Annotated in this window: 50 protein-coding genes and 1 pseudogene (2 of these 51 only partly in view); 24 read left to right on the top strand and 27 right to left on the bottom strand. The window is 70.0% G+C overall.

Annotation, left to right across the window (positions count from 1 at the left end):
• The 4 genes in view from ACFY36_RS05165 to ACFY36_RS05150 are tightly spaced (at most 12 nt apart) and all read left to right on the top strand, a layout consistent with a single transcriptional unit that may run on beyond the window.
• Nucleotides 1-938, top strand: the 3' portion of a protein-coding gene (locus ACFY36_RS05165; RefSeq protein WP_499744609.1) for an ABC transporter substrate-binding protein. 373 nt of this gene lie to the left of the window's left edge; the window shows 938 of its 1311 coding nt (coding positions 374-1311); the start codon falls outside the window, past its left edge; the stop codon is at nucleotides 936-938.
• Nucleotides 939-950: 12 nt separating this feature from the next.
• Complete coding sequence (locus ACFY36_RS05160; RefSeq protein ID WP_499744608.1) at nucleotides 951-1829, top strand: carbohydrate ABC transporter permease; 879 nt, start codon at nucleotides 951-953, stop codon at nucleotides 1827-1829.
• Nucleotides 1826-2710, top strand: a complete 885-nt coding sequence (locus ACFY36_RS05155; protein WP_499744607.1) for a carbohydrate ABC transporter permease — start codon at nucleotides 1826-1828, stop codon at nucleotides 2708-2710. The genes ACFY36_RS05160 and ACFY36_RS05155 overlap by 4 nt, the downstream gene beginning before the upstream one ends.
• Entirely contained in the window at nucleotides 2707-4404 is a 1698-nt protein-coding gene (locus ACFY36_RS05150; protein WP_499744606.1) for a glycoside hydrolase family 127 protein, read from the top strand. Before ACFY36_RS05155 ends, ACFY36_RS05150 begins: the two co-directional genes overlap by 4 nt.
• A gap of 64 nt (nucleotides 4405-4468) precedes the next feature.
• Here ACFY36_RS05150 and ACFY36_RS05145 read toward each other — a convergent pair whose 3' ends face one another.
• Nucleotides 4469-5587, bottom strand: coding sequence for a LacI family DNA-binding transcriptional regulator (locus tag ACFY36_RS05145; protein WP_499744605.1), 1119 nt, complete (start codon nucleotides 5585-5587; stop codon nucleotides 4469-4471).
• A 36-nt stretch (nucleotides 5588-5623) separates the two neighbouring features.
• On the opposite strand from ACFY36_RS05145, the gene ACFY36_RS05140 reads away from it, so the two are divergent.
• Complete coding sequence (locus ACFY36_RS05140; RefSeq protein WP_499744604.1) at nucleotides 5624-6526, top strand: acyltransferase domain-containing protein; 903 nt, start codon at nucleotides 5624-5626, stop codon at nucleotides 6524-6526.
• On the opposite strand, the gene ACFY36_RS05135 is transcribed toward ACFY36_RS05140, so the two are convergent.
• Complete coding sequence (locus tag ACFY36_RS05135) at nucleotides 6514-7293, bottom strand: SAM-dependent methyltransferase (RefSeq protein ID WP_499744603.1); 780 nt, start codon at nucleotides 7291-7293, stop codon at nucleotides 6514-6516. The two genes, ACFY36_RS05140 and ACFY36_RS05135, sit on opposite strands and share 13 nt — an antisense overlap.
• Nucleotides 7294-7355: 62 nt before the next feature.
• Between ACFY36_RS05135 and ACFY36_RS05130 the strand changes: the two genes are divergently transcribed.
• Nucleotides 7356-8042 (top strand): hypothetical protein, encoded by a 687-nt coding sequence (locus ACFY36_RS05130; protein WP_499744602.1) that lies wholly within the window; start codon nucleotides 7356-7358, stop codon nucleotides 8040-8042.
• A 2-nt stretch (nucleotides 8043-8044) separates the two neighbouring features.
• Here ACFY36_RS05130 and ACFY36_RS05125 read toward each other — a convergent pair whose 3' ends face one another.
• On the bottom strand, nucleotides 8045-8383 hold the full coding sequence (locus ACFY36_RS05125; protein ID WP_499744601.1) for a winged helix-turn-helix transcriptional regulator: 339 nt from the start codon (nucleotides 8381-8383) through the stop codon (nucleotides 8045-8047).
• 37 nt (nucleotides 8384-8420) lie between these two features.
• Here ACFY36_RS05125 and ACFY36_RS05120 point away from each other — a divergent pair, with 37 nt between their 5' ends.
• On the top strand, nucleotides 8421-8975 hold the full coding sequence (locus ACFY36_RS05120; protein ID WP_499744600.1) for a carboxymuconolactone decarboxylase family protein: 555 nt from the start codon (nucleotides 8421-8423) through the stop codon (nucleotides 8973-8975).
• An 8-nt stretch (nucleotides 8976-8983) separates the two neighbouring features.
• On the opposite strand, the gene ACFY36_RS05115 is transcribed toward ACFY36_RS05120, so the two are convergent.
• A complete protein-coding gene (locus ACFY36_RS05115; RefSeq protein WP_499744599.1) occupies nucleotides 8984-11245 on the bottom strand; it encodes a putative bifunctional diguanylate cyclase/phosphodiesterase in 2262 nt (753 codons plus the stop codon).
• A 97-nt stretch (nucleotides 11246-11342) separates the two neighbouring features.
• Complete coding sequence (locus tag ACFY36_RS05110; protein ID WP_499744598.1) at nucleotides 11343-14993, bottom strand: S8 family serine peptidase; 3651 nt, start codon at nucleotides 14991-14993, stop codon at nucleotides 11343-11345.
• 124 nt (nucleotides 14994-15117) lie between these two features.
• On the opposite strand from ACFY36_RS05110, the gene ACFY36_RS05105 reads away from it, so the two are divergent.
• Nucleotides 15118-15264 (top strand): hypothetical protein, encoded by a 147-nt coding sequence (locus ACFY36_RS05105; RefSeq protein WP_499744597.1) that lies wholly within the window; start codon nucleotides 15118-15120, stop codon nucleotides 15262-15264.
• Nucleotides 15246-16089 (top strand): annotated as a pseudogene (locus ACFY36_RS05100) (IS5 family transposase). Before ACFY36_RS05105 ends, ACFY36_RS05100 begins: the two are co-directional and overlap by 19 nt.
• A gap of 44 nt (nucleotides 16090-16133) precedes the next feature.
• Here the strand turns inward: ACFY36_RS05100 and ACFY36_RS05095 are convergent.
• Nucleotides 16134-17135 (bottom strand): NAD(P)H-dependent glycerol-3-phosphate dehydrogenase, encoded by a 1002-nt coding sequence (locus tag ACFY36_RS05095; RefSeq protein WP_499744596.1) that lies wholly within the window; start codon nucleotides 17133-17135, stop codon nucleotides 16134-16136.
• Nucleotides 17136-17260: 125 nt separating this feature from the next.
• Between ACFY36_RS05095 and ACFY36_RS05090 the strand changes: the two genes are divergently transcribed.
• Both ACFY36_RS05090 and ACFY36_RS05085 read left to right on the top strand, forming a co-directional pair.
• Complete coding sequence (locus tag ACFY36_RS05090) at nucleotides 17261-20347, top strand: NACHT domain-containing protein (protein WP_499744595.1); 3087 nt, start codon at nucleotides 17261-17263, stop codon at nucleotides 20345-20347.
• Nucleotides 20348-20413: 66 nt separating this feature from the next.
• Nucleotides 20414-21364: a cupin domain-containing protein gene (locus ACFY36_RS05085; protein ID WP_499744594.1), complete on the top strand. Its 951-nt coding sequence runs from the start codon at nucleotides 20414-20416 to the stop codon at nucleotides 21362-21364.
• Here the strand turns inward: ACFY36_RS05085 and ACFY36_RS05080 are convergent.
• From ACFY36_RS05080 to ACFY36_RS05070, 3 genes are read right to left on the bottom strand one after another with little or no spacing between them, the layout of a single operon-like run.
• A complete protein-coding gene (locus tag ACFY36_RS05080) occupies nucleotides 21342-22127 on the bottom strand; it encodes a tyrosine-protein phosphatase (RefSeq protein WP_499744593.1) in 786 nt (261 codons plus the stop codon). The genes ACFY36_RS05085 and ACFY36_RS05080 overlap by 23 nt on opposite strands.
• 33 nt (nucleotides 22128-22160) lie before the next feature.
• Nucleotides 22161-22595 (bottom strand): hydroxyphenylacetyl-CoA thioesterase PaaI, encoded by a 435-nt coding sequence (gene paaI, locus ACFY36_RS05075; protein ID WP_499744592.1) that lies wholly within the window; start codon nucleotides 22593-22595, stop codon nucleotides 22161-22163.
• Nucleotides 22595-23053: a hypothetical protein gene (locus ACFY36_RS05070; RefSeq protein WP_499744591.1), complete on the bottom strand. Its 459-nt coding sequence runs from the start codon at nucleotides 23051-23053 to the stop codon at nucleotides 22595-22597. The genes paaI and ACFY36_RS05070 overlap by 1 nt, the downstream gene beginning before the upstream one ends.
• Nucleotides 23054-23167: 114 nt before the next feature.
• Here ACFY36_RS05070 and ACFY36_RS05065 point away from each other — a divergent pair, with 114 nt between their 5' ends.
• Complete coding sequence (locus ACFY36_RS05065) at nucleotides 23168-23911, top strand: hypothetical protein (protein ID WP_499744590.1); 744 nt, start codon at nucleotides 23168-23170, stop codon at nucleotides 23909-23911.
• A gap of 1 nt (nucleotide 23912) precedes the next feature.
• On the opposite strand, the gene ACFY36_RS05060 is transcribed toward ACFY36_RS05065, so the two are convergent.
• The gene (locus ACFY36_RS05060; protein ID WP_499744589.1) at nucleotides 23913-24527 is read right to left on the bottom strand and encodes an SCO2207 family protein; all 615 of its coding nucleotides are present in this window, start codon (nucleotides 24525-24527) and stop codon (nucleotides 23913-23915) included.
• Between the two features lie 119 nt (nucleotides 24528-24646).
• Here ACFY36_RS05060 and ACFY36_RS05055 point away from each other — a divergent pair, with 119 nt between their 5' ends.
• The gene (locus tag ACFY36_RS05055) at nucleotides 24647-24994 is read left to right on the top strand and encodes a hypothetical protein (protein ID WP_499744588.1); all 348 of its coding nucleotides are present in this window, start codon (nucleotides 24647-24649) and stop codon (nucleotides 24992-24994) included.
• Here ACFY36_RS05055 and ACFY36_RS05050 read toward each other — a convergent pair.
• Both ACFY36_RS05050 and ACFY36_RS05045 read right to left on the bottom strand, forming a co-directional pair.
• Nucleotides 24975-25346 carry a hypothetical protein gene (locus ACFY36_RS05050; protein WP_499744587.1) on the bottom strand — a complete coding sequence of 124 codons (372 nt, stop codon included), beginning with the start codon at nucleotides 25344-25346 and terminating at the stop codon, nucleotides 24975-24977. The genes ACFY36_RS05055 and ACFY36_RS05050 overlap by 20 nt on opposite strands.
• Complete coding sequence (locus ACFY36_RS05045) at nucleotides 25285-25638, bottom strand: pentapeptide repeat-containing protein (RefSeq protein WP_499744586.1); 354 nt, start codon at nucleotides 25636-25638, stop codon at nucleotides 25285-25287. The genes ACFY36_RS05050 and ACFY36_RS05045 overlap by 62 nt, the downstream gene beginning before the upstream one ends.
• A gap of 102 nt (nucleotides 25639-25740) precedes the next feature.
• Between ACFY36_RS05045 and ACFY36_RS05040 the strand changes: the two genes are divergently transcribed.
• Nucleotides 25741-26124 (top strand): hypothetical protein, encoded by a 384-nt coding sequence (locus tag ACFY36_RS05040; protein ID WP_499744585.1) that lies wholly within the window; start codon nucleotides 25741-25743, stop codon nucleotides 26122-26124.
• Nucleotides 26125-26165: 41 nt separating this feature from the next.
• Nucleotides 26166-28310: a putative bifunctional diguanylate cyclase/phosphodiesterase gene (locus ACFY36_RS05035; RefSeq protein WP_499744584.1), complete on the top strand. Its 2145-nt coding sequence runs from the start codon at nucleotides 26166-26168 to the stop codon at nucleotides 28308-28310.
• Here ACFY36_RS05035 and ACFY36_RS05030 read toward each other — a convergent pair.
• Entirely contained in the window at nucleotides 28270-29151 is an 882-nt protein-coding gene (locus ACFY36_RS05030) for an EamA family transporter (RefSeq protein ID WP_499744583.1), read from the bottom strand. The genes ACFY36_RS05035 and ACFY36_RS05030 overlap by 41 nt on opposite strands.
• Before the next feature lie 70 nt (nucleotides 29152-29221).
• On the opposite strand from ACFY36_RS05030, the gene ACFY36_RS05025 reads away from it, so the two are divergent.
• A complete protein-coding gene (locus tag ACFY36_RS05025; protein ID WP_499744582.1) occupies nucleotides 29222-30172 on the top strand; it encodes a GlxA family transcriptional regulator in 951 nt (316 codons plus the stop codon).
• A 16-nt stretch (nucleotides 30173-30188) separates the two neighbouring features.
• Here ACFY36_RS05025 and ACFY36_RS05020 read toward each other — a convergent pair whose 3' ends face one another.
• Both ACFY36_RS05020 and ACFY36_RS05015 read right to left on the bottom strand, forming a co-directional pair.
• Nucleotides 30189-30365, bottom strand: a complete 177-nt coding sequence (locus ACFY36_RS05020; protein WP_498659454.1) for a hypothetical protein — start codon at nucleotides 30363-30365, stop codon at nucleotides 30189-30191.
• Between the two features lie 163 nt (nucleotides 30366-30528).
• Nucleotides 30529-31416 (bottom strand): fructose bisphosphate aldolase, encoded by an 888-nt coding sequence (locus ACFY36_RS05015; protein WP_499744581.1) that lies wholly within the window; start codon nucleotides 31414-31416, stop codon nucleotides 30529-30531.
• Between the two features lie 69 nt (nucleotides 31417-31485).
• On the opposite strand from ACFY36_RS05015, the gene ACFY36_RS05010 reads away from it, so the two are divergent.
• Both ACFY36_RS05010 and ACFY36_RS05005 read left to right on the top strand, forming a co-directional pair.
• Complete coding sequence (locus ACFY36_RS05010; protein WP_499744580.1) at nucleotides 31486-32337, top strand: phosphatidylinositol-specific phospholipase C/glycerophosphodiester phosphodiesterase family protein; 852 nt, start codon at nucleotides 31486-31488, stop codon at nucleotides 32335-32337.
• Nucleotides 32338-32356: 19 nt separating this feature from the next.
• A complete protein-coding gene (locus ACFY36_RS05005; RefSeq protein WP_499744579.1) occupies nucleotides 32357-33079 on the top strand; it encodes a class I SAM-dependent methyltransferase in 723 nt (240 codons plus the stop codon).
• A 38-nt stretch (nucleotides 33080-33117) separates the two neighbouring features.
• Here ACFY36_RS05005 and ACFY36_RS05000 read toward each other — a convergent pair whose 3' ends face one another.
• Together ACFY36_RS05000 and ACFY36_RS04995 are read right to left on the bottom strand one after the other, a co-directional pair.
• Entirely contained in the window at nucleotides 33118-33942 is an 825-nt protein-coding gene (locus tag ACFY36_RS05000; RefSeq protein WP_499744578.1) for an alpha/beta fold hydrolase, read from the bottom strand.
• Nucleotides 33943-34704: 762 nt separating this feature from the next.
• Complete coding sequence (locus ACFY36_RS04995; protein ID WP_499744577.1) at nucleotides 34705-35553, bottom strand: hypothetical protein; 849 nt, start codon at nucleotides 35551-35553, stop codon at nucleotides 34705-34707.
• Nucleotides 35554-35821: 268 nt separating this feature from the next.
• On the opposite strand from ACFY36_RS04995, the gene ACFY36_RS04990 reads away from it, so the two are divergent.
• Nucleotides 35822-36700: an NAD(P)-dependent alcohol dehydrogenase gene (locus tag ACFY36_RS04990; RefSeq protein WP_499744576.1), complete on the top strand. Its 879-nt coding sequence runs from the start codon at nucleotides 35822-35824 to the stop codon at nucleotides 36698-36700.
• Here ACFY36_RS04990 and ACFY36_RS04985 read toward each other — a convergent pair.
• Nucleotides 36681-37682 (bottom strand): M17 family metallopeptidase, encoded by a 1002-nt coding sequence (locus ACFY36_RS04985; RefSeq protein ID WP_499744575.1) that lies wholly within the window; start codon nucleotides 37680-37682, stop codon nucleotides 36681-36683. The genes ACFY36_RS04990 and ACFY36_RS04985 overlap by 20 nt on opposite strands.
• A 134-nt stretch (nucleotides 37683-37816) precedes the next feature.
• On the opposite strand from ACFY36_RS04985, the gene ACFY36_RS04980 reads away from it, so the two are divergent.
• Together ACFY36_RS04980 and ACFY36_RS04975 are read left to right on the top strand one after the other, a co-directional pair.
• Complete coding sequence (locus tag ACFY36_RS04980) at nucleotides 37817-39850, top strand: hydantoinase/oxoprolinase family protein (RefSeq protein ID WP_499744574.1); 2034 nt, start codon at nucleotides 37817-37819, stop codon at nucleotides 39848-39850.
• A complete protein-coding gene (locus ACFY36_RS04975; RefSeq protein ID WP_499744573.1) occupies nucleotides 39847-41517 on the top strand; it encodes a hydantoinase B/oxoprolinase family protein in 1671 nt (556 codons plus the stop codon). The genes ACFY36_RS04980 and ACFY36_RS04975 overlap by 4 nt, the downstream gene beginning before the upstream one ends.
• Here ACFY36_RS04975 and ACFY36_RS04970 read toward each other — a convergent pair.
• From ACFY36_RS04970 to ACFY36_RS04940, 7 genes are read right to left on the bottom strand one after another with little or no spacing between them, the layout of a single operon-like run.
• Nucleotides 41465-42970 (bottom strand): PucR family transcriptional regulator, encoded by a 1506-nt coding sequence (locus ACFY36_RS04970; protein ID WP_499744572.1) that lies wholly within the window; start codon nucleotides 42968-42970, stop codon nucleotides 41465-41467. The genes ACFY36_RS04975 and ACFY36_RS04970 overlap by 53 nt on opposite strands.
• Nucleotides 42967-44076, bottom strand: a complete 1110-nt coding sequence (locus ACFY36_RS04965; protein ID WP_499744571.1) for an S-methyl thiohydantoin desulfurase family protein — start codon at nucleotides 44074-44076, stop codon at nucleotides 42967-42969. Before ACFY36_RS04965 ends, ACFY36_RS04970 begins: the two co-directional genes overlap by 4 nt.
• Nucleotides 44073-45338 carry a hydantoinase/oxoprolinase N-terminal domain-containing protein gene (locus ACFY36_RS04960; protein WP_499744570.1) on the bottom strand — a complete coding sequence of 422 codons (1266 nt, stop codon included), beginning with the start codon at nucleotides 45336-45338 and terminating at the stop codon, nucleotides 44073-44075. The genes ACFY36_RS04965 and ACFY36_RS04960 overlap by 4 nt, the downstream gene beginning before the upstream one ends.
• A gap of 17 nt (nucleotides 45339-45355) precedes the next feature.
• On the bottom strand, nucleotides 45356-46354 hold the full coding sequence (locus ACFY36_RS04955; RefSeq protein ID WP_499744569.1) for an ABC transporter permease: 999 nt from the start codon (nucleotides 46352-46354) through the stop codon (nucleotides 45356-45358).
• Nucleotides 46351-47865: a sugar ABC transporter ATP-binding protein gene (locus ACFY36_RS04950; RefSeq protein WP_499744568.1), complete on the bottom strand. Its 1515-nt coding sequence runs from the start codon at nucleotides 47863-47865 to the stop codon at nucleotides 46351-46353. The genes ACFY36_RS04955 and ACFY36_RS04950 overlap by 4 nt, the downstream gene beginning before the upstream one ends.
• Before the next feature lies 1 nt (nucleotide 47866).
• A complete protein-coding gene (locus ACFY36_RS04945) occupies nucleotides 47867-48883 on the bottom strand; it encodes a sugar ABC transporter substrate-binding protein (protein ID WP_499744567.1) in 1017 nt (338 codons plus the stop codon).
• Nucleotides 48880-49215 (bottom strand): antibiotic biosynthesis monooxygenase family protein, encoded by a 336-nt coding sequence (locus tag ACFY36_RS04940; protein ID WP_499744566.1) that lies wholly within the window; start codon nucleotides 49213-49215, stop codon nucleotides 48880-48882. The genes ACFY36_RS04945 and ACFY36_RS04940 overlap by 4 nt, the downstream gene beginning before the upstream one ends.
• Before the next feature lie 300 nt (nucleotides 49216-49515).
• Here ACFY36_RS04940 and ACFY36_RS04935 point away from each other — a divergent pair, with 300 nt between their 5' ends.
• The 3 genes from ACFY36_RS04935 to ACFY36_RS04925 are packed head-to-tail and all read left to right on the top strand — an operon-like array spanning nucleotide 49516 to nucleotide 54466.
• A complete protein-coding gene (locus tag ACFY36_RS04935) occupies nucleotides 49516-51558 on the top strand; it encodes a hydantoinase/oxoprolinase family protein (RefSeq protein ID WP_499744565.1) in 2043 nt (680 codons plus the stop codon).
• On the top strand, nucleotides 51555-53273 hold the full coding sequence (locus ACFY36_RS04930) for a hydantoinase B/oxoprolinase family protein (protein WP_499744564.1): 1719 nt from the start codon (nucleotides 51555-51557) through the stop codon (nucleotides 53271-53273). The genes ACFY36_RS04935 and ACFY36_RS04930 overlap by 4 nt, the downstream gene beginning before the upstream one ends.
• Nucleotides 53270-54466 (top strand): metal-dependent hydrolase family protein, encoded by a 1197-nt coding sequence (locus ACFY36_RS04925; RefSeq protein WP_499744563.1) that lies wholly within the window; start codon nucleotides 53270-53272, stop codon nucleotides 54464-54466. Before ACFY36_RS04930 ends, ACFY36_RS04925 begins: the two co-directional genes overlap by 4 nt.
• A gap of 53 nt (nucleotides 54467-54519) precedes the next feature.
• On the opposite strand, the gene ACFY36_RS04920 is transcribed toward ACFY36_RS04925, so the two are convergent.
• Complete coding sequence (locus ACFY36_RS04920) at nucleotides 54520-55155, bottom strand: DedA family protein (protein ID WP_499744562.1); 636 nt, start codon at nucleotides 55153-55155, stop codon at nucleotides 54520-54522.
• Between the two features lie 224 nt (nucleotides 55156-55379).
• A protein-coding gene (locus tag ACFY36_RS04915; RefSeq protein WP_499744561.1) for an LLM class flavin-dependent oxidoreductase crosses the window boundary here: on the bottom strand, nucleotides 55380-55891 show its 3' portion. The gene runs 349 nt beyond the window's last position; the window shows 512 of its 861 coding nt (coding positions 350-861); its start codon lies off the right edge, out of view — the gene reads right to left on this strand; it ends in the stop codon at nucleotides 55380-55382.

Here is a 55891-nt window from a genome sequence, read left to right as displayed (position 1 = left end):
TCAGCGGCTGGCCCGAGCTGAAGACCGCCAGCAAGGGGCACATGACAGTCTCCACTTACGAGAACAAGCTTTACGGCGTTCCTCTGTACGCCGATGTGTCAGCCCTGTTCTACAACAAGGATCTCTTCAAGCGGGCCGGCCTCGACCCGGCCAAGCCGCCGACGAGCCTGCCCCAGCTGCGGGAGTACGCCGACAAGATCACCGCTTTGGGCGGGGACGTCAAGGGCTACTACCTGCCGGGCAACTGCGCCGGCTGCAACATCTTCACGGTCGGGCCGCTGATGTGGGCGTCCGGCGCGAAGATCGAGGCGGCCGGGCCCGGCGACGAGCCGCTGGTCGGTGACGGCGTGAAGCAGGTGCTCCAGTTCGAGCGGGACATGGTCAAGGCCGGCAACGTGCACGAGGGTGACCGCACCGAGAACGGCGAGACGTTCCACCTCCAGTTCGGCTCGGGCAAGGTCGGCATGATGGGCACCGGCAACTTCAACATCACGCTGGCCCGGCAGCAGAACCCCAAGATGGACTTCGGCGTGGCCCTGCTGCCCGGCATGACCGACGGCTCGAGCGCCTCGTTCATCGGCGGCGACCTGGTCGTCGTCCCCAAGGGCAGCAAGCGCGTCAACGACGCTGTCAACTTCATGAAATTCCTGCTCTCCGACGACGTTCAGGTCGAGGTGTACGCCAAGGCGCTGAACCTGACCACGCGCAGCGACATGGTCGACAACAAGTACTTCCAGGCCGAACCGCTGGTGCAGGACGTGGCCGAGGCGCTGACGGTGGGACGTACGCCGTACACCCTGACCTTCTTCGAGCAGATCAACTCGCCGCAGGGCCCGTGGCTCAAGATGCTGCAACGCGCGTACTACACCGGCGACGACCTCGACGCGGTCATCGCCGACGCCAAGAAGTCGATGAAGGACATCGCCGCGAAGTCCTAGGAGACAAAGGCCATGCAGCGTACGCGTCGTAACCGGCTCACCGGCTTGGCGTTCACCGCTCCGGCCCTCGTGTTCGTGCTCGTGTTCACCGTCTATCCGCTGGGCCGGATGGTGTGGATGTCGCTGCACGAGTGGTCGCTGATCTCCGAGCCGCACTTCGTCGGCGTGGACAATTTCCGGCAGGCGTTCGGCGATCGCCAGTTCTGGACGTCGTTCCTGTTCACGTTGAAGTACACGGCCCTGATCACGCCCGTGCTGATCGTCGGCGGCTACCTGCTGGCCCTGCTGACGGCGCCGTCGTCGAAACCGCGCGCCATCACCCGTACGGTAATTTTCGTCCCGGTCGTCATCGGCCTCGGCGTCTCCAGCCTGCTCTGGTACTGGCTGTTCAGCACCGACTTCGGCGTCGTCAACCGGATCCTGCTCGACCTCGGCCTCGTCGACCACCCCGTGCTCTGGCTCGGGGTGGACGCCGGCACGTCGAACTTCGCGATCAGCACGTCCGTCGTCTGGAAGGTCATCGGCTTCGGGATGATCCTGTTCGTCGGGGCCATCCAGGCCATCCCGACCGAGATCACCGAGGCCAGCCAGGTCGACGGGGCAGGCTATTGGCAGCGGATCGGCCGCGTCGTCCTGCCGCTCACCATGCGCACGGTCCTGCTGGTCACCCTGGTCAGCGTGATCGGCTCGCTGCTGGCGTTCGACCAGTTCTACATCATGACGGCCGGGCAGCCGCAGAACGAGACCGCGACCTCGGTCTTCTTCGTCTACCTGAACTCGTTCCCCTATCTGAAGCTGGGCTACGGGGCCGCCCTGTCACTGATCCTGGCCGTGACCATCCTGGCCTTCACCGTCGTCCAGCTGGTGCTCACCCGCCGGAGCGAGTCGTGACGGCCACGCTGGCCCGGACGCGGCAGCGGGCCGTCGCCAAACCGATCAGGGCCGGACATCGCGGCCACCTCGTGGCCGCCGGTTGCATCGCCATCGGCACGGTCATGATGCTGCCGCTGCTGTACTCGGTGCTGGCCTCGATCAAGCCGACGGCCGAGGCGGCCGCCGCCCCGCCGACCTATCTGCCGCACGGGCTGAGCCTGGACAGCTACCAGCGGCTGTGGGATTACCAGGAGGGGCTGCTCACCTATCTGGGCAACAGCTTCGGCACGGCCGTGCTGACGATCGTCTTCACCCTGCTACTCACGGTGCCGGCCGCGTACGGCCTGTCGCGCTTCCCGGTGCCCGGCAAAGAGCTGATCTTCATCGTGCTCCTGTTCGCGCTCATCGTGCCGTACCAGGCGCTCCTGACCCCGATGTTCCTGATGTTCGCCAAGATCGGCCTGACGAATTCGCTGATCGGGCTGGCGATCCTGCACACCACGATCCAGTTGCCGTTCAGCCTCTACATCCTGCGCAACAGCTTCGCGGCGGTGCCCCGCGAACTGGAGGAGGCCGCCATCATGGACGGCGCGGCGCCGCACCAGATCCTGCGGCGTGTCTTCCTGCCGCCGACCCTGCCCGCGGTCGTGACGGTGACCCTGTTCGCTTTCATCACGTCCTGGAACGAGTTTCTGGGCGCGCTGGTGATGATGAGCTCGAGCGCGAAGTTCACCCTGCCCGTGATCCTGGCGACGGCCCGCACCGAGACCAGCCTCGGCGGCACCGACTGGGGCATGCTCCAGGCCGGCATCACCATCTCGATCATTCCCTGCGTGGCCGTCTACCTGTTGCTTCAGCGGTACTACATGGCCGGCCTGATGAGCGGAGCCGTGAAATGAGCGTGACAGCAGTGCAGCCGTCGAAGACGGCGCTGACCCGGCTCCGCCCGCTGGACGCCCGGCGTGTCGAACTGACCGGCGGTTTCTGGGCTTCGCGGGTCCGCGTCAACCGGGAACACACGATCCCGCACGGACTCGAGCAGTTGGAGAAGGCCGGGAACCTCGACAATCTGCGGCTGGCCGACGGCTATCGCGGCACGTTGCCCTTCCTCGACTCCGACGTCTACAAGTGGCTCGAGGCGGTGGGGTGGGCCGGGTTGCCCGCCGACGACGTGATCGACCTGGTCGCCTCGGCCCAGCGGCCCGACGGTTATCTCAACAGCTATGTCCGGGCCGGCGAACCGTACAAGGACCTGTCCTGGGGTCATGAGCTCTACTGCCTGGGCCACCTCATCCAGGCGGCGGTGGCGTGGCATCGCGCGCGCGGCGACGACCGGCTGCTCGACATAGCGGTCCGGGCCGCCGGCCACGTGCCGGACGGCATCATCGACGGGCACCCGAACATCGAGATGGCGCTGGTGGAACTCACGCGGGTGACCGGTGACCGGCGCTATCTGACGATGGCCGCCCGCATGATCGACACGCGCGGACACGGCACGCTGCCCGGTGCGGAACAGTTCGGCGCGGCGTACTGGCAGGACCACGAGCCGGTGCGGGAGGCGTCATCGGTGGCGGGACACGCCGTACGGCAGCTCTATCTCGACTGTGGCGCGGTCGATGTCGCTGTCGAGCTGGGTGACGATCGGCTGCTCGCCGCGGCGCGCCGCCGGTGGGACGACCTGACACGCACCCGGATGTATCTGACCGGTGGCATGGGCAGCCGGCATCGGGACGAGGCGTTCGGCGATCCGTACGAGCTGCCGCCGGACCGGGCGTACGCCGAGACCTGCGCCTCGATCGCCGGGGTGATGCTGGCGTGGCGCTTGCTGCTGGCCACGGGCGAGGCGGGATACGCCGACGCCATGGAAAGGATCATCTACAACGGGGTGTTGCCCGGGATGTCGCTCGACGGGACCCGCTTCTTCTACACGAATCCGTTGCAGCGCCGCGTCCACCGGGCACCGGACGGCACCGGGGAACGACAGCCCTGGTACCGCTGCGCCTGCTGTCCGCCGAACCTGATGCGGCTGCTGGCGTCCTGCCAGCAATTTCTTGCAACGTCGGACGACAGCGGCATTCAGTTGCACCAGTACGCCACGGCGACGATCGACACCGGCCCGACACGCCTGCGGATTGACACGAATTATCCGTGGGAGGGGCGAATCGCCGTACAACTGCTGGAATCTCCGGCGGAGCCATGGACCCTGTCCCTGCGCGTGCCGCGGTGGTGCCGTTCGGCCACCCTGACCGGACCTGACGGCACGCTGGCGGTGGCGGCGGGAGTGGTGAAGCGGCACCGGAGGTGGAAGACCGGGGATGTCGTCGAGCTGAACCTCGAGATGCCGGCCCGGGTCACCGAGCCCGACCCGCGGATCGACGCCGTGCGGGGATGCGCGGCGCTGGAGAGGGGCCCGCTGGTCTACTGCGTGGAGGAGGCCGACGTCCCGGACCTGACATGGGATTTCAGCCGGGAGCCGGCATTGGTGCCACGCCCCGACCTGGCCGAGTCGATGATCGGCCTGGACGCCGCCATCCCGTACTTCGCATGGGCAAATCGAGGCGCCGGCGGCATGCGGGTGTGGATCCCACGCTAGGCGGAACGGCACGCGGGCCTGGATCCCGCGCTCAGCGGGGCGACACGCGACTCTGGATCGCGCGCTAGGCGGGCGGTGCTGTGGAGTCGCGCACTATCAGCGGGAGCTGGAAGACGGTTACGCCGGGCTCGGGGCGCGATGACGGATCGCGGGCCAGTGACACCGCCTGTGACACGCCGAAGCCGACGATCTCGGCGATGGGCATCCTCAGCGTGGTCAGGGCGGGCACCGTATGTGCGGCGATGAGGATGTCGTCGAAGCCGACGACGGAGAGCTGGGCGGGCACCGCCACGCCGAGAGTGTGTGCGGCGTGCAGCGCGCCCACGCCCACCAGGTCGGTCGAGGCGGCCACCGCGGTCGGTGGCTCGGGCAGGCTCATCAGCTCGGCCAGCGCCGACTCGCCGCCGTCCAGAGATCCAGGGCAACGACGAAGATAATTAGGGGGTACGCCGCCGAACCGCTCCCGCATGAAATCGACGTACGCCTCCTCGCGGATCCGGTACTCGTTGGGCAGCTCGGCGCTGAGGAACCCGATGCGCCGGTGCCCGAGCGCGGCCAGATGTTCGAGGCCGGCCCGCACGCCGGCCCGGTCGTCCGGGTTCGCGGTGGGAAACTCGAGCGGGCTGGCGCCCTGCCACAGGCCGACCACCGGCACCGGGGAGCGCCGCAGGTCGGCCAGCAGCTCCGGATAGCCCTGCATGTCGCCGAGCAGGATGATCGCGTCGGTGTGCCGCGTCTCCAGCACGGTGGTCAGCGGCGACGCGGCGTCGAGCTGCCCGTGCACGTGGCCGAGCACGACGTTGTAGCCGTGCGCGACCGACTCGACCACGAGCGCCTCGATGACCCCGGCGTAGAAGACGTCGCTGAAGTCCCGCACGACGGCACCGATGAGGTTGGTCGACGCGCCCCGCAGCCCCCGCGCCAGCGGATTGGGCCGGTAGCCCAGATGACGGGCCGTCTCGATGACCCGCTCCCGGGTCTCGGCCGCGATCGGCACCCGGGTCGGCGCATTGTTCAGAACCCGCGAAACCGTGCTCTGCGAAACTCCCGAAGCCTCGGCGATATCGCGCATCGTGATCACGGCCCGCACGGACTCGCGCGCGTTCTCACGGGGCGGCCCGGGCTTGCGCTGGGGATCGCCGCCCGGCGGCTCTGCTCGCGCTCCGGGCGCGGAAGTCGGCATCGAGGCGAAGCGTAACACCGGCGGTAAGGTCAGCCGGTGGACCTGGATCACATAGCCGCGCAGCTCGGCGTGCCCCTTGAGGAGATCGACCGCGTTCATCGCCTGGCCGGTGACCGGCCCTCGGCTCCCCTGCCCACGTCACCGCGTCTCGATCGTCTCGGGGTGCGACCGGACGACGCCGCCGAGATCTTGGCGGGCTGGCCCTCCCCACAGTGGAGCCCCGCGCTGCGCTGGCTGCTCGATCGCTCGACCGCGCTGGTCCGGGCCGATCTGGGCGGCTACGGCTGGCTGTCGCCCGGGCCCGCGCTGCCGCGCTACTTCGTCTACGTCTATTTGTCCCTGGTCGACGTCGTCGAGGCGTACCACCGCAACCGTGACATTCCCGACGAGGTGACCCGGGCGACGCTGGCCGATCTGGGCCGCAACCTGGCCGTCGACCGCCGCATGAAAGGCGAGGGCTGGCCGGTGATGCAGAGCTGGCTGACCCTGCACGTGCGCGGCGGTCTGTACGAGCTGGGCCGCCTGCAGTTCCAGCGCGGCGACACCATCGATCTGCACATTCCCGAGTCGGGCCGGCTGACGCCGGCATCGGTCGACGAGTCCCTCGACCAGGCCCGCGGTTTCTTCCCGCGCCACTTCCCCGAGGAACGCCACGACGCCTTCACCTGCGGCTCCTGGCTCCTCGACCCGCAGCTGCTAAACTACCTGCCCGCCGACTCCAACATCGTCCGTTTCCAGCAGCGGTTCGACATTTTGCCGTACGAGGAACCGGAGGGCCTGGACGCCGACGTCGAGGCCCGCCGCTTCGTGTTCCGCACGCTGACCACTCCCCTGGACCAGCTCCCCCGCGACACCGTCCTGCAGCGCGCCATCATCGACCACTTGAAGGCCGGGAACCACTGGCAGTGGCGCCGGGGCCGGCTGCGTCAGGGCTTGTAGGCCACCGCTCCGAACTCGTCGACCTCGCGCCGATCGTCACCTTCAGCCGGGCGCCAGCGGGAACACGGGACCAGCCCCGGCTCGACTACTTCGAGCCCTTCGAGGAAGCGGGCGAGCTCCTCGGGCCGGCGCAGGTGGTACGAGAGCGGGGCATTCGCGTTCCACACCCCGATGGCTTCCTCGAAGGCCGGCCCGTCGAGCACGTTGGTCCCGTCGGCGGTGACCAGGTAGCTGCCCGGCGCCAGCCCGCCCATGAACTGACGGACGATGCGCACAGCGTCGTCCAGGTCGGGCACATGGCCCAGGATGTTCATGAGGATCAGGCCGGTCGGCTTCGACAGGTCGAGGGTGCTCCGCCCGGCCGCCTCGAGAACCGCGGCCGGATCACGGAGGTCGGCGTCGATGTATTCGGTGACTCCCTCGGCCGTACCGGTAAGCAAGGTCCGAGCGTGCGACAGCACGAGAGGGTCGTTGTCCACGTACGCGATGCGGGCCTCCGGCGCCACGGCCTGCGCCACCTGGTGGGTGTGCTCGGCGGTCGGCATGCCGGTCCCGACGTCGAGGAACTGCCGGATGCCGGCCTCCGCGGCCAGGAAGGTGACCGAGCGCTTGAGGAAGGCCCGCGACGACCGCGCCACCACGGCGATGTCCGGATAGAGCCCCGCGAACTGGTCACCCACTTCCCGGTCGACGGGGAAGTTGTCCGTCCCGCCCAGCCAGTAGTTCCAGACGCGAGCCGAGTGCGGAATGCCGGTATCGAAGCTCATGCCACAACTCTAATGTGGATGAGAGGACGGGTGGCTGAGGTGCGTCCCTCTACGCTGCCACCATGAATCTCGGCGGCTATCACGAGCAGTTCGGCGGCGACCCCGACCTCGATGTCACGGCACTGCTCACCGACGGCCGCGATCTCCTCGGTAAGCCCGGTTTCTGGTCCTGCTATCTGCGCACGCTGATGGTTCCGGATTTCGGCGGCCTGCCGGGCGACGACGACCTGTACGACTACATCGACCCGAGCCGCTGGGAGGTGCTGCGGGTCGACTTGCGCGACGGTGCCGAACTGGTGGTGGTGTTCCGGAACCTCGACGAGGACGGCGGCGTCGACTATCTGGTTCTGCCCGGCGGCGGGGCCAAGGCCGTTCCGATCGCGGCGATCGACGGGCACCAGACCGGGCCCGGCCTCTCGTGGCCCGAGCTGGCCGGCGTGGCGGCCCGGCAGGACGACCCGATCCGCCGAGCACAGGCCCTGCTTCTGCTGGCCCCGGCCTTCGGCGACGCGGCGGCGGACACCCCCGAGGCGGTGGCTCTTTTCGCCGGGGCGATGCGCACCCTGGGCGTCACCGGTGACGTCGGGAAAGCGGCGGCGATGCTCGTCTCCGACGAGGTCGACTTCTGGGGGCACATCGACTGGGAGGACGGTGTGCCCGACTCCGATCTCGCCCCGCGTGATCCGGCCAGCGTGTTCGCCCTGGCCGAGCCGCAACGGCTTCTGGTCGAACGCCTGTTGGCGCCCTGATCTCAGGGGACGGGCGCTTCGAGGCTCTTCGCCCACTTGACCGTCCAGGAGTTGAGAGGGGCGAGCGCCTCGGTGAGTCCGGTCCCCAGCTCGGTCAGGTGATATCCGTTGCCGTCGTGGCTGATCAGGCCGAGTTCGCGCAGCTCCTTGAGTCGCGTGTTGAGGGCTCCCGGGTTCGACTCGCAGGCGGTGATCAGGCTTCGGAAGGTCAGTGAACGGCCCTCGCGCAGCTCCCACAGCAGGCGCAGCGATCCGCGCCGGCCCAGGGCGTCGAAAAGCACCATGAGCGGGCGCCCGGTGGAGGTGCCGCGGGCGGGTGAGCCGATTGTCAACTTGTCCACGCTATGGATTCTATAGCGCAGCTGTTACTGTCGCCGCATGACGCGCGCTCGGATCGCTCCCGCCGGCGAGCCCCTCGACACTGACGTTCAGGCCGCCATCGACGGCGTCATGCGGGGCCGGCCGCCGCTCGCGCTGTTCACGACGCTCGCGCGGGACCGCCGGCTCTTCTTCAAGTTCTTCTCCGGAGGGCTGCTCGACCGCGGTCACCTGACACTCCGCCAGCGCGAGATCGTCATCGACCGCACCACCGCCCTGTGCGGCGCCGAGTACGAGTGGGGCGTGCACGTGACCACGTTCGCAGGGCCGGCCGAACTGACAAGCGCCCAGATCACGTCCCTGACGCACGGCAAGGCCGAGGACTCGTGCTGGACCGACGAGGAGCGCGCTTTGATAGACCTGTGCGACGCGCTCCACACCAAGGCGACCGTCGACGATCACCTCTGGAACAGACTGCGGGACCACTACGGCGACGGGGCGATCCTCGAACTCCTGCTGCTCGCGGGCTTTTACCACACCACCTCGTACGTGGTGAACGCCCTGGCGCTCCCCCTCGAACCCGGCATGGCCAGGTTCGACCAGAATGAAGGGTGAAGCGGTGTTCAACTTCTGGGACTGAGCCTGGTGTCTACCGCGGACTGCTGGAGGGCCAGCAGCCGCGACACCTCGGCCGCCGGCATCGGGTGGGCCAAGTGGAAACCCTGGCCCAGCGTGTAGCCCAGCTCTCGCAACGTAGCCACCTGTTCGGGGCTTTCGATGCCCTCGGCGACCGTGTCCAGGCCCAGCGCGTGGGCCAGCTGGATCACCGCCCGGGCCACGGCCTGGCGAGCACCGGCCGCGGCCGGGTGGCCGTCGTCGATCTCGATGCCGTCCACGAAAGACTTGTCGAGCTTGACTATTGCCGCCGGGAAGGCTCTCAGCAGGCTCAGCGACGACTCGCCGGTGCCGAAGTCGTCCAGGGCCAGGCGGATGCCCATGCGGTCCAGGTCGTACAACGCCCTGGACACCTGCTGGCCCCGCAGGACCGCCGACTCCGTCACCTCCAGGACCAGGCGCTCGCACGGGAGGCCGCTGTCGGACAGGGCCTCCGCCACGTCGGCCACGAAGTCCGGGTCGTGCAGCTGGCGGGCCGAGACGTTCAAGCCGGCCTCCTGCAGCGCGTCCGGGCCGAACTCGGCCAGCCAGGAAGCGGCCTGGCGGCATGTCTCGCGCAGGACGAAACGGCCCAGCGGGACGATCAGACCTGTTCTTTCGGCGGCCGGGATGAACTCGGCCGGTGGGACCACGCCCCGGGTCGGGTGGTGCCAGCGGACCAGGGCCTCCACCCCGAACAGGCGGGTGCCGTCCAGGCGCATGATGGGCTGGTAGACCACCCGGAACTCGTTGTTGTCCAACGCCCGGCGGAGCTCGCCGCCCAGCTGCATGTGGGCCAGCACCGGCTCGCCCAGGCCCTCGACGTAGCGTACGAAACCGGCCTTGCCCTGCTGTTTCGCCGTGTACATGGCCACGTCGGCGTCGCGCAGGACCGAGTCGACCGTGGCGCCCGGAGTGGCGGTCGCTATGCCGATGCTGGCCTGGACCAGCAGCCTGTGCTCGCTGATCGGCTGGGCGAAGGCGGCCAGCAGGCGTACGGCCAGGGCCTCCGCGTCGGACGTGAGCAGCACCGCGAACTCGTCGCCGCCCACCCGCGCCGGCAGGCCGTGGGAACCCACCTCGGAGCGGAGCAGGCGCGCCACCGAGATGAGCAGGTGGTCGCCGACGCCGTGGCCCAGCAGGTCGTTCACCGTCTTGAAGTCGTCCAGGTCGATGAGCAGCACCGAGGCCTGGCCGGTGGTGCTCAGCGCGTCCGCGAGCCGATCCCGGAACAGCGCCCGGTTGGCCAGCGCGGTCAGGCCGTCGTGGCTCACCTCGTACTTCAAACGGCCGAGCAGCCGCGCGTTCTCCCGGGACGTCAGGTACAGCCGGACCATCACCAGCCCTGTCACCACGACGGCGGCGATCAGGGCGACCCGGACCGGCCAGCGCAGCGGTTCGCCCAGCGCCACCGCGATCAAAGGCACATCAACCAAGAGCATTGCGATGTACGGAAGGAGCACGCCGACACGCGCAGGAGCGCGCAGCCCCCGGTCGGCGCGCGTCTGCGCGGCCACCCCCAGGGTGATGAGCAGCGGAGCCAGGGGCAGGACGACCGACTGCGCCGGAACGCTCGCGATCAGCCCGAACTGCACGGCCAGGACGGCCGTCGCGGCGGCGGGCACGCCACCGGCGGCCGCGATGAAGCGGATCGCCACGCGGTCGACCGGGCCGCCCGCGATGTACGAGGCCTTGGTGGCGGCGCCGACCGCGATCAGCAGGCCCAGCCCGACCAGCACGGTCGCCTGCCGGCTCAGGGACTCGCGGGCGGTCAGCATGGGTGCCAGCCCGATGTACCAGAGCACGGCCGCGCAGCCCAGGAAGGCGATCAGCCGGTCGAGCACCATGGGCCACCGCTCGGTGGCGCCGGCCCGGGACACCGGGACCCGGGCCAGGGCGCCCATGGCGATCAGGAAGCCCAGGGCCGCGATCGCCGCGGCCGGGGTCGGCATGGCGCGGGTGCGCACCTCGTCGGCGTGGGCCAGCGAGTCCACGGCCAGCCAGGCGTACCCGAAGGTGATCAGGCCGATGGAGAGGAAAACGGCCCGCCAGAACGGGTCACGGCGGGACAGGCCGTGCAGCGACGCGGTGGCCAGGGCGCCGCCGATCGGGACGAAGACGTACGCCGTCGCCTCGGCGCCGATGCCGGCGCCGAGATAGGCCACACACCAGACGGCGCCGATCGCGGCGACCGCGGCGGTGGCCCGCACATAGAGCGCTTCCCGCGTCACGGAAGCGACACTAGTGCGTCCGAAGTGGAGAAGATCTCCCCCGAACGTTCGAGAGGGCCGGGCCGCGACGGGGGGATGTCGCGGCCCGGCTGTCCGGTCACTTCAGGCCGAAGGCCCGGGTGATCGTCTGTTCGACGCTGTTGCCGTACGCGTCCTTGGCGCCGGCCTTCAGCGTGACGTGCTGGGCGTTCTTCGGCGCCCGCAGGTCGGCCGTCCACCCGTCCTTCGACTGGTGCAGCCGCTGGCGTACCCAGGTGGCTCCGTCGTCGTACGACACCTCGAGCGTGACCGTACCGATGGCCTTGGTGCTCGGGCCGCCGGTCAGGTGGGACGGCACGACCGTGATGGCGGTCGAGCGGGAGGCCCGGTGCGAGATGTCCGTGTCCACCTTGTAGTCGAGCTGGATGAGCGGCAGGCGGGCCGTCTTGGCGTCCGAGAAGAAGTCCCAGGTCGTCCGCGTCTTCGACGAGTACGGGTACGACGTCGAGTCCCGCTGGGTCGTGGTGACCAGGCGGTACGGGAGGCGTTTGGGGCTCAGCCCGGAGTTGGTGTCGATCCAGTTGTACGTGTTCTGCTCGATCACCGACCTGCCCTGCGACAGGGTGGCCGTCATCTCGCCGCCGTCCGGGAAGGCCACGCCGGCGTGGTTGGCGCCCGAGTCGCCCCAGCCGGGGATCTCGGCCACGATCCGGTCGCCGTCGCGGTAGGGCAGCGTGACCGCGTCGTTGATGCGCGGGCGCTGGATGGCGCCCAGCCACGTCTCCTCCGTCCGGCTGCCCGCCTTGTAGGTGGTGTCGCCGCCGAGCTGGAACGAGTACCAGTCGTCCATGTCGGTCGACCAGCGGACGCCGTCCTGTGCGGTGACCCAGTCGGTGCGGAACCGCTCGGAGCGCAGCAGGGTGGTGGAGCCGACCTTCACCGGCAGGTCCGGGTTCTTGTCGAAGCGCTTCTCGGACATCTCCCGGGTGGAGGTGCTCTGGAAGTCGACGTCGACCCGGGCCAGCTCACGCTCCGACGGGCGGTAGGTGAGCGACTTCGGCGTCCCGTTCGGCCAGTAGCGGACCAGGTCGTACAGGTAGTCGGTGGTCGGGTCGGAGGCGACGTTCAGGGTCACCTTGCCCTTGGCGAGCTGAGCGATCAGGCGCTCGCCGCCGTCCGCGGTCAGCGAGACCACGGCCAGTTTCGTCCTGGAGGTGGCGTCGAAATAGCGCCCGGGCTCGTTGTTGACGACCGCGAGGACCGCCGCACCCGCCTTCTCGGCCGCCTTCACCTGGTCGTCGAGGTCGTCACGGCGTACGACCGCGATCTTGTCCTTGACGTTGACCTTGGCGAACTCGGCGGCGGTGCCCGTGCCGGCGAAGACCGCCTCGAGCCGGCGTGTGCCCTCGGCCGGGATGGCCGACCCGGAGATCAACAGCAGATCGTCGTACGGCTCACCGAGCGAGATGAGCGGCTCGGTCTTCCGCCAGCGGGCGGTCACCGACATCTTGCCGTCACGGGCCTTCTGGCCGGGCGTGACCCAGATGCTGTCGTAGTAGCGGGGAATGATGAAGGAGTCGGTGGCCTTGGCCGTGTCGCCCAGCTCGCGGTGGTAATCGAGGCGGACCTCGGCGGTGGCCGACGCCTTGGGCGTGATCGCCTGGACCTCACGGGTGGTGGAGGCCTTCAGCTCGATGGCGGTGTTCTTCTCGACGACGACCGTGGGCGCGCTGACCAGCGCCATGCCGCGGGAGTTGGGGCCGTGGGTGCCCTCGACGTCGCCCCACATCCAGACCGCGTAACGGCCGTCCGGCACGAGCACGTCGATCGGGCGTCCGTCGATGGTGAGGAAGTTGTAGTAGGCGCCGGCCGGGTCGCCCTCGCGCAGCATCATGATCTCACCGGGCATGGGCTCGCCGCCGCGGCCGGTCGGGGTGATGGTCAGGTGCCGGGGCTGGTCCTCGGTGCTGATACCGATGAGGGTGTCGGCCACGTGACTGCCGCCGGCACCGGTGGCGACGACGCTGCCGGTGAAACGGCCCTTCTGCGGCGAACTGCTCAGGTCGACCGAGACCGTGACGGAGGCGGTGCCGTTGGCGGGCACGGTCACCCGCGGCGCCGACAGCTTCGCGAAGTCGAGCCCGGTCGCGGCCAGGTCGAGATCAACGGCACTGCCGCCGACATTGGTGTACGTGATCTGGCGCTCGACGGTGCCCGACGGCTCGTCCTCGACGGGGTGGATGCCGAGGTAGGCCGAGGCGGAGGCGAAAACCGTCGCCTTTGTCGTGGCGGCGATGTCGAGGCGGCCGCTTCCGGCCTCGTACGCGTTGTAGTCAGGGGTCTCCTTGGCCGTGCTCACCAGGGCGTCCTTGAGCTGCTGGCCGGTCCAGCCGGGGTGCTGCGCGGCGAGCAGGGCGGCCGCGCCGGCGACGTGCGGCGTGGCCATCGAGGTGCCGGAGGCCGAGGTGTAGAGCTCGTTCACCGGCTGGCCCATCGTCGTGCCGGCGGCGCGGGCCGCGACGATGTCGACGCCGGGCGCGGTGATCTCCGGCTTGAGCGCGCCGTCGACGAACCGCGGGCCGCGGCTGGAGAAGTCGGCGAGATGGTCGTCGCGGTCGACCGCGCCGACGGTGAGGGCGGCGTCGGCGGCGCCGGGCGACCCGACGGTGGTCTCGGTGGGCCCGCTGTTGCCGGCCGCGATGACGAACAGGGCGCCGGTCTCGGCGCTGAGCTCGTCGACGGCCACGCTCATCGGGTCGGTGCCGTCGGTGGGATCACCGCCGAGGCTCATGCTGATGACCTTGGCCTTGCGCTCCCGCGCGGCCCACTCCATCCCGCTGATGATCCAGGAGTCCTGCCCGGAGCCACCGCTGTCGAGCACCTTGCCGATCTCGAGGTCGGCGCCGGGGGCGACACCCCGTTCCTTGCCGCCGTCACCGGCGCCGGAGCCGGCGATGGTGGAGGCGACATGCGTGCCGTGCCCGTGCCCGTCGGTGACGTCCTCACCGGGCACGAAGCTCTGGCTCGACTCGATCCGGCCGGCCAGATCCGGGTGCCCGGCGTCGACACCGGTGTCGAGCACGGCGACGTCGACGCCCTCGCCGGTGTTGCCGCCGGCCCACACCTCCGGGGCGCCGATCTGCGCCACGCTGTCGGCCAGGTCGGCGTGCACCTTGCCGTCCAGCCACACCTTGGTGATGCCATGGGCGAAGCCGGTGGCTTTCTTGGCCCGTACGCCCTCCGGGGCGGCCCCGGTCAGCGAGGTCCAGAAGTCCTTGTCGCGTTCGGCGCTCACCGCGCTGCCGTTGATGCTGGGCAGAGCACGTACTTCGGTGCCGCCCTCGGGCAGGGCGGCGGCACTGCGCTTGGCGGCCGAGCCCGAATATCCGAGGATGACCGGCAGCCGATCGGTGACGGCGTCGCCGTAGCCCTCGCGGAGCAGATAGGTCACGTTGAACAGTCGCTTGTCGAGCAGCCCGGCCCCGACGTACTGCATGGCGCTGTCCGGGTAGACGTAGGTGTCCGGCCCGACGGTGGTGATGTGAGCACCGACCTGCTCACCATCAGGCCCTTGAATGGTGGTGACACCGGGCCGGACGGTGACCTTGTCACCGGTGATCAGCGTGATCGTGGTCCCGGCACCCGAGTTGACCGGGCTCGGGGCACTGGGTGCTGCTTGTGCGTGGGCGGGCGCCGCCGGGTTCACGGCCAGCGCGGTCACGGCCGCGACGATGAACGGCACGGACCTGCCGAAGGGGGATTGCGTCAACGGAACACCTCGACTCGATCAGAGGCCTGAAGTGCTGATGACGCTACGACAGCCTTGATCGATATCCTGTCGGTCGATCTCCGCTGTTAATGAGCTGGAAACCAAATACGTAGTTCGATGAAACATGACAGCCGGGCCGATCGTCGTGCTCGCCGTCGCGGCGACCGCCCCTGTGCCTGGCCACGGCCGTACGGCCGTCGACCGCGATGTGGATTTTGGTGCTCAGGCCGCCCCGCGAGCGACCCAGCGCTGGTGGGACGTGGTGAGCTGACCGACAAGGCTTGGGTCCGGATCGAGCCGCTGCTACCGCCGGCCGAGAGCGGCGGCCGGCGGTGGCGTGATCACCGTCAGGTGATCAACGCGATCCTGTGGAAGCTTCGAACCGGCGCTCCGTGGCGAGACCTGCCCGAGCGCTACGGGCCCTGGAAAACCGCGCACGAGCGGCTACGGATCTGGACCGCGGACGGCACCTGGGAACGCATCCTCGACGAGGTGATCGTCAAAGACGACTCAGTCGGGAACGTGGAATGGACGTTCAGCGTCGACAGGGGGCTGCGCCAGCGAGTGGGTCGAAGACCTCGCCGTCGGCGGAGAGGCCCTCGGACGCTCCCGCGGCGGACTGACAAGCAAGATCCACCTCGCCGTCGACGGACGCGGATTGCCCATGTCGGTCATCCTGACCCCGGACCAGGCCGCGGACAACCCGCAACTGCTGCCACTGCTGGACCAGGTCGCGGTCGGCCGTGCCGGACCTGGCCGCCCTCGCACACACCCGAACCGCGTCCTGGCCGACAAGGCCTACTCCCATCCATCAACCCGGACGGCGATGCGAGCCCGCGGGATCGCGTTCACCAGCCCGGAGCGCAGCGACCAGATCGCCCACCGCAAAGCCAAAGGCTCCCGCGGCGGACGCCCACCCGCCTTCGATCCCCAGCACTACGCCAGCCGCAACGTCGTCGAGCGCTGCTTCAACCGACTCGAACAATTCCGCGCACTCGCCACCCGCTACGCCAAACGCGTCGCTTACTACCGCTCACAGATCATCATCGCCGCCATCGTGTTATGGCTGCGTGCCGACCTACAGGAAACGGCCTAGGCGGCCGGCGGCGATTTTGCGGTCCGGCGGCGAGGCGTCGGCGCTCAGCCGGGCTCGGACTCGTGGCCGGCGGGGTGGGTGCGGAGCAGGCCCTCGTAGGCCCGCTCGGCGGTCATGTCGCCGGTGATGACGCGGTGGATCGTGCGGGTGATGGGCATGGGCAGGTCGTGACGGTCGGCCAGCTGGACCGCGGCGTGCACGGTCTTGACGCCCTCGGCCACCTGGCCCATCTCGGCCAGGATGTCGTCCAGGCTACGGCCCCGGCCCAGCTGCTCGCCGACGTAGCGGTTGCGGCTGTGCGGGCTGATGCACGTGGCCACCAGGTCGCCCATGCCGGCCAGGCCGGCCAGCGTGCTCGGCTCACCGCCCAGTGCCACCGCCAGTGTGGTCAGCTCGGCCAGCCCGCGGGAGATGACGCCGGCCCGCGTGTTGTCGCCGACGCCGAGGCCCTGCGCGATGCCGGTGGCGATCGCGACGACGTTCTTCAGCGCGCCGCCGACCTCGCACCCGATCACGTCGTGGTTGGTGTAGACGCGCAGCAGACCGCGCCGGAACACCCGCTGCAACTCGGCGGCGACGGCCAGATCCTCGGTCGCGATCACGGTGGCCGCGGCCATGCCCGCCATGATCTCCTTGGCCAGGTTGGGCCCGGTGAGCGCCGCCGCCGGATGACCCGGCAGCACGTCCTTGATGACCTCGGTCATCCGCAGGAGCGAGTCGCGCTCCAGCCCTTTGCTGAGGCTCACCACGGGAATCCACGGGTGCAGGTCGGGCCGTACCCGCTCGAGGGTGTCCCGGAAGGCCCCCGTGGGCACCCCGACGACGAGCAGCTCCGCGTGCGCGGCCGCCTCGGCCAGATCAGCGGTGGCCCGGAGCCGCGGCGGCAGCGGAAAGCCGGCCAGATAACGCTCGTTGGTGTGCTTGGCGTTGATCTCCTCCGCCGACGCTTCGTTCCGCGCCCAGATCAGCGACTCGTGATCCCGGCGGGTGAGTACCGACGCGACAGTGGTCCCCCATGAACCCGCACCCAGCACCGTGATCCGCATGGTCCCTCTTCCCTTGGCGCACAGCTCGGCCGGCCGTCACCCGAGTCGGTACAGTATGGCCTCGTCGATCGCGCGGCCAGGCCACGCTCGGGCTGAGGACAAGTAAATCTTGATAAAGTATTTCGATGCTCGACCCGATCAGCACCGGGATCATCTCCAGCTATCTCGCGAACGTCTTCTCCGATTCCGTTCTGGAGGTGTACCGGGAATGGCGTGATCGTACGCAGGAGACGACGCCTTCCTTGGACGTCGAGGCAGTCGACGAAGCGCTGAACCGCGCGCTTCGAGGTGCGGACCTGTCCCAATATCTCGGTCCTGGTGCGCACTCCGAGGACCTTGACGCCCTCACCCGCTTTCTCGCCAGTCGAGACCTGGGAAACCTGACGACCGACGCGGTGGCGTTCCACATCGTCCGGGATGGGCGAGAGGTCCTGTCCACGCTGAACGAAGAGTGCCGGCAGCTGTTGATCTACTACGGCGTGTCCCCCGCGTCTTCCGTGGTCGCCTCGGAAAAGATCATCGGTTTGATCGACGAGGTGGCGGTCGAATGCGTAGAGGAGATCGGCCCCGATCCGGCCGCGAAACAAAAGGATCAGAACGACGAAGCTCAGCGCCAGCGCGAGGTCGCCCTGCGGCGAATTCAGGAAAGACAGACGACCCGGATCGCCAAGCAGCTCGCGACGCTGAACACGCTGATCGACGATGAGCACGTGGACCGGCAGGCGATCGAGCGGAAGACGTCGCAGATCCAGGAGGCGGTGGACCAGGTACACGGTCACCTGACGCCGCCCGGCGTCCTCGAGGTGACGCGGGTGCCGATCGACGACATCTACGTAGTGCCTCACATCGTCCTCGACGAGTCACCCGATGAGCGGGCGAAGACGTACGGCCCAGACAGAAAAGAATCTGAACTTCCTGTGTCCACGGATCTCGCGGATCTGCTGGAAACTTCCGCCCGCCTGGTCGTCGTGGGAAACCCTGGAGCTGGAAAGACGACACTCTCCCACTATGTAGCACAACGGGTTTCGAACGGGCTCCTGCCCGGTACGGCCGAAAGACGATCGAAGGACAATCCGGTCCTGTCGTTCCCCATCGTCCTGCGAGAACTGCGCGAGCCGATCTTCTCACCCACCGGCGTCGACATCATCGGCGCGGCCAAGATGGTCCTGGCCAACAGATATCAGGTCACACTTTCTCGCGCGGAGGTCGACTTTCTCTGTTCGAGCGGGCGGATGCTGCTGATCCTGGACGGCCTGGACGAGATCACGCACCGGCAGGACCGCGAGGCGGTATCGCGCTCGGTGGACGCGTTCGCCCGGCTGTACCCGCGCTGCCGCATCCTGGTAACCAGCCGGGTTGTGGGCTACCGGCAGGCGCCGCTGAGCCCGGATCTGTTCCAAGTGGCCACGATCGGGCCCTTCTCCGCCGAGCAGGTCGGCGCCTACGCGCGGAAGTGGTTCGACCTCCATCTTCATAAAGACCTGACACCGGCCGGCCGGCGGACCCTGACGGCGAGCTTTCTCGCCGAGAGCAGCAACATCGAGGACCTGCGCGAGAACCCCCTCCTCTTGGCCCTCATCTGCAATCTCTACCGCCATCAGGGGTTCATCCCCCGCAACCGGCCGGAGATCTACGTAAGCTGCTCGCGACTCCTGTTCGACACCTGGGACAGACGAAGGCGGTTGCGGCCCGTCTTCGAATTCGACGCGCACGTCGACGGAATGGTTCAGCACATCGCTGAATGGGTGTTCTCCAGAGCCGACGCACAGGGAGGTGTGAAAGAGGAGACGCTGATCAGCGTGGCCACGGAGTACCTGAGTGGGTGGCAGTACAAGAACCGCCGGGAGGCGGAGATCGCGGCCGGCCTCTTCCTGGAATTCTGCCGGGACCGCGCCTGGATCCTGACGGAGATCGGGCAATCGCCTCGGGGAGAGCGCCTCTACGGCTTCACGCATCGGACCTTCCTCGAGTATTTCGCCGCGGAGCATTACAAGGAGACCCTCCAGGCTGATCAGCTCATCGAGTTGGTGGTCGACAAGGCGAAGAAGTCCTACTGGAACATCGTGTGTCAGCTGATCGTCCAGCTCTCTTCGAAGAAGGAGCGCGGCCTCGAGAACCGGCTGATCGACGCACTCGTCGCCCAGTTGGACGAACTCGAGCCGCAGGAACGCGACATCGCCTTCACGGTCTGCTCCGGAAGCCTGGAGTCGATCCCGTTGCGCCCGGAAACGGTGGAACGAGTGGTCAAAGCGTCGATCAAGTACTACCGCGAGTCCCTCTTGGCCGCGCCGAACGCCATCGGTCACTCCGCCAGTTCACCGAACGGACGTGGGGTCTACTGGCTGGAGAGTTCCCGGGTCTCGGCCGAAAACCTCAGGGCGGCCTCGGAGGCGGTCGCCGCCGGGCTCGAAGACCTACTCGAGGGGCATCGAACGCGATCGAAGACGCCCCGGTCACGATATCCGGTAGTGGTGAAAACCTTGGCCCACCTCTTCGACTTCGAATTCGGGCAGAGTGTCCGTCAGACCGGCTTCCGCGCACGATTCTCGGACCAGTTCTCCCGAGCGGCGGCCGAGATCCTGCGGATCTCCACCGAGCCGTGGGTGGAGTCGGTGGCCCTTTCGAGCGGACTGATGATCGATACGAACCCTGACGAGTCGTTGCTCGTCCGTGCCTTCAGGTCCCAGACCGGTCACTGGCGGGTCGAACCGATGCCGCTTCCCTGGGGCTGCCGGAGCGCACCCAGCCTGGCCGAGATCATCGTCTGGTGGGGCATCAACGCCACCAGCGACGACCGGGCCTTCGTCGAGGAGGTGCTGCTCCCGCGAGCGCTCGCCGTGAGAAGCGCACTGCGGGAACCGCCGGCCGAGTTCATCCCGCATTCGACGTGGCTGGCCGGCGCGCTGGGAGGGCTGGGACCCATCTCGGGTAATGCGACCGACCTGCCCCCGGCGTTCCACGACTGCGCGACCCACATTGCCCTGATGCTGGTGAAAAGCTATGTGACCGGCGACGCTGAAACCGTCCGTAACCGTATGGCGGAGGTGGGCGTCAAGCAGTGGGGACACCTGAGATTGGTCTCTACGGCCATCGAGTGCAGATACGACTTGGGCGGCCCCGAGCTCTCGGACGCCGACCGCGACGCGCTGTGTGATCTCGGCTTCCGAAGGTGGGTCGACGGCTCGCTCGAACCAGCCCCGCACGACCCGTGACCCGTCGCTCCTGGCGCGGCCACCGCACCGTGGGGTCTGGGGTCGCTCCCAGGGAGATACTGCCTTATGGATGTGTTGACGGGGCTGCTGGACGGGGCTCGCGCCCGTGGGGCGTTTCTCCTGCGGTCCGTGCTGGATCCACCGTGGGGGCTCCGGCTTCAGGACGGGTCGCCGCTGTCGCTCATCACCCTTGTCAAAGGGGAAGCGTGGATCTGGCGGGACGGTGAGCCGGACGCTCGGATCGGGGTGGGGGATGTCGCGGTGGTCAGCGGCGTTCAGCCGTACGACATGGGGGACCGGCCCGGGCGCCAAGCGCAAGTGATCATCCATCCGGGGCAACGCTGCGAAGCAGCGGATGGCACGGAGATGCGGATGACCGGGCAAGGGGTGCGGACCTGGGGCGCGGCGCCCGACGGGGCGACCGTGATGATCAGCGGGACCTATCAGATGCACAGCGAGGTCGGGCGGCGGCTTCTCGGCGCGCTGCCGGGTGTGCTTGTGCGGCCGGCTGCGGCCGGCGATCGGGCACTCATCGACCTTCTTGTACGGGAGATGGGTGGCACCGCTCCGGCTCAGGATCTCGTGCTCGACCGGCTGCTCGATCTCACGCTCGTGTCGGTGCTGCGGTCGTGGCTGGCCTCGCCGGACGAGGACAAGCCGGGATGGCTGCGGGCTCAGGGCGACCCGGTGGTGGGCCCGGCTCTGCGCCTGATGCACGACGATCCGGCGTACGGCTGGACGGTCTCCTCCCTGGCCTCCAAAGCCGGCGCCTCGCGGGCGGTCTTCGCGCGGCGCTTCACCGATGTCGTCGGGGAGCCGCCGATGTCCTACCTGACGGGCTGGCGCCTCACCGTCGCGGCCGACCTGCTGCGGCAGGGGGACGCGACGCTCGATGCGGTGGCCCGCCAGGTGGGGTACGGCAGTGCGTTCTCGCTGAGCAACGCGTTCAAGCGGTTCTACCGGACCAGCCCGCAGGAGTACCGGCGGCGTGAGGTCACACCAGCAGTCGTGACCTGATGGCGGCGATGTCGGCGTCGGTCAGCCGCAGGCCCTGGCGCAGGTAGTTGTCGAAGCTGCCGTAGATGTAGTTCACCTGGGCGAAGGCGGCCCGCAGCCAGGACACCTCGACGGCGTCGGAGCGGCCCAGATAGGTGTTGCTGGCCAGGAAGTCCTGCTCGACCGTGGCCCGCGGCACGCCGAGCAGGGTGAGCAGCACGGCCGTGGCCCAGCCGGTGCGGTCCTTGCCGGCGCTGCAGTGGAAGACCAGGCCGCCGGGGTGGTGGCCGACGGCGTACAGCACGTCGTGGAAGGCGTAGTCGGCACCGACGAAGTTCACCATGAACGGGTAGCCGATCGACTGGCCCAGGTCGGACGAGCCGGAGAACAGGCCGGCGGCGAGAGCGGCGGCCAGGGTGGCGGCCGCGTCCTTGTGGAAGCGCAGGCCGTGCGCGAGCGAGACGACGTCGGCGACCTGATAGGTGACGCCGGCCGGCACCCGGTCGGGTTCCTGCGAGCGCTCCGAGATGTTGCGCAGGTCGATGTCGAGGGTGATGCCGAGGCCGACGATGGTCTGCTGCTCGGCCGGGGTGAGGTTGCTCAGCTTGTTCGACCGGAAGACGACACCGGTACGGACGGTGTGGCCATCCGCCGTCGTGTAGCCGCCGACGTCGCGGAAATTGGCGGCCGAGGCGAGCCTGACATCGGCGTGGGCGGGAGTGGCGACGCCACCCACGGCTACGGTGACGGCGAGGGCGGTGGCGAGGAAGGCACGACGCTTCATGCCGTTATCCAAAGCGCCCGAAGTGACGCCCTTCTATCTCTCAGGCGTCGTCCGCGTGTCGATCGGCCTGCCGAGGGAGCGGCTGCGGCCGCGGAACTCGGCCAGCACGACGCCGTCCGCGCGGGTGACCGTCACGTCGTACAGGCCGGAACGGCCCCGCCGGGAGCGCTCGACGGCGTGGGCCCGCAGGTGATCGCCGCGCCGGCCCGCCTCGAGGAAGGTGATGTCGAAGCCGGCGGCGACGGTCACCTCCCCGTACGTGTTGCAGGCGACCGCGAACGCGGTGTCGCAGAGCGCGGCCAGCAGGCCGCCGTGCAGCAGGTCGTAGCCGTTGACCATGTCGTCGCGGACCGTCATGGTGACGACCGCGCGGCCGGGGCCGGCCTCCTCGAGCGCCATGCCCAGCGAGCGGCTGGCGTGGTCCTGGCTGAACATGTGCTCGGCGCCCCGGCGGGCGAGGTCGGTCATCAAGCGCTGCCGGCGGCGGCCTGCTGGGCCTGCCACATGGCGATCTGGACGCCGACCACGAAGATCTGGATCGGCAGGGGCATGCCGGGCAGGTCGGCCTCGACCGTGCCCGACCAGGCGCTCGTACGGCGCAGCGAGCCCACCTTGACCCCGGCCGAGAGCAGCTCCTGCTGGTTTCCCCACATCGAGGTGCGGCGGAACTCGTAGACGAGGCCGCCGGCGTGCACCGACCAGGTCTTACGTCCGGCCCGCTCAACGTGGGCGACCTGGTTGCCGGCCTGGTCTAGCATCGTGAACCGGCTGCCCCAGGCGTTCGACCGCACGGTGAAACGATGGCCGTCGACCTCGAACTCGCCGCCGGAGCGCCACCACGACGGGTCCCACTGGGCGACCTCACGGCCGTCGGCGACCATCCTGTACTGGCCGCGCCACAGGCTTTTCTTCTCGGCGGTCAACATGACCCGAGGTTAGACGGGCCGCGCCAGGACCGCATGACCGATCGGCCCGCGTGCGATGACCGATCGGTTCACCGTTATGTTGATCGCCGCGAATTCAGAACGGGGATATAGAGCATGAAAATCCGACTTATCACTGGCGTGTCGGTTGTCCTGGCGGCGACGCTGGCCCTGACCGCCTGCGGCAGCAAGAGCGACAGCTCGGGCGACACCAAGGCGGCGGCGCCGGCCTCCTCCGCTCCCGCCGCGAGCGGGCTCGACGCGCTCACCGGGCAGCAGATTCTCGACAAGGCCAAGACCGCCCTCAAGTCGGCGAAGTCCTACCACGTCGCGGGCAGCATGACCGAGGACGGCGAGAAGACCACCGTCGACCTCAAGATCGCGGGCAACGACGTGATCGGCTTCATCCAGACCAAGGAAGGCAAGATCGAGCTGCTCTCGGCCGGTTCGCAGCGCTACTTCCGGCCCAGCGCGGAGTTCTGGACCGCGCAGGGCGCCCAGGGCAAGACCATCGCGCAGGTCATCGGCAAGCGGTGGGTCAAGATCGACGCGAAGGACACGGACACCGCCTCCATGTTCGCCATCACGAACATGGAGGACATCCTCGAGCCCGACGGCACCGTCGAGAAGACCGGCGCCAAGCAGATCGACGGCAAGCAGGCGCTCGGGCTGACCGACACCGTGGACGGCAAGGGCGGCATCCTCTACGTGGCCGCCGAGGGCGAGACGTACCCGCTGCGCCTGGACGGCCCGACCGCCGCCGACGGCAGCCTGGCCTTCACCGAGTACGGCGAGACCTTCGCCGACCTCAAGGCCCCGGCCGCCGCCGACGTCTTCGACATGAAGGACCTCGGCAAGTAGGTCAGCCGACCCGCGTGATCACCGCGCGGCGGATCAGGAACTTGCCGGGCTCGCGGACCTGCTCGAAGGCGGCGTTGTTGAGCAGGACGCAGCTGCCGGAGGTGGTCTGAACCTTCACGGTGATGCTCTTGTTGTTGTCGAGGTTGGTGACCTTCAGGACCGTGCCGAGCGGGAAGGTGCCGCTCGACGCGAACGGCGCGCCGGCCTCGCCCGACAGGGTGACGGTCGAGCCCTTGCAGACGACCTCGCCGGCCCCAGCGGCCGGCGGGGCCGCCGGCTTCGTGGGGGCTTTCGTGGTGGGCGCTACGGTCGGCGCGGCCACGGGCACCTCCGCGGCCACGTCGGCGTTGCAGCCGGCGACCTGACGCCGCTGGTTGATCAGGTCGACGACGGCCTGGCGGTTGGCGATGCGCGCCTCCGACTGGGCGTCGGGCGCGGCCCGCTGACCGGCGATGAACTGGAGGTTCTGCCGCAGCGCCTGGTCGAGGCCGGCGCAGTTCTCCCCCGCACTGCTCAGGCCGGTGCCGACGGCGAACGCGCCGCCCGCGAGCACCACCGCCGAGGCTCCGAGGATCACTTTGCGGGACACCTTGCTTCGCCGGCGGATCGGGTACATCGCGTCGCTCCTTCGCTGTCGATCACTCTCGATCGACAACTACGAGGGCCGCGTCGCCGGCGGATGAAACCCGAACATTAAACAACCTTAAATCGCGGCGCGGGGTCCATCATCGATGTATGGGCAGGCGAGCGGTCGCTGTCGTAACACTGGCCTTCCTGCTGCCCGCGGCCCCGGTGCACGATCCGTTCTGCGGCGGCGAGGTGGCCAACCACTCCCCCTGGTACGTCCGGATCTCCCACTTCCCGGCCGAGACGTGGCTGCGGCCGTACGAGCTCTCCGCCCAGTTCATGACCTTCCGCGACACCGACGCTTTCGAGGCTCCCGCCAACTGCGTGACCACCGTCGTCACCTGGATCGGCCCGATCACGCGGGGCCCGTTCCGCTACGACCGCCTCGGCCTGGACAGCCTCTGGATCCCGGTCGCCAACACGCAGGCCGTCGACGTCATCGCGATGCGGTGCTGATCCGCTCCCACACCTCACCGATCGTCACTGCCGCGAATTCGGCCAGCTCGTCCCGGCCGAAGTCGCGGCGGCTCGCGACCCACCCGGCCGTCTCGCTGAGCCCGGGCCGCAGCGACTGCTCCGACAGAAAGCGGCGCAACTCCCGGCCCACCTCGTCCCGCCGCGTCGTCGACAGCCGTCCGGCCAGCTCGGCCACGGCCCGGAACGCCCGCGGCACCACGATCAGCGCGTCACCTTCGGGAAAGCGGACGCCGTCGAACTCCGTACCGTCGAATTCGGCGTATTGAAAGTCATCCGAGAAGAAGACACCATTTCGCAGTACGGAGGGGTGGACGCGCCCCAGGAAGCGCACGTCGCAGTCGTCCCGTGAACCGGCAATCCTCGAACGCGCACCCGGTGAACTCGACCCGGCCCAGCGTGGGAAAGGTCACGTCCCGGAAGACCGTCCGCTCGGCCTGGAAGTGCGGCATCCTGGCCCCCGTCAGGTCGACCCGCTCCCAGCGGGCGCCAGCGACGAAGACGTCACGCAGGGTGGCCCGCACCATGGTTGCATCGGTGACGGAACCGCGGAGGAACACCGAACGCGACAAATCGTCGCCGTCGACCTCGCGCCGGGCAAAATGGGCGTCCTCGTGCGTGACCATGCCCGGTGAGCTCAGGTGTGATCGTCACTGCACTTGCGCCCTCACGGGTTAGAAAGGGTGACACCAGGGGAAGTCGTGCCTGATGATCTTCTGGGGGGAACGATGACCGAGAGCTTGGACAGACGGAGGACCGCCGTCCGGCAGCGGCAACTGCTGCTGGCGCTGGAGCAGTGGGGTCCGGAGTACGTGGGCCGGGTGACCCAGGCCACCGACGACGAGATGGCGTGGCTGAAGAAGCACGGGGTGCCGAGCGCGACCGTGCGGAGCGCCGCCGAGTGGGACGAGATCCGGCGCGTACGAGGTCAGCAGGCCAACGCCGCCGCGAGCGCGGCCTTCAGCGCCGGTGACTACGCGCGGGCCCGCGATCTCATCGACGAGGCCCGGGCGTTCGGGGCCGTCCGCGAGACCGAGTGGCAGCATCTGCACGAGTTCATCGACAGCAAGGCCGGCCCGGAGACCGCGACGGACATTCCGGCAGCGGCCTGACATTTCTTAGCTTTAGGCTTTCGCTGCCGATTTCTCCCTTCATGAGGGGAGCCTGGGCCGTCGCGGCCGCCGTCGCGGAGATCGCGCTGATCGTGCTCGGCATGCACGCCGGGTTCCCGTGGTTGCTGGTGTGGGCGCCGGCCGTGGTCGCGCTCGCGTTGGCGGTCGCCGGCTTCCGCGCCGTGGCCGCCACGAGCACGGGCGCCCTGCGGACGTTCTGGCGGCGTCTCACCGTCGCCATGGGTTTCGTCCTGGTGGCGGCGCTCAGCCAGATCGCCGACATCGCCACGACCGCCTGGTCCGGCATGCCGCCGATCGGGGCCAGGACCCTTCTGCTGTACGTCGTGGGCACCGTCCTCGCCATATCGGCGTTGCTCCGCCTGCCCAGCGGGGGCCGCAGCTGGCGGCAGATCACCACGGCCGTCCTCGACCTCGCCGTGGTGGCGGTGACCGCCGGTATCGCCGGTTCGGGATATCTGGACTGGTTCATCGACAAGTTCGGCGTCGGCGTGGCGGCCTGGTGGCTGAACATCGCGATGATGGCGATCGCGGTGGCCGGCGTCATGGTCGTCGTCAAAATCATGTCGGCCCGGCAGAGCCCGGTCCCCCGCGCCGCCCTGTGGTGGCTGGCGCCGATCGGCATCGCCGGCCCACTTTCCACGCTCCTGATGACGCTGCTGCTGCCCTGGCCGCACCTCAACGGCAGCGCGGCCGTCCTGCCGTTCGTCGGCCTGTTCGGCGTGATGGCGGCCCGGCGGGCGGCGGGCGGCACGGCGAAGGTGCGCCCGTCGGCCCGCCCGAAGCACGGCACCGCGATCCCGCTGGTGGCCACCGGCCTGGCCAGCGTCCTGCTGGCCGCGGTGTATCTGCGCGAGGGCCACCTGAGCACGGCCCAGGTCACCGGCACGACGCTGCTGCTGCTCCTGGTGGTGGCGCGTCAGGCGGTGGCCCTGGCCGAGAACGCCACGCTGCTGGGCACGGTCGCGCACCGGGCCGCACACGACGACCTGACCGGCCTCTACAACCGCCGCCACTTCACCGAGGCGGTCACCCCCGGCCACACGGTCGTGCTGATCGACCTGCGGGAGTTCCGCGCCATCAACGACGGCCTCGGCCCCGAGGCCGGCGACGCCCTGCTCATCGCCTTCGGCGACCGCCTGACCGCTTTGGCCGGCCCCGGCGCAGTCGTGGCCCGCCTGGGCGGCGACGAGTTCGGCGTGCTCCAGCCCCCTGGTCCGGGGTTTGCTGAGCGGCTTGTCGCGGCTACCGCGGAACCGCTTCGGGCGGCCGGGCACGACATGATCGTCGAGGTATCGGTCGGGATCGGGGACGACTACCGGGAAGCTGAAGTCGCCCTGCGGGAGGCGGCCGGTGGGCTGGTCGTCCGCTACGACGCGTCGCTCGAACGGGAGCTTCGCCAGCGGGCCACCCTCGCCGCCGATCTGCGCCGGGCGCTCAACCAGGGTGAGTTCCACCTGCTCTACCAGCCCGTCGTCACGTTGCCGCACGGTGAGATCTACGGCGTGGAATCCCTCGTGCGCTGGACCCTGCCCAGCGGCGAGGTCGTCTCGCCGGCCGACTTCATCCCGGTCGCCGAGGACACCGGGCTGATCATCGAGCTCGGCGCCTGGATCCTCGACACCGCCTGCGCCCAGGCCGCGGCCTGGCCCGGCCTGCACTCGGTCGCGGTCAACGTCTCGGCGCGGCAACTGCTCGACCCGGCGTTGCCTGATCTTGTGGCTTCGGCGCTCGCTCGTCATGGCGTACCACCGAAGCAATTGACCTTGGAGATCACCGAGACGGCGGTCTTCGGCGGCGGGCGCGCGCTGGCCACCGTCAAAGCCCTCTCCGCGCTCGGCGTCAGCATCGCCCTCGACGACTTCGGCACCGGGCACTCGTCGCTCGGCCTGCTGCGCACCTGCCCGGTCGACGTCATCAAGGTCGACAAGTCGTTCGTCGACGGCCTCGGCGGCGCCCCCGAGCAGGAGGCTGTCGTCACCGCCCTGACCGGCATCGCCCGCACCATGGGCCTGCGCACCGTCGCCGAGGGCGTCGAGACCGCGGCCCAGGCCGAGCGCCTGCACCAGCTCGGATATCGCCACGTGCAGGGCTTCCACTTCGCCCGCCCGCTACCGGCCGCGGCCGTCAGCGACCTGCTCGCGCAAGATCAGCGGGCTGCGGCTTAGGCGCCAGCACGATGAGGGCCACCCCGGCCGCGATCACCACGGTGGCCAGGATCGTCCGCGTGGTCAGCGGCTCGCTCAGGATCCACCAGCCGAGAAGAACGGCCACGACCGGGTTCACGAACGCGTAGGTTCCGGCGATGCGCGGATCGGTGTGGTTCAGGAGCCAGGTGTACGCCGTGTAGGCCACCAGGCTGCCGAAGACGATGAGGTACGCCACGGCCAGCGCCGCCCGGCCGGTCACGGCGATCCGGGCCCACTCGCCGGTGGCGCCGGACAGGACGGTCAGGATCGCGCCGGCGCACAGCATCTGGATCGCGCTCGCCATCAGCGCCGACCGCGGCCGGGGCGCGTGACCGGCGTACACCGTGCCGAGACCCCAGCACAGCGAGGCGGCCAGCGCGACCCCGATGGCCACGGCGTCGCCGCCGCCCTGCGGCCGGGCCAGGACGGCCACCCCGGCGAAGCCGGCGGCCAGGCCCAGCACGACCGGCCAGGTGACCTTCTCGTGGTCGAAGAACCGGCGGCCGAGCACGATCCAGAGCGGGATGCTGGCCAGGAACAGCGCGGTGATCCCGGAGGAGAGCCACTGCTCGGCCCAGGCGGCGCCGCCGGTGCCGGCGGCCGGGAGCAGCAGGCCCAGCACGGCGCCGGCCCGCCACAGCTCACGGTCCGGGCGCGGGACCCGGCGGAAGCGGCAGTACGCGTAGAGCAGCGCCCCGGCGACGAGGAAGCGGAACGCGTTCATCGTCAGCGGCGGCACGCCCTCGAGACCGATCTTCTGGGCGAGATAGGTGGAGCCCCAGACGACGTACACGATGAGCAGTGGTCCGGCGAAGGTCATGCCTGTCACCTACCCGCCCCCGGATGGCGCGTTTGCCATGAGGGCCGCAGTTCGTGCCATTGTGGGAGGCATGACGGACGTCGCCGTGGTCGTCGCCGAGCCGGTGCCCGCGTTCGAGCTCGGCATCGCCAGCGAGATCTTCGGGCTGCCGCGGGTCGATCCGGAGCTGCCGCGCTACCGCTATGAGGTGTGTGCCGAGACCCCCGGGCCGCTGCGCACCTCGACCGGCTTCCTGATGACACCGACCGCCGGGCTGGGCCACCTCGACCGGGCCGATCTGATCATCGTGACCGGGGCCGGGCCGCCGGTGCCGCCGCCTTCGCCCGAGCTGGTGGCGGCGCTGCGCCGGGCGGCCGGCCGGGGAGCGACGGTGGCCGCCCTGTGCACGGGCGCGTTCACGCTGGCCGCGGCCGGGCTGCTGGACGGGCGCACGGCGACGACCCACTGGGCATACGCGGATGATCTGGCCGGCCGCTTCCCGTCGGTGACGGTCGACGCCGACCGGATCTACGCGGTGGACGGCACGATCGCCACGAGCGCCGGGGCGTCGGCCGCGATCGACCTCTGCCTGCACCTGATCCGCCGGGACCACGGCGCCGACGTAGCCAACCGGGTCGCCCGCGAGATGGTCGTGCCGGCCCACCGCAGCGGAGGTCAGTCCCAGTTCGCCCGGCGGCCGGTCACCCCGGACGATCCCGGTCCGACCCTGGCCGAGGTGCTCGACTGGGCGGCCGACCACCTGGACGCCGACCTGTCGGTGAACGCCCTGGCCGACCGGGCCGCCATGTCACCGCGGACGTTCATCCGGCACTTCACGGCCGCGACCGGCGCGACACCGGCGGCGTGGGTGCGGGAGCAACGGGTGCGGCGGGCCGAGCAGCTGCTGGAGCGGGCCGACGCGACGATCGCCGCGGTGGCCCGCCGCTGCGGTTTCGGGAGCATGGACACCTTGCAGCGCCACTTCCGCCGGATCCGGGGTGTCAGCCCCGAGGCCTACCGGGCCGCCTTCCGAGAGCGGTGAAAGGGCGCAACGCGGCTCAGCTCGCGGGCGCGGGCTCCGGGACGGCGGTCGCGGCCGGGAAGGTCTGTCCCAGCGCGATGGCGGCGGCATGGAGATAGGCGCGGTCGCCGCTGGCTATGTACTGCGCGCGCAGGCGGGCGGCGATCTCGTTCGCGGTGGCCGAGCGGGAGTCGGCGTCGATTGTCCTGAACATGGTCACACTTTCTCGATCAGATCGGACCATGATGCTCGGTTGAACCCTTCCCGACATCAGCCGAAACGGTGATGGTCAACAAGACCAACGGCCGATACGGTCCCGGCGGTAAATCTCTGATCACGGCCTGAGAACGAGCCGCCGACTTCGGCGGTGACGGCCGTCAGGATGCCGACGCGCGATAGATGTCCCCGATCGCCTTGTCGAGCACCCGGTCGAACTCGGCGTCGCTCTGCTCGCGGCGCAGATCCTGGGTCAGCGCCCGCGAGAAACTGGCGATCAGCCCATGGTTGCGGGCCAGCCGCTCATCGGCTTCCTGCTGCGTGTAGCCACCGGAGAGCGCGACGACGCGCAGCACCTTGGGCTCCGCGATCAGCCCCGCGTAGAAGTCGTCCTGGCTCGGGATCGACAGCTTGAGCATCACCTGCCGCCCGTCCGGCACACCGGCCAGCCGGTCGACGATGCCGGCCAGCAGAAGCTCCTCGGCCGCCGCCTTGCCGTCGCTGTGGATGTCGACCTCGGGCTCGATGATCGGCACGAGCCCCGCGTCCAGGATCCGTACGGCGTACTCGAACTGCTGGTCGAGCACGGCCGCCACGCCCCCTTTGCCGGGCGCGGCGATGAACGACCGCATCTTCGTCCCGAACACCTCCCGGCCCACGGCCCGCTCGAGCAGCCCGTCCAGCCGCGTGAACGGCTTCATCAGCCGCACGCCGTCCTTCTCCGCGGCCAGCCCCTCATCCACTTTCACAAAAGGCACGACCTGCTTGCGACCCCAGAGGTACGCCGGAACGCCCACCCCGTCGACATCACGATCCATCGTCTGCTCGAACAGGATCGCGGCCAGCACCCGATCCCCGCCGAAGGCCGGAGCCGAGATGATCCGGGCCCGGAACTCGTGCATGAGATCGAACATCTGATCATCATCCGAGTACGCCGACTCGGGCACCCCGTACTGCGCGAGTGCCTTGGGCGTGCTCCCGCCACTCTGGTCGAGCGCCGCGAAAAATCCGGTCCCCGACCCGACCTTGGCCAGCTGTTCCTGATTCATCTCCCGATCCTGCCACCGCCACCATGCGAACGTCATCGAAGGTTCACGATGCATCGATAGCCTCGCCGCATGACCCGTCGAGTTCTGACCCTCGTCGCCGCGGTGTGCGCGCTGCTCACGCTCGCCCCCGCCGCCGCACAGGCCGGCGACCGGCACACGGTACGCCCGTTGCCGCGCGCCCACGCCCACAACGACTACGAGCACGAGCGCCCGCTCGCCGACGCGCTGTCGCACGGCTTCACCAGCGTCGAGGCGGACATCTACCTCGTCGGCGGCGAGCTGCTGGTCGGCCACGACCCGGAGGACGTCGTTCCCGGCCGGACGTTGCAGAGCCTCTACCTCGACCCGCTGCTGCGGCGGGTCCGGGCGAACCACGGTCACGTCTATCGCGGCAGCGACCGATCGGTACAACTGCTGGTCGACATCAAGAACACCGGGGCGGCGACCTACACCGAGCTCGACCGGGTCTTGCGGCGCTACCGGAGCATCCTGACGACGTACACCAATGGCCGGGTTTTTGACGATGCCGTGACCGTCGTCGTCAGCGGTGACCGGCCACGCGATCTGATGGCCGCGCAGCGGGTCCGGTACGCCTTCTACGACGGCCGCGCCGCCGATCTGAACACGGGTGCGCCGGCGAGCTTCATCCCGCTGATCAGCGACAACTGGACCAACCTCTTCACCTGGCAGGGCGCCGGCCCCATCCCGGCCGCGGAGCGCGCGAAGCTGCGCCAATTCGTCCGCGACGCCCACGCGAACCGGCAGCGCGTACGGTTCTGGGCCACCCCGGACGTCGCCGGCCCGCAACGCGAGGCGGTCTGGCGGGAGCTGGTCGCCGCCGACGTCGACCACATCAACACCGACGATCTGGCCGGGCTCGAGGCGTTCCTGCGCCGGACGGCGTACGGCAAGGCGGCCTGAGACGCGGCATCATCGACGCATGTGGCGGAACCAGGATGCGAACTGGGATCTGTGGCCGGTGCCCGACTATCTGGACGCGGTCTACCGCGAGGTGCGCGCGGACGACGACGCGGTCCTGGTGCACCACAGCGCGTTCTTCCGGCGCTTCCCGGCCGGCCACTTCGGACGGTCGCTGGAGCTGGGGGCGGGCCCGAACCTCTACCCGCTGATGGTGGCGGCCGCGGTCAGCCGTGACATCGAGGCGGTGGAACCGAGCGCGGCCAGCGTCGCCTACCTGGAGTCCCAGCTCCGCGACGGTCCGGAGGAGAGCTGGCAGCTGTTCTATCGCAGGTGCCGCGAGCTGCAGCCGGCATTGCCGGGCACGCTCGGTGAGGCGCTCGCCCGGGTGCGGGTGCGCCGCGGCGGCGCCGGCGATCTGGTGCCCGGTGAGTACGACCTGGCCTCGATGCACTTCGTCGCGGAGAGCGCCACCGAGAGCCCCGACGAGTTCCGGCAGCTCTGTCACGCCTTCGCGGGCGCGGTCCGGCCGGGCGGCTGGCTGGTGGCCGCGTTCATGGAGAACATGGGCCGCTACCGCATCGCCGATGGGCCTTATTGGCCGGGAATTCCGGTCGATTCGGGAGTCGTACGGGACGTCTTCGCACCGGTCACGGCCGAGTTGACGGTGGAGCACGTCGACTCGGCGCCGACCGGTGAAGGCTATGAGACGACGGGCATGGTGCTGCTGACCGCCCGTACGTGAAAGGCCGCCGGGCCGGAGCCCGGCGGCCTGTCCGCCGGTCAGGACTGGATGAACTCCAGCAGGTCGGCGTTGATGACCGCGGCCTGCGTGGTGGGCATGCCGTGCGGGAAGCCGGCGTAGGTCTTCAGGGTGCCGTTCTGCACGAGCTTGGCCGAGAGCGGGCCCGAGTCGGCGTACGGCACGACCTGGTCGTCGTCACCGTGCATGACGAGGACCGGAACCGTGATCTTCTTGAGGTCCTCGGTGAAGTCGGTCTGCGAGAACGCGACGACGCCGTCGTAGTGGGCCTTGGCGCCACCCGCCATGCCCTGACGCCACCAGTTCTGGATGATGGCCTCGATCGGCTCGACGCCGTCACGGTTGAAGCCGTAGAAGGCGGTGGCCGGCAGGTCACGGTAGAAAGCGGACCGGTTGGTGGCCACCTGCTCCTGGATACCGTCGAAGACGCTCTTGGGCAGCCCACCCGGGTTGGCCTCGGTCTGCACCATGATCGGCGGTACGGCGCTGATCAGCACGGCCTTGGCGACACGCGACTCACCGTGGCGGCCGATGTAGTGGGCAACCTCGCCACCACCGGTGGAGTGCCCGACGTGAACAGCGTCGCGCAGATCGAGATGCGAGGTCAGCGCGGCCAGGTCATCCGCGTAGTGGTCCATGTCGTGCCCATCGGCCACCTGCTCCGAACGACCGTGCCCCCGCCGGTCGTGGGCGATGACCCGGTAGCCCTTGCTGAGGAAGAACATCAGCTGCGCGTCCCAGTCGTCGGACGACAACGGCCATCCATGGCTGAAGACGATCGGCTGGCCCGACCCCCAGTCCTTGTAGAAGATCTCGACGCCATCCGTGGTCGTGATGAAACCCATGCTGTCCCCCCTCGGTTCATTGCTTGCAACGTCAACTTATGCCGTCCCCCCGCCCCGAACCACGAAACCGCGATGAACAAATGGGTGCCCTCCATCACGCACTGAGAACCCCCGCCCTTCCCCCACCTTCCACCCACAAACCCCCCGAACAGCCAGATTCCGCCTATTTAGCCACCGAGCCGCCTCCGACAATCCCACAATGGAACCCATTAAATGAACATCATGAGCGACACATCGCCACTCCACGGTCGCCATTCCACCAATACAAGTGACGCCGAAAATGCACTCGCCCGCCAAATCTATGCGCGACATCCAACCACGGTCAGCGCGACCGAGATTCCAGGACGAGACACAAATCCACCCCGTCTCGTGGACCCTGCCCACACGGCAACATTGGCCGAATCCACCGCCCTCAACGGTCGCCTCAGCCTGACGACCGCTTCACCCCGAACCATCAATTCGGGCGCTTTACCGCCCCGGCGCGAATGGTCGGCTCCGCCCGGCCCCACCTGGGCGGTTGACTCGGCCTGAGCGCCGGGCCCGGCCGGGGCGGCAAGGGTGTGGCGAGCCAGTCGAGCAGACGGGCCCGGCCCGCGCGGCGGGTCGGCGGAGCGGCGGGTCGGCGGGCACGGCGGGGCGGCGGGCACGGCGGGGCGGCGGGCACGGCGGAGCGGCCGGGCGGCGGGGCGGCGGGCACGGCGGGGCGGCAAACTCGCCCATCGTGGGCAAGTACGGCCTGCGCGACGGGCACGGCCTGAGCGGTTAGCTCCGCCAGGGCGGCCGACTCACCTTGGGCAGCGGACACGGCCGGGACGGCAAGCCCAGCCGGCGCGCCAAACTCGGCGGGTGGCGGCCCGCACGGCGGGCACGGCGGGTGGAGGCCCGCGCGGCCTGCGCGGCGGGCGCGGCCTGCGCGGCGGGCACGGCGGGCACGGCGGGCACGGCGGGCTCGGCCTGAGCGGCGGGCTCGGCCTGAGCGACAAGCCCGGTCGGCACGGTCGGCACGGCGGGCACGGTCGGCACGGCAGGCACGGCGGAAACGGCGGGGGCGGCAAGCTCGGCCTGCGCGGCGGGCACGACCGGCACGGCGGAAACGGCGGAAACGGCGGGGGCGGCAAGCTCGGCCTGCGCGGCGGGCACGACCGGCACGGCTAACTCGGCCTGCGCGGCTAGTTCGGCCTGCGCGGCGGGCACGGCCTGGGCGGTTGGTTCGGCCCGCGCGGCGGGCTCGGGCTTGGGCTCGGGCTCGGGCTCGACTAACCTCTCCGCGCGAGTGGCCGGCGCAGCCTCCGACATGCCGTCCGGGCGACGAGCCGGGAGCGCCTGGCCGACGGGCTCCCTCGGGTCCGGGCGCCGCACCCAGCTGACCTCGCCATCCCAGACCAACGGCGGTATCCGCTCGGTCGAATCGTGCAGACCCAACTCCCCGCACAACCGCGAACAGCCATGCAGGCGACACAACTTCAGCGCATGGCGTCGTTTGAGGCCCCACTGCCGCCGCTCGTCCTGACCACGCCGGAATGCCACCATGTCCGGCGAGTGACTCGGCACCCCGGACCAATCTCGCATCGCCGCAATTACCGACCTGGAAAAGAAGCCTAGCTGCGCCATGAGCCATTATCCTGTGCTCGGAAGATCGAGAGCAAAGAAACGATCATGCCAATCGAAAAGGGCGGGACAACGCATTTCCCCGCCTGCGAACAGCTTTCTGCCGTGCCGCCTCACCGCAACGTGATCCGTCCCGCTCGCGGTCGAGGTTGACAGCCAAGCTGTGAAACGGTCCGATGACCCTGTGAAGGCCGTCAGCTACTCGCGTTATGGCGGGCCGGACGTTCTGCGTCTGGCCGATGTGCCCACGCGTGACCCTGGGGATCGGGACGTGAAGATCCGGGTTCGGGCGGCCGAAGCCACCAAGTCCGACTGCGAGTTTCGGAGCTTTCGGTTCTCGGTCAAGTGGACCTGGCTTCCGCTTCGCCTCGCGGTCGGTGTCGTACGGCCTCGGCGTCGCATCCTCGGCATGTACTTCGCCGGTGAAGTGGCCTCCGTCGGCGCGCGTGTGACCCGCTTCGCCCCTGGTGATCAGGTCTACGGGTGTACCGGACTTCGTCTCGGCGCCTACGGTGAATATCTTGTTCTCCCCGAACGCGCCGCCGTCGGGCCCAAGCCCCGCACCATGACGTTTGCCGAGGCGGCCGCCGTTCCGCTCGGCGGGCTCAATGCCCTGCACTTCATGCGGCGCGCCGCGATCAAACCGGGGGAACGCGTGCTGATCAATGGCGCCGGTGGCAGCATCGGCGCCCACGCCGTTCAGATCGCCCGCTCCATGGGTGCGGAGGTCACCGCCGTCGACCATGGGATCAAGGAGGATCTCGTACGGCGTCTCGGGGCCGGCGACTTCGTCGACTACACCACCCACGATGTCACGGCCACCGGCCGCAGCTTCGACGTCATCTTCGACATGGTCGCCGGGAGCCCCTACCGCCGTCTCCTCGGCATGCTCCGGCCGGGCGGGCGCTATCTGAACGGCAACCCCCGCCTCTCGGTTCTGCTCCGCTCCGCACTGACCAAGAGCGTCACCGTGGCCTTCGCCTCCGAGACGACCGAAGCCCTGGCCACGCTCACCGAGATGATCGAAGCCGGTCAGGTCCGGTCGATCGTCGACCGGGTCTACCCGATGGCCGAGGCGGCCGACGCTCACCGCCGGGTCGAGACCGAGCAGCGCCTCGGCGCAGTCGTGATCACTCTTGATGGGGAGTGAGAACGAGATCCAGGAGAGTGCGGACGCCGAAGCCCGTGGCCCCGTCGATGGAGGCGTCCCCCTTCCATGCCGGGCCGGTCATGTCGCAGTGCACCCACGGGACCGACGGCGGCACGAATTCTCCGAGGAACAACGCGGCGGTGATGGCACGGCCGGAGTCGTGCAAGGGGTGGTTTCGTACGCCGTACGGAGTCCGGACCTGGTCCATGTAGCGCTCGTCGTACGGCAGCCGCCACATCGGCTCACCGGCTCGGGACGCGGCGGCCAGGAAACGGGCCACGGCGTCGTCGTCCCGGCCGAAGACCGCGGCGATCTCCGGGCCGAGCGCGATCTCGGCCTGGTACGTCAGCGTGGCCAGGTCGATCAGCAGGCCGGGTGACAGGGACGCGGCCAGCGCCAGGGCGTCGGCCAGAATGACCCGGCCCTCGAAGTCGGTGTCGAGGATCTGGATCTCGGTGCCGTTCCAGGCCGTCACCACGTCGCCGGGGCGGGCCGCGCCCGGGCCCGGCAGGTTCTCGGCGAACGGCAGGACCGCCGTGACCGGGATCGCGCAGCCCGCCGCGGGCAGGGCGGCCATGACGGCCAGGACCGTGGCCGCGCCGGCCACGTCCATCCGCATCGACTGCATGGCGGCCGGCGACTTCAGGGAGAGGCCGCCGCTGTCGAACGTGATGCCCTTGCCGACCAGGGCGACCTCGGGCGAGCCACCTAAATGGTCGAGCCGGACCATCCGCGGCGCGTTGGCCGAGCCGCCGCCGATGGCCGACAGGGCGCCGAAATCCGCCGTGTCGAGCACCGTGACAGTCAATCCGGGAAGGGACGACGCCCACGACGCGGCCGCGGCCGGGGTCAGCACGTTCGGCGGGGCGCTGGTCAGCAGCCGGGCCAGCGCGACCGCGTCGCCGGCCGTTCCGGACGAGGTCACCGCATCGATGGCCGTTTCGATTTCCGCCCGGCGATCGCGCTTCGCGAAGACAGTCATGGCCGCAGTCTGTCGGCCCGCCCGGGAAGCCGATCGTGCGCGAAGCACGCAGCGGCGCGGCGCCGCTAGGCCCCGCGCACACTTGCCGCACACCGCCCTTCCCTAGCTTGCGAGGACCGATCGAGGGAGAGCAGATGGGGCGGTATCGAGTAGCGATGGACATCGGTGGCACCTTCACCGACGTCGTGACGTACGACCAGGAGAGCGGGACGTTCGCGGCCACCAAGGCGTCGACCACCCCGGGCAATCTCAGCGAGGGCGTGCTGGCCGGGCTCGGCGCGGTGGTCGAGGAGCCGTCCGGCATCGACTTCCTGGTGCACGGCACGACCCAGGGCCTCAACGCGTTCCTGGAGCGCCGCGGCGTGCCCGTGCTGTTGCTGGGCACCGCGGGCGTGGAGGACAGCTATCACATCGCGCGCGGCCCGCGGACCAGGCTCTACGACCTGCACTACCGCAAACCGACGCCGCTCGTGCCGCGCCGGGACGTGGTCGGCATCGGCGGCCGGATCGCGGCCGACGGCACCGAGCTCGTGCCCCTGGACGAGGACGCGGTGCGCGAGGCGGCCAAACGGGTCACCGGCGCCGTCGCCATCGCCTTCCTGTTCAGCTACAAGAACCCGGCCCACGAACTGCGGGCCCGGGAGATCCTGCACGAGGAGCTGGGCGAGGACGTCACGGTCTCGGTGTCGCACGAGGCGGCGAAGGAATGGCGGGAGTACGAACGTACGTCGTCGGCGGTCGTCGAGGCGTACACCGGCCCGATCGTCCGCCGTTATCTTCTCGACCTGGAAGGGCGGCTGGAGAGCCGGGGGCTGCGGGTGCCGCTGCACGTCATGCAGTCGTCGGGCGGCATCCTGACCGCCGAGTCGGCCCGCCGCCGCCCGCTGCAGACGCTGCTCTCGGGGCCGGTCGGCGGGGCGATCGCCGGCGCCGAGCTGTCCCGGCAGACCGGGCGGCCGCACCTGATCGGCGTCGACATGGGCGGCACCAGCTTCGACGTCTCGCTGATCGTCGACGGCGAGCCCGACGTGTCGGCCGAGGCGCAGCTCGAGGGCCTGCCCATGCTGATGAGCGTGGTCAACATCCACACCGTGGGCGCCGGCGGCGGCTCGGTGGCGTGGGCCGAGGCGGGTGGCCTGCGGGTCGGGCCGCGCAGCGCGGGCGCCCGGCCCGGTCCGGCCTGTTACGGCCGCGGCGGCACCGAGCCGACCGTGACCGACGCCAACCTGGTGCTGGGCCGCATCGACCCGCAGGGCTTCGCGGGCGGCCAGATGACGCTCGACCCCGACGCGGCCGCCCAGGCCGTGGACGGGCTGGCCGAGGTCTTCGGCATGACCACCCAGGCGATGGCCGAGGGCATCTGCGACGTCGCCAACTCCAAGATGGCGCAGGCGATCCGCACCATCACGGTGTCGAGGGGCATCGAGCCGCGCGAGTCGGCCCTGGTCGCCTTTGGCGGGGCCGGCCCGATGCACGCCGTCTTCCTGGCCCGCGAGCTGGGCATCGCCGAGACGATCGTGCCGCGCTTCCCGGGCGCGTTCTCGGCCTGGGGCATGCTGCAGACGCGGATCCGGCAGGACTGGACCGAGCCGTACTTCTTCCTCGACCAGGACCTCGACACTTCGGATATGTCCGAAACGCTCAGCCGGCTGGAGCAGGCGGGCCTCGAGACCCTGGGCGATGAGGGCGTTTCCTCCGAGAAGCGCAGCGCGACCCATGCCGTGGACATCCGGTACGCCGCGCAGGAGTACACGCTGACCGTGCCGCTGACCAGCGCCGACGAGCCGAACGACGAGGACTTCCTCCCCACCGTCGCCCAGCGCTTCGCCGACCTGCACAAGGCCCGCTACGGTCACGCCAACCTGGGCGCCCCGATCGAGTTCGTCGCGCTGCGCACCGCCGCCTTCGGCGATCTCGGCCGTCCCGAGCCGCAGAAATGGCCGGCCGCCACCACCGCGGAGTTCCCCCACGTCATCAAAGAAGTGATCTTCGACGGGGCCGCACAACAAGCGATCGTGGCCCGCCGCGACGATCTCTTCGTCGGCCACACCTTCGAAGGCCCCGCGGTGGTGGTCGAGGACACCGCCACGACAGTGGTGCCGCCCGGCTACAGCGTCAGCGTCGACGACATCGGCTCGCTTGTGATCAGGAAGGACGAGGACGCATGATCGACCCGGTTACCGTGGAGATCATCCGGAACGCGCTCAACGCGGCCGCCGATGACATGAACGCCACGCTGATCCGTTCGGCGTACACCCCGATCATCTATGAATGCGGCGACTGCGTGGTCGCCCTGCTCGACGCGAACCACCAGGTCCTCGGCCAGTCGGCCGGCCTGCCGATCTTCCTGGGCAACCTGGAGACCTGCACCCTGGCCACCGAGGAGCGCTTCGGCCGCGAGGTGTGGCAGCCGGGCGACGTGTGGATCCTCAACGACAGCTACCTGGGCGGCACGCACCTCAACGACGTCACCATCTTCGGCCCCGTCTTCGTCGACGAGACCCTGGTCGGCTTCACCGCGAGCCGCGCGCACTGGATCGACGTCGGCTCCAAGGACCCCGGTGGCTCGATGGACTCGATCTCGATCTTCCAGGAGGGGCTGCGGCTCGGCCCGCAGAAGCTGGTCTCGGGCGGGCAGGAGGAGCGCGCGGTCATCGACACGATCGGCACCAACGTGCGTTTCCCCTATCCCACCACCGGCGACATGCACGCCATGATGGCCTGCATCCAGATGGGCGAGAGGCGACTTCAGGAGATCGTACGCCGGTTCGGCCTGGACGTTCTCGAAGCCGCGCGCGACGAGATCTTCCACCAGACCGAGCTCCTCGAGCGTGCCGTCATCGCGAAGATCCCGGACGGCGTCTACACGGCCGAGGGCGTGCTCGACAACGACGGCGTCGACCTGGACACCCCGATCCCGATCCGCCTGAGGATCACCGTGGCCGGGGAGGAGATCGACTTCGACGTCACCGAGTCGGCCGACCAGACCGTGGGCCCGGTCAACTGCGGCGTCTCGCAGGCCGTCTCGGCCCTGCGCGTGGGCTACAAGCTGCTGGTCAGCCCGGACCTGCCCGGCAACGGCGGCTCCTTCCGGTCGATGACGACCCAGGTCCGCGAGGGTTCCGTGCTCGGCGCGCGGTCACCGGCCGCCTGCCAGTGGTACTTCTCGCACCTGGGCCTGCTGATCGACATGGTGGCCCGCGCGCTGGCTCCGGCCCTGCCCGACCAGGTGGCCGGGGCCAGTCACGGCGATTCGATGATCATTCTGAGTTCCGGTACGGATCCACGGGTGAGCCGCGACTTCGTCAGCCTCGAGGCCACTGTCGGCGGCTGGGGCGCCTGGAACGGCTCGGACGGCGAGAGCGCGCTGATCAACAACGTGAACGGCTCGCTCAAGGACATCCCGATCGAGGTGCACGAGACCCGCTATCCGTGGCGGATCACCGAATACCGGATCCGCCCCGACTCGGGCGGCTCGGGCCGGTGGCGCGGCGGCAACGGCGTCGTCCGCGAGTACGAGGCGCAGACCGACATGTCGGTGTCGCTGTGGTTCGAGCGGTCGCGGCAGCCCGCCTGGGGCCTGTTCGGCGGCGAGGACGCGGTCGGTCCCGAGGTCGTGATCAATCCGGGCCGCGAGGACGAGCGGCGGATCTTGAAGATCAACGGCATGAAGATCAAGAAGGGCGACGTCGTACGGTGTGCCACGGGCGGCGGGGGCGGCTACGGCGACCCCACCGAGCGGTCGGCCGACGACGTCCGCGCCGACGTGCTCGACCGCAACATCACGGCGGAGACGGCTCGTTCCCGCTACGGGATCGGTTCCACAGAGTCGTGAGCGCGTAGCAGAGCACGTGCAGGGCCAGGCGCTGGCCCGGCTCGTCGTAGGTCAGGCCGAGTTGCCGGGCCCGCGCGAGCCGGGCCAGCACCGTGTTGCGGTGCACGCCCAGCTGGCGCGAGGCCTGGCTCAGCGATCCGCCCGCGTCGAGCACCGCGAGCACGGTCTGCACGAGCGGCGCCCGGTCACGGGCCGCCATCAGCTCGGCCAGGGTCAGGTCGGCCACCTGGGCGATCTCGGTGGTGGGCAGCCAGGCCAGCGAGGCCGCCGCACCCACCTGATCGAACCACTGCACCGACCCGGCGCCGGACTCGCGGGCCACGTGGGCGGCCAGCCGGGCCTCGGCCGCCGAGCGCATCAGCCCGCCGACCCCCTCGTGGGCGCGGCCCACGCCGAGCACGAGCCGGTGGGCCACGGCCGAGTCGCGGAAGCCGGTCAGCGTCCGGCGCAGCGCCGTCACGTCGTCCGGGTCGGCGCCGCTGTGCCAGGAGATCCACCCGTCGCCCTCGGCGATCAGCGGCCAGATGCTGTGCCCGCGCTGCCAGGACGCGCGGATCAGATAGGTGACCTCGTCCGACGGCTCGCCCTCGGGCCGTACCGGCGCGAGCCAGACCGCTCGGTTGTGCAGGCCGACCTGCCAGCCGAGCTCGGCCGCCCAGCTCGGCGCCTCGTCCGTCTCGAGCCGGCGCAGCAGCTCGAAGGCGGCCTGCTCGTGCGCGGCCCGGGCCGCCGCGTCCAGCCGGCTGCGGGCCCAGGCCGCCTGCAGCGACGGCCGGGCCAGCCGCAGCAGCGACGCCACCTGGTCGACGGCGGCCGGTCCGGGCACCGGCACCGCGGCCACCATCCGGGCCGCCGACCTCTCCCCCGCCGCGTGCACCTCGACCTCGATCTGGCGCACCTGCGGCCGCTCGGCCAGGGCGGCGGCCTGCCCGGCCACCACCACGTCGCCGACCACCAGCGCCACCGGCACGCCCTGCAGCTCGCGGTTGAGCACGCCCAGGACGCCCCGGATGCCGGTCTGCTCGGCCAGCTGCTCGGCGATCCGGGCCTGGCGCTGGGCGCGGGCGGCGGCGGGCGCGCTGACCTGACCGGCCAGCTGGAGGGCGACCTCGATCGGGTCGTCCTCGATGACGATCAGCGACATGGCCAGCCGCTCGGCCAGGGCGGCGCTGGAGGCGCCGGCCACCGTACGGGACACGACCACCGCCGACAGGTTGCGCTCCCAGGCCAGATGCAGGGCCGCGGCCAGCGACCAGCCACCGGTGGCGGCCTCGTCGTGCAGCACCACCAGCTCGTGCGGCAGGCAGTGCCGCAGCCGGTCGAACGTCTCGGCCAGCACCACCTGCTCGACCGTGCGGGACGGGTCGGCCAGATGCAGCTCGGCCCCGGCCAGCGGCCGTACGCGGGCCAGCTCGCCCAGCGTGATGGGCAGGGTGGAGGGGCGCGCTCTCATCGGCGCCTCGGGTGTTCCAGCGGGATCCCGTGCGAGCTCAGGCCGACCATCTCCATCCCCTCCGGGGAGTACCAGACCGCGTCGGCCGGCGTGACCAGCACGTCGATCAGGTCGCCCGGCTCCAGGCTGTCCAGCGTGGCCAGGGCGCCGCGGGACACGTCGAGCAGGCACATCAGGTCGGGCGCGCCGGCGATCAGCGCGCCGTCGGCGAAGACGGCCACGATCTCGCTGCGCAGCTCGATGCGCACCTGCCGGCCGAGGCCGCCGGTCTCCTCGACCACGAGGCTGGACGGGTGGGCCGGGATGGTGACGTCGTTCTGGCGGCTCAGGTGTTCGAGCTCGGCGATGCGCCCGCGGGCGATCCGCCGGCAGCCGGTGATCGCGCCGAGCCGGGTCACCAGCACCTCGGGGTCGGTCGTCTCCAGGAGCACCCGGCCCACGTTGGTGATCCGGGACATGGTCCCCGGCAGCGCGGCGCGGCGCAGGGTTCCGGCGTCGACCGGGTACGCGGCCAGGGCGGCCCACCCGCCGACCGTGTCGACGTTGGCCCGCAGCATCCGGTCGGCGCGCGGCCCGGAGAGCACCTCGACGAGCACGCTCTCGCCGGTCGGGCCGACCGCGGCCAGCGGGGTCGGCGACACCCCGGCCAGGTGCATGGCGGTGTGGTGGATCAGCGCGAAGGTGCGGCCCATCCCGTCCGCGTCGAGCAGCGGCACGCCCAGCTGCGCGGCCGTCACGACCGGGACCAGCGCGCTGATGGTGGCCGCGGCGAGGGGGTAGACGGCGCCGAACTTCACCTTCTGTAGCCGTTCGATCTGCCGGACGGCCAGCACGAACTCGTCGCCGGCGGGCGGCAGGTCGGCCATGGCCGAGCCCGAGCCGAGCACGCACACCGAGACGCAGGGCGTGTCCGGCGCGACCGATTCGACGCGCATCAGCGGCACCGGCCCGTTGCGTTCGAGGAGCCCGGCCAGCCACGAGGTCACCGACGAGCGGCCGGCGTCGCCGACCGCGGGCGAGTAGAACTTGGCCCCCTCGTACAGGGCGGGCACGTCCTCGGCGCTGATCGAGGCCATCGCGCCCAGGTAGCCCGCGCTCCCGCTCATCGGCCGGCCAGGGTGTCGTCGGGGGCGCCGGCGACCCGTACGCGGATCCGCACTGTTCCCGACGGGCTGTACGGGACCGCGACCGTGGAGATCTCGGCGATGTGGGTGGTGCCGGGTGCGGCGCCGTTGGCCATGACCATGGCCGTGGCCCGCTCCTCGACGTCGCGGCGGACGCGTTCCAGCTCGTCGGCCGACTCGATGAAGGCGACCTCGTCGAGCCAGGAGGCGGGGCGGGCGATGGCCGCGCCCACACAGGCCAGCAGGTCGGGATTTTCGGCCAGGACGAGCGGCACGTCGGCGCCGCGTGAGGTCTCGCGGGGCTGCGGGGTGAGCGCGGCCGTCGGCACCACCAGCTCGGTGCCCAGGCGCGGCTGCTCGGCCAGGCGGACCACGGCCAGCCGGTGCCGCACCTCGCCGGCCACGTCCTGGCCGTCGCGGCGCAGCAGCACCCGGCAGTCGTCCAGCCCGGCCAGGTGGGCCGCCCCGCACAGCTCGAGCGCGTCGGTCGAGCCGAACGCCATGACCGGGGTGACCCGGATGCGCGACGGCGTGCTGTAACCGCCGTCGCCGCGGGCGACCCGCAGGCGTACGTCTCCCGGAAGTCTGGCCAGGGTGCGCTCGCAGCGGTCGAGCAGCCGCTCGGTCAGCGCGGTGAGCGCGCAGTCGAGCACCACCGTCGCCTCCCGGGCGGTCAGTCCCTGGCCGCCGTAGTCGCTGGCCACCGAGATGCGGGCGCCCGGCACCGCGGCCTGGATGGCGTCGGCCACCTCCCGCTCGTGGGCGGGCTTGGCCTGCGAGCCGGCCGCGACCACGGCCACGTGCCGGATGCCGGTCTCGGCCAGGGAGCCGATGAACGCGGCCAGCGCCGGCCGGTCGAGCGGGAGCAGTTCGTTGCCGAGCAGGTCGTGCCCGCCGCCGACGGTCCACCGGCCGGCGACCCGGCGCTCCACCACCTCGGCCGGCGATCGGGCCAGGACCGGGTCGGTGGCGGCGCGCGGCACGATCCGCACCACCGCCACCGGCGGGATGTCGCTCTCCGGGCGCAGCAGCGTGTCGAGCAGCACCGGGGCGATGTCCACGGTCACGGCGTCGGCCCCGCCGGGGGCGAACCGCCGCGCGGCCGCCACCGCCGCCGCGATGACCCCGTCGGCGTCGGTGCGGGCCGGCGCGACCGGTTCCACGGGCACCGCCGTCGCGCCGTGCACCACCGCCGCGTACGCCCTCCCGGGCCTCAGCGAAACTCCGATGGTTGGTGCCGACATTGCGACATCCTAGTCCGTCATCTTGTGCGTTTTCGCAGCCAGCGGTCCATGGTCACGGCGAACAGGATGAGGCAGCCCTGCAGGACCTGCTGATAGATCGTGTCCCAGCCGAGCAGGTTGAACCCGTTGCCGATCAGGGTCAGCAGCAGCGCGCCGACGATGCCGCGCCAGACCGCGCCCTCGCCGCCGAGGATGCTGGTGCCGCCCACGACCGCGGCTGCGATGGCGGTCAGCTCCATGCCGGTCGCCATGGTCGACTGGGCCGAACCGGCCCGGGAGGCCAGGATCAGCCCGGCCAGCGCCGAGCAGATGCCGCTGATCACGAAGGCCGACACGTGGATCGAGCCGACCCGGATGCCGGAGAGCCGGGCCGCCTCGGCGTTGCCACCGACGGCGTACAACCGGCGTCCGAAGGTCGTGCGGGCCACGATGACGCCGATGGCCGCCACGACCACCACGAACACGATGGTGGCCGAGGTCAGGCCGAACAGCGACGGCCAGGTCAGCATCCCGAAGTCCTCGGCCTGGGTGGCCAGCGGATAGACGATGGCGCCGCCGGTCACCATGACGGCCAGGCCGCGGTAGACGAGGCTGGTGGCCAGGGTGCCGACGAACGAGTTGACCCCGCTGCGGGTGACCACCATGCCGGTGATGAAGCCGAGCAGGGCGCCCGCCGCCACGGCGCCGGCGAAACCGACGTACACGTTGGTGACCTTGACGATCTGCACGCCGATGATCGCCGACAGGGCCAGCGTGGCGCTGGCCGTCAGGTCGAAGACGCCGCTGACGATGCAGACCGTGGCCCCGACCGCGAGCAGGCCCAGCACGGCCGTCTGATCCAGCAGGTTGACGAGGTTGGCGCTGGTCAGGAACGTGTCGGTGCTGACCGACAGGGCGATGACGATGACCACGAACGCGGCCACGATGCCGTAGTCGCGCAGCCGGAAGGCCAGGCTCGACACGCCCGCCACGGGTGGGGGTTTGGTCACCGCTTGGGGGGATACGTCGACGCTCACGTGGAAACCTCCTGATCGCCGAACGCGGCTGAGATGACTGTCTCGGGGGTGGTGCCGCGCGGGAACTCCCCCACCGGCCGGCCATGCCGCAGCACGAGGACCCGGTGCGAGAGGGCCAGCAGCTCCTCGATCTCCGAGGACACGCAGACGACCGCCATGCCGTCGCGGGCCAGATCGGTGATGAGGTGATGGATCTGGGTCTTGGCGGCCACGTCGACGCCGCGGGTCGGCTCGTCGATGAGCAGCACCCGGGGTTCGCGGAGCAGCCACTTGGCGAACAGCGCCTTCTGCTGGTTGCCGCCGGAGAGCGTCTCGATGGGTGCGGTCGGGTTGGCGGCCCGGATGTCCACGGTCTTCGCGATCTCGCCGACCGCCGCCCCCTCGGCCTTCTTCCGCACGAACGGGCCGACCCGGCGGCCGGGCAGCGACGACAGGGCGACGTTCTCGGCGACCGAGCGAACCATCACCAGACCCTGTTCCTTGCGGGACTCGGGCACCATGGCCACCCCGGCCGCCATCGCATGCCGCGGCGTCCCCCTCTTCAGGGCGGCGCCGTCGACTTCGACCATGCCCTCGGTGGCCTTGTCGGCGCCGAAGAGCAACCGCAGGGTCTCCGTACGGCCGCTGCCGACCAACCCGGCGATGCCGAGGATCTCCCCGGCCCGTACCTCGAGGTCGACGCCCTGAACCAGGCCGCGACGCAGGCCGCGGGCGCTGAGCACGACGGCCGCATCGGCCGGCACGGGGTCCGGGTCCGGATAGAGGACGTCGATCTCGCGGCCCACCATCTGGGCGACGAGGTCCCGCGGCGAGGTTTCCGAGGCTTTTCCCGTACGGATGAGGTTGCCGTCCCGGAGCACGGTGATCCGATCCGCCACGGACAGCACCTCGTCGAGGAAGTGCGAGATCAGGATGACCGTGGTGCCGCTCGCCGCGAGCCGCCGGATCAGGCCGAGCAGGTTCTCCTTCTCGTGCTCGCTGAGCACCGCCGTGGGCTCGTCCAGGGCGAGCACCCGGGCCCCGCGGGCCAGCGAGCGCAGGATCTCCACCTGCTGCTGCACACCGATCGGGAGCCGGTCGACCCGCTCGGCCGGGTCGACCGTGAAACCGGTCAGCTCGATCAGGTCGGCCAGCCGGCGTTTGTCCGGCCGGGCTTGGATCCAGCTGCCGCGCTGCGACCACTGGGCCAGGAACACGTTGTCCAGCACGGAGAGCGCCGGTACGAGCGCGCCCTCCTGCGAGATCAGGCTGACCCCGTGGGCGATCGCGTCGCGCGGGCTGGCGATGGTGACCCGCTCGCCGTCGAAGCTGATCGTGCCCTCGTCGGCCCGGATCGCCCCGCCCAGGATCTTCAGCAGCGTGCTCTTGCCGGCGCCGTTCTCGCCGACCAGGCCGTGCACCTCGCCCGGCGCGATGTCGAGGTCGACGCCGCGCAGGACGGAGACACCGCTGTAGCTCTTTTCGATGCCCCGCACCGAGATGGACGGGGCCTGGTTGCCGTCGGTCGTCATGTCAGTCCGAGTAGTCGGCCGTCTGGCCCTCGAGGCTGGTCTTGGTGCCGAGGCAGTTGAAGTCGGTCAGGGTCGTGCAGACCACGGTCGACTCGGCCACGCTCTGCCCGCGCGCCTTGGCCAGGCCGAGCTCGGCCGCCTTGGCGCCCGACTTCTTCTCCGGCACGGAGTAGACGCCGTACCAGGTGCCCTTGTTGACGTAGTCGTAGGCCTGGGTCGAACCGCCGTTGCCGACGAAGGTGATCTTCTTGCCGGCCGCGAGCGGGGTCGCGCCCTCGAGGGCCTGCGACGACCCGATCACCACGTTGACGTCGGGGTGCGCCTGGAGAAGGTTCTGCATCGCCGTACGGCCGCTGTCGGGGGTGTATCCGCCGACGAAGTTGGAGATGACCTCGGCCGCGCCGCCCGCTTTGAGGGCCTTGACCGCGGCGTCCGTGCGGGCGGTGTCCAGCGGGTAGTTCGCGAAGCCCTGGAAGTACGCCACCTTGCAGGCCCCGTCGGTGACGGTCTTGCAGGCCTCGTTGCCCAGCTTGGCCAGGCCGTCGCCGTTGACCGTGGGCGGGTCGATGATGTTGACGGTGCCCGGGATCTGCGGATCGGCCGTGTCGTACTTGCCGCCGACCGGGGTGAACTCGATGACCGTGGGGATGCCGGCGGCGACCGCCTGCTTGACCGGGTTGACCATCGCGGTGCCGTCGTTGGCCTGCACGATGATGACGTCGTAGCGCTTGGAGGTGACGGCGTCCTGAAGCTGGTTGACCTGGGTCGGCCCGTCGAAGTTCGAGTCGAGGAAGGTGGCCTCGGCGTTGTTGGCGGCCGCGTACTCCTGGATGCCGGCCCAGGTGGCCTGTGCGAAGGAGTTGGCCTTGGCGAAACCGAAGAATCCGATGCTGAGCTTCTTGTCGGCCGGGGCGGCGGTGGCCGCGCTGCCGGCGGCTTCGGAGTCCGGCTTGCTGCAACCGGCGATCAGGACCGCGGCGGCCAGGCCGGCGGCGGTGTAGCGCGCAACTCGTATCACTGGTGCTCCTCTGTTCTCGAAGAGGGCTCGACGAGCTCGAAAACTCCGCCAACGAGCGGCTCGTCTTCCCGGATGTCCAGTAGTGCGGTGAGCCCCTCGGACAAAGAGGCCCGCCACGGGTCGGCGACCCAGTTGCCGTAGTCGGCCGCGGTGTCCCAATCGGCGGTGACGATGTGGGTCGCGGCGCCGGCGTCGACGGATCGCAACAGTTCGGCGGCGCGGCACCCGGGGAACGTCCGGGCCCTCTCCAGGACCCGGTTGTCCGCGTAGAAGGTCTCGAGGTCGGCCGACCTGCCGGCGGCCGCTCGGAGGGTGAGGACGCTGCGGAACACGGGGCCTCCCGGTGCAGTCGGGTTCAGGAGTTGGCAAATGCTGACCGTGGCCGGTCGGCCACGGATGTGCGCCGAGCACAGCGGCGCGGCCGTTCGCTGTGCAGGCACCGGTTCCCGGGCTTTTCGCGGCTCCGGCGGTCGCGCCGTTCACGATTGACACGGCTTCCGGCGCCGTGAAACGTTCGGCTCCTCGCCGCGCCAACCGGCGACGTCCTCCCGGCTTTCTTCACAGCCGTCTTCTCCCGCATGCCTTCTTCACGGCCTTGGCCGCCGCATGCGCTTTGGCGAAAGGCGAACACCATGACCAGCACCAGCCGCGTGGCCATCGACGTCGGGGGCACGTTCACCGACGTCGTGGAGCTGACGCCGGCCACCGGGGAGATCCGGTTCGGCAAGGTGCCCACGACACCGTCCCAGCCCACGGCGGGCGTGCTCGACGCCTTCGGCACCACCGAGGCGCCGATCTCCGAGGTCGCCATGTTCACGCACGGCACCACGCTCGGCCTCAACGCGCTGCTGACCCGCACGGGCGCCCGCACCGCGGTGATCGGCACGGCCGGCTTCCGCGACGTCTATCTGCTGGGCCGCACCGACCGGCGCACCAACTACGACATCACCTACCGGCCGCCGACGGCCCTGCTCGAGCGGTACGACACGTTCGAGGTGCCCGAGCGCAGCCTGTTCGACGGCTCGGTGCACCAGCCGCTGGACGAGGACGCCGCCCGGGAGGTGGCCGCGACGATCGCTTCCCGGGGCTACGACTCTGTGGCTGTGGCCTTCCTGCACTCGTACGCCAACCCGGCCCATGAGACCCGGATGCGCGAGATCCTCGCCGAGGTCGCGCCGGACGTGGTCGTGACCGTCTCGCACGAGCTCTCCCGCGAATATCGCGAGTACGAGCGGACGAGCACGGCGGTGCTGGACGCGTACGTGAAGCCGATCGTCCGCCGCTATCTCACCCGGCTCGAGGGCGAGCTCGCCGCGGGCGGCTTCGAGGGGCGCTTCCTGATGACCCGCTCGGGCGGCGGGGCGATGACCGCGAGCGCGGCCCGTGAGCAACCGGTGAGCCTGATCCTTTCCGGTCCGGCCGGCGGCGTCATCGGCGCCACCGAGTTCGGCAAGCTGATCGGCTCGGAAAACCTGATCACGATCGACATGGGCGGGACGAGCCTGGACGCGTCGCTGGTGGTCGACGGCGCGCCGGTGCTGCACCAGGGCGCCGAGTTCGAGAACCTGCCGATCAACACGCCGTCGCTCTACATCCACACCATCGGGGCCGGTGGCGGCTCGATCGCCTGGCTCGACGGGGCGGGAGCGCTCCAGGTCGGGCCGCAGAGCGCGGGAGCGGACCCGGGGCCGGCCTCGTACGGCAAGGGTGGCACCCAGCCGACCTTCACCGACGCGGCTCTGGCCGTGGGGTACATGGGTGGTTCGGCCGCGCTGGGCGGGCGACTGACGCTGGACGGGCGGGCCGCGCTCGACGCGTTGTCGGTTCTGTCGGACAAACTGGACATGGAGCCGCTGGCCCTCGCGCGCGGCATCATCCGGATCTCCACGACCAAGATCATGGGCGCCGTACGGGCCATCACCGTCGAGGTGGGGCGCGATCCCAAGGACTTCGCGCTGCTGTCGTTCGGCGGTGGCGGCGGGCTGGTGGCCGTGGACGTGGCCCATGAACTCGGGATCCCGACCGTGATCGTGCCGCCGGGCCAGGGGGCGTTCTCGGCGTTCGGGATGCTCTTCGCCGACGTACAGCATGACTTCGCCCGTACGGCCGTGACGCCGCTCGCCTCACTCGATTCTCCCGGGGTGGCCGCTTCCTACGAGGAGATGGCTGTCGAGGCTGCTTCCGCGCTGTCGGCCGAGGGCTTCGCGCCGGACGCTCAGGTGCTTTCCCGCAGTGTGGATGTGCGCTACGCCGGGCAGGAGCACACCGTAACCGTTCCCGTGCCCGCGCTTTCATCCGATTTGTCGGCCGTGGTCGAGGAGGAGTTCACGTCGCTGCATCTCCGTCAGTACGGACATGTCATGAATGATCCGATCGAAGTGACGACGCTGCGGCTGCGGGCCACCGGGCAGGTCGACAAGCCGGTGCTGAATGCGCTGCCGGCGCGCTCGTCCGGTGCCCTCGCGCCGGAGGGAACCCGTGACGTGTATGTCTCGGCGTCGTCGCCGGCGGTGCCGTACGCGCTCTACACCCGCGAGAACCTGCTGGCCGGCGACGAGATCACCGGGCCGGCCGTCATCCACGAACACACCGCGACCACCGTCATCCACGCCGGCGACCACCTGCGGGTCGGCTCGCACGGCGAAATGGTCATCACCGTGAAGGCGGACTCATGATCGACTCCATCACCATCGAGGTCATCCGGCACGGCCTGCTGGCCGGCGCCGAGGAGATGGCCCGCAACCTGTGCCGGACGGCCTACAACACGGTCGTCTACGAGATCCACGACTACGGGATCGGCATCCACGACGCGAACGGCGACGTGGTGGCCGACGCGCCCGGCATCGCGGTCTTCACCCGGGGCAACGACCACGGCATCAAGCGGGCGGTCGAGTTCCTCGGCGTGGACAAGATGCTGCCCGGTGACGTGTTCCTGCTGAACTACCCGTACTGGTCGTCGGCGCACACGCTCGATCCGCTGGTGTTCGCGCCGATCCACAGCGAGGGTTCGCTGATCGGCTTCGCCTCGTGCCGGATCCACGTGCTCGACCTCAAGCAGAAGGACGCGGGGTACGTCCTCGACTCCACCGACATGTACCAGGAGGGGATCTTCTTCGCGGCGGCCAAGCTGTACCGCGAAGGGGTGGCCAACGACGACGTCTTCAACGTGGTGCGCTTCAACAGCCGCATGCCGGAGAGGACCATCGGCGACCTTCAGGCCCAGGTGTCGGCGTGCTTCACGGGCGTCCGGCGTACACAGGAAATCGCTTCCAAATATGGCGCCTCGGTGCTGACGGAGGCGATGGCGGCGATCAACGACCACGGTGAGAAGCTGGCCCGGCTGGCGCTGGCCAAGCTGCCGAAGGGTACGTGGACGGCGCACGACTTCGTCGACCAGGACGGCGTCGACCTCGACCGCCTGATCAAAATGAACGTGACGGTCACCGTGACCGACGACGAGATGATCGTCGACTGGACGGGCAGCGAGAAGGACGTCCGGGGCCCGATCAACCTGCCGGTGGGGCAGACGGAGGCGTTCTGCAGCCTCATCTTCAAGTCGCTGACGACGCCGGACACGCCGGTGGTGGCGGGCAACTTCCGGCCGTTGAGGGTCATCACGGAGCCGGGTTCGGTGATGCACGCGGTGCCGCCGATGCCGACGTTCACGCTCTGGACGGGCCTGCTCGGCGGCGAGGTGGTGCTGAAGGCGCTGGCCCAGGGCATGCCGGATCTGGTGCCGGCCTGCTCGGGCGGCGACGTGTGCTCGATGATGGGCCTGGGCGTGAACCCGCGCAACGGCGAGGCGTGGCTGGAGGCGACGAACGAGGCGGTCGGCTTCGGCGGTCACGCGGGCGGCGACGGCGCGGACGGCATCATGCACCTGTCGGAGCCGGGATGCCGCAACAACCCGGTCGAGGTGCTGGAGACGAAATCGCCGATGTTCATCGAGTCGTACGGCTACCGGCCGGACACGGGCGGAGCGGGCAAGCACCGGGGCGGCGTGGGGGTGGGCCGGTCGTACCGCTTCACGGCCCCGTCGACGGGCATCTGCATCGTGTACAAGACGAAGACGAAGCCGTGGCCCATCGAGGGCGGGCACGAGGGCGACAACAACCACATCGTGCTGAACCCGGGATCGGATCGGGAGAAGGTGACGGGCGGCAGCTACAACCTCCTGGACACCGGGGACGTGCTGGTGAACAACACCGGCGGCGGTGGCGGCTACGGCAACCCGTACGACCGGGACCCGGCCCGCGTGGCCGCCGACGTCCGCAACGGCTTCGTGTCGGCCGCCGCGGCTCAGGACTCCTACGGCGTCGTGGTCGACCCGGCGAGCTTCGAGGTCGACGCCGAGGCCACCGCCCGGCTGCGCGCCACGGTGCCGGCGTGACGTCGCTGTCCATCATCAACGCGACGATCTTCGACGGGGTCAACGGCGACCTCGTCGAAGGCTCGGTGCACGTCGCCGACGGCCGGATCACGGCCGTCGGCGACGGCGCCGCCCCTTCCTCCGCGCGGGTGATCGACGCGCGCGGGCGGACGGTGCTGCCCGGCCTCATCGACGCGCACTGCCACGCGTACGGCATCGATCTGAACATGCTGTCGCTGGAGTCGCGGCCGTTGAGCTACATCGCCCTGGCCGCCGCGAAGCGGCTGGCCGGCGCCCTGTCCCGAGGTTTCACCACGGTGCGAGATCCGTCGGGCGGCGACGCGGGCCTGGACCGGGCGATCAGGGAGGGGCTGATCCCGTCGCCGCGCTACCTGTGGACCGGGGCGGCGCTGAGCCAGACCGGCGGACACGGCGACGTGCGGGCGGCCGACTCGGACGTGTGCGGCTGCGGCGCCCACACGGTCGAGGTGGTGGACGGCGTCGACCCGTTGCGGGTGGCCGTCCGGGACCGGCTGCGCCGGGGAGCCCACGCCATCAAGATCATGGCGTCGGGCGGGGTGGTGTCGCTGACCGACCCGATCCGGATCCCGCAGTACTCGCCGGAGGAGATCCAAGCGGTCACATCGGAGGCGGCGAGGCGAGGCAGCTACGTGGCGGCACATGCCTACTCCCCCGAGGCGATCCGGCACGCGGTCACGAACGGCGTCCGCACGATCGAACACGGCAACCTGCTGGACGCTTCGACGGCGTCGTTGATGGCCGCCGAGGGCGCCTTCCTGGTGCCGACATTGGCGGCGTACGACGCGATGGACCGCCGGGGAGACGCGCTGGGCATGCCGCTGGTGTCGCAGCGAAAGAACCGGGAGGTCCTGGAGGCCGGCCGCAAAGCGGTGGAGCTGGCCCGCGCAGCCGGCGTCCGGGTCGGCTTCGGAACCGACCTGATGGGCGTCCTGGAGGAGGAACAACTCCAGGGCTTACGCCTCCAGGTGGAGGTGGACGGCGTACACCTGGCCCTCCAGTCGGCAACATCGGTGAACGCCGCCCTGATAGGCCGCGACGATCTGGGCCGGGTGGCCCCCGGCTACGTCGCCGACCTCCTCATAGTCGACGGAAACCCTTTCGAGAACCCATCGGTGTTGTGGTCCGGCCCCGCCAACCGCACAGTGATCCAGGCCGGCGAAGTCGTCTCCTGACCCTGTTCGCGCTTGTCCCCGGGCGCCGGTCCTTCCATGGCCGGCGCCCGTGCTCACGCCTCGGGCCGGCCCGCCTCCACGAGCTCGCGACCCGCTGCGGCGCCGTCGCCGGCCGCCTTCCTTCTCTTCGCCTGTCTCCTCTGCACGAGCGCACCCACCGCCGCCAGCCCCATACCGATGGCCAAGCCGAACGCCGTGCCGAGCAGCGGCGAGCCCGCGAAGGCGACACCTCCGACAAGACCCAAGCCGATGATGTACGCCGCCCAGGCCGCACTGGCCAGCAGCGAAAACAACCGGAACCGCCCCACCGGAAACGACACCGACCCGGACGTGAGAGCGCTGGCCGTCCGTCCGTACGGCAGAAACCGGCCAACCAGAATCGCGCTTCCGCCATAGCGCCCGATCGCCCGCTCGGCTCTTTCCTTCGCCTTGATCAGCTTGCGGCTCCTGATCCGGCGGCCGGCCCCGCGCCCCAGCGCGTAGGCGATCCAGTCCCCCACCATTCCTCCAGCCACCACCGCCACCGCGAGCGCGGCGAGGTTGGCCGAGCCGCTCGTGGAGAGCGCGCTCAGACTGATCACCACGGCTTCGGAGGGCATGGCCGGAAAGAACCCGTCGATCGCCACCAGCACGAAGACGACGAGGTAGATCCACGGCGACGAGATCAACGGCATCAGATGGTCCAGCAACGACGTCCTCCCTCGATCTCTGCCTTCGACCGTACGGATGTCAGGAGCGCCGCTCGATGGTGCAAGCCCGCCGATCATGGGTAGGGACAGCACCACCGCCTCTCGTAGTGTCAGGGCCTTTCCGAACCGCTGGTTGACGCCAGGCATAAGAATCGGCGAATGCTTGACAGCGGCCGGAATCCGACCGCATCCCTCGCAAGCCTCACGGTTGGCCGTCAAGCCCTTCACAAGCCATGGGCCTCCGCGATGAAGTCGAGGGCGTCGCGGGGAACGCCGAGGCCGTCGGGGCGGGGCCAATGGATACTGATCTCGTCGAAGCCGAGGGTGCGCAGGCGGCCGACGGTGTCCTGGTAGCGGTCCTTGCTCTCGAAGGGCCACTTCACGGTGACGGCGAACTGGGCTATCCGGGATAGCGACTGACCCTCGGCCAGCGCATCGTCCAGCTGGCCCGCCTGTTTCTCGAGCGCGGCGAACCATTCCTCAGGCCCGACCGCGGGCCCGTAAGGACCGTAGGTGATCCAGGCCTGACCATGGCGGGCGGCGAGCTTGAGGGAGCGCGGGCCGGTGCCGGCCACGGTAAAGGGCACGCGCGGAGTCTGAACGCAACCGGGAAGCTGATGAGCGTCGACGGCCGAGTAACGCTCGCCGCGGACCGTGGTGACCGGCTCGCGCAGCAACGTGTCGAGCAGGTCTATCCACTCGGCGAAGCGGTCCATGCGCTCGCGCGGCGTACGTG

The organism is Actinoplanes sp. NPDC000266, from assembly GCF_042899005.1.
GTDB lineage: Bacteria > Actinomycetota > Actinomycetes > Mycobacteriales > Micromonosporaceae > Actinoplanes.
This window is presented reverse-complemented; position numbering and strand designations above follow the sequence as displayed.

Bases quoted from the DNA above. Each gene is read 5' to 3' on its own strand.
- ACFY36_RS04930 (WP_499744564.1), top strand. From the start codon at position 51,555: ATGATCGACTCCATCACCATCGAGGTCATCCGGCACGGCCTGCTGGCC.
- ACFY36_RS05130 (WP_499744602.1), top strand. From the start codon at position 7,356: ATGAATCTCGGCGGCTATCACGAGCAGTTCGGCGGCGACCCCGACCTC.
- ACFY36_RS05080 (WP_499744593.1), bottom strand. From the start codon at position 22,127: ATGAAGCGTCGTGCCTTCCTCGCCACCGCCCTCGCCGTCACCGTAGCC.
- ACFY36_RS05025 (WP_499744582.1), top strand. From the start codon at position 29,222: ATGACGGACGTCGCCGTGGTCGTCGCCGAGCCGGTGCCCGCGTTCGAG.
- ACFY36_RS05065 (WP_499744590.1), top strand. From the start codon at position 23,168: ATGAAAATCCGACTTATCACTGGCGTGTCGGTTGTCCTGGCGGCGACG.
- ACFY36_RS04935 (WP_499744565.1), top strand. From the start codon at position 49,516: ATGACCAGCACCAGCCGCGTGGCCATCGACGTCGGGGGCACGTTCACC.
- ACFY36_RS05085 (WP_499744594.1), top strand. From the start codon at position 20,414: ATGGATGTGTTGACGGGGCTGCTGGACGGGGCTCGCGCCCGTGGGGCG.
- ACFY36_RS05055 (WP_499744588.1), top strand. From the start codon at position 24,647: ATGGGCAGGCGAGCGGTCGCTGTCGTAACACTGGCCTTCCTGCTGCCC.
- ACFY36_RS05095 (WP_499744596.1), bottom strand. From the start codon at position 17,135: ATGCGGATCACGGTGCTGGGTGCGGGTTCATGGGGGACCACTGTCGCG.
- ACFY36_RS05035 (WP_499744584.1), top strand. From the start codon at position 26,166: ATGAGGGGAGCCTGGGCCGTCGCGGCCGCCGTCGCGGAGATCGCGCTG.
- ACFY36_RS04960 (WP_499744570.1), bottom strand. From the start codon at position 45,338: ATGTCGGCACCAACCATCGGAGTTTCGCTGAGGCCCGGGAGGGCGTAC.
- ACFY36_RS05150 (WP_499744606.1), top strand. From the start codon at position 2,707: ATGAGCGTGACAGCAGTGCAGCCGTCGAAGACGGCGCTGACCCGGCTC.
- ACFY36_RS05030 (WP_499744583.1), bottom strand. From the start codon at position 29,151: ATGACCTTCGCCGGACCACTGCTCATCGTGTACGTCGTCTGGGGCTCC.
- ACFY36_RS05145 (WP_499744605.1), bottom strand. From the start codon at position 5,587: ATGCCGACTTCCGCGCCCGGAGCGCGAGCAGAGCCGCCGGGCGGCGAT.
- ACFY36_RS05120 (WP_499744600.1), top strand. From the start codon at position 8,421: ATGACGCGCGCTCGGATCGCTCCCGCCGGCGAGCCCCTCGACACTGAC.
- ACFY36_RS05020 (WP_498659454.1), bottom strand. From the start codon at position 30,365: ATGTTCAGGACAATCGACGCCGACTCCCGCTCGGCCACCGCGAACGAG.
- ACFY36_RS04975 (WP_499744573.1), top strand. From the start codon at position 39,847: ATGATCGACCCGGTTACCGTGGAGATCATCCGGAACGCGCTCAACGCG.
- ACFY36_RS04965 (WP_499744571.1), bottom strand. From the start codon at position 44,076: ATGAGCGGGAGCGCGGGCTACCTGGGCGCGATGGCCTCGATCAGCGCC.
- ACFY36_RS05010 (WP_499744580.1), top strand. From the start codon at position 31,486: ATGACCCGTCGAGTTCTGACCCTCGTCGCCGCGGTGTGCGCGCTGCTC.
- ACFY36_RS05135 (WP_499744603.1), bottom strand. From the start codon at position 7,293: ATGAGCTTCGATACCGGCATTCCGCACTCGGCTCGCGTCTGGAACTAC.
- ACFY36_RS05070 (WP_499744591.1), bottom strand. From the start codon at position 23,053: ATGTTGACCGCCGAGAAGAAAAGCCTGTGGCGCGGCCAGTACAGGATG.
- ACFY36_RS05090 (WP_499744595.1), top strand. From the start codon at position 17,261: ATGCTCGACCCGATCAGCACCGGGATCATCTCCAGCTATCTCGCGAAC.
- ACFY36_RS04980 (WP_499744574.1), top strand. From the start codon at position 37,817: ATGGGGCGGTATCGAGTAGCGATGGACATCGGTGGCACCTTCACCGAC.
- ACFY36_RS05105 (WP_499744597.1), top strand. From the start codon at position 15,118: ATGACAGCCGGGCCGATCGTCGTGCTCGCCGTCGCGGCGACCGCCCCT.
- ACFY36_RS05045 (WP_499744586.1), bottom strand. From the start codon at position 25,638: ATGGTCACGCACGAGGACGCCCATTTTGCCCGGCGCGAGGTCGACGGC.
- ACFY36_RS04995 (WP_499744577.1), bottom strand. From the start codon at position 35,553: ATGGCGCAGCTAGGCTTCTTTTCCAGGTCGGTAATTGCGGCGATGCGA.
- ACFY36_RS05040 (WP_499744585.1), top strand. From the start codon at position 25,741: ATGACCGAGAGCTTGGACAGACGGAGGACCGCCGTCCGGCAGCGGCAA.
- ACFY36_RS05015 (WP_499744581.1), bottom strand. From the start codon at position 31,416: ATGAATCAGGAACAGCTGGCCAAGGTCGGGTCGGGGACCGGATTTTTC.
- ACFY36_RS05000 (WP_499744578.1), bottom strand. From the start codon at position 33,942: ATGGGTTTCATCACGACCACGGATGGCGTCGAGATCTTCTACAAGGAC.
- ACFY36_RS04970 (WP_499744572.1), bottom strand. From the start codon at position 42,970: ATGAGAGCGCGCCCCTCCACCCTGCCCATCACGCTGGGCGAGCTGGCC.
- ACFY36_RS05060 (WP_499744589.1), bottom strand. From the start codon at position 24,527: ATGTACCCGATCCGCCGGCGAAGCAAGGTGTCCCGCAAAGTGATCCTC.
- ACFY36_RS04950 (WP_499744568.1), bottom strand. From the start codon at position 47,865: ATGACGACCGACGGCAACCAGGCCCCGTCCATCTCGGTGCGGGGCATC.
- ACFY36_RS05005 (WP_499744579.1), top strand. From the start codon at position 32,357: ATGTGGCGGAACCAGGATGCGAACTGGGATCTGTGGCCGGTGCCCGAC.
- ACFY36_RS04985 (WP_499744575.1), bottom strand. From the start codon at position 37,682: ATGACTGTCTTCGCGAAGCGCGATCGCCGGGCGGAAATCGAAACGGCC.
- ACFY36_RS05160 (WP_499744608.1), top strand. From the start codon at position 951: ATGCAGCGTACGCGTCGTAACCGGCTCACCGGCTTGGCGTTCACCGCT.
- paaI (WP_499744592.1), bottom strand. From the start codon at position 22,595: ATGACCGACCTCGCCCGCCGGGGCGCCGAGCACATGTTCAGCCAGGAC.